Genomic DNA, 57055 nt, shown 5'->3' with positions numbered 1-57055 from the left:
TTTTTTGCAAGCCATGTTCGGAAAATTCAAACTTTTCCCTGGAGCCATTGAAACATTTCAGGTAAGGGTTACTGCGGAAACAGGACTTACCTTGGAAGAAACAAACCGTTACATCCAAGCGATCGAACACAGCTTGAAACAATTGCCAACGGAAGAATTGGAAAATTATATTTCTCGCGTAGGGATCATTCAAAAAGATCCGAACGATCCGTTCACCAAACGGGGAAAAAACTATGCTCAAGTGATGGTTTATCTGACTCCGGAAGAATCTAGAGAAATATCTACGGAAGAAATCATCGATCGGATACGGAATAGCACCAAATATCTATTAAATGACAAATCCCTATTGCTTCTGGAAGAAAAAATCGCTTTGGAGAAAAAGAATTCTTCAAAGAAGATGAGGGCGCTTACGGAAGAATCAATCCCTTCCCAGTTTTTACCGCTTCAGGGTAAATTGGTAAACTTGGAATTTGAAAAACTAGCCGGCGGTCCTCCTGTGGGAAAACCCGTAGCAATCGAAATCAAAGGGGATGATTTCAATACGCTGCTCAAAATCGGGCAAGAGTACAAGGATGTGCTCGCAAAGCTAAAAGGAGTAAACGATATCGGAGACGATTTCAACGAAGGTAAGGACGAAATCCGAGTATCCGTCGACGAATCCCTCGCCTCTTTTGCGGGAGTGAGCGTACAATCCGTATCACTTGCCATCAACACTGCATTGCAAGGAACAATTTCAACAAAGATCAAACGAGCCGACGAAGAAGTGGATGTGAGGGTTCGTTTTCCGGAAGAATACAGAAGTTCACTCACTCACCTGAACAAAGTTTACGTAAATAACCTGACAGGAAATTTGATTCCCGTATCCAGGCTCACCAATTACGATAGATCCCCTGGCAGGGCGTCCATCAATCATTTGGACGGGAAAAGACTACTCACAGTCACAGCGAACATAGACGAAACGGCAACATCCTCCAGACAAGTGAACGTGGATGCAAAAAATGCAGCAGGAAATTTAATTTCGAAATATCCCGGTTATACGGTAAAATTTTCGGGAGAAAACAAGGATACGGAGGAATCCATGGCCTCACTGGGAAGATCCTTTATCGTAGGATTGATTATCATTTTTATGATATTGGCATCCCTCTTCCGTTCCCTCTCTCAACCGCTCATCGTTATGAGTGCCATTCCGTTTGCAGTCATCGGAGTTATCTTCGCCTTTTTATTGCATGGAGAGTCTCTATCGTTTCTGGCATTTCTGGGAATCATCGGCCTTGCGGGAGTTGTTGTGAACGATTCGATCGTACTTGTGGACTGCGCCAATCAGTTGAAAAGCGAAAATCCGAACTTAGGCACTTACGATCTGTTGATTGAAACAGGTTCCATTCGGTTGAGAGCAGTCATACTAACCACGGTTACAACGGTGCTCGGGCTATTGCCGACTGCTTACGGTATCGGAGGTCGGGATCCGTTTTTAGTTCCTATGGCGCTTGCCTTTGGATGGGGATTGGCATTTGCAACGTTTATCACATTGATTATGGTGCCTGTGTTTTACAAGTCTCTCTATGATTTCTTTGATTGGTTTCATTCCAGGTTTCCGAGTAAAAAGAAACTGGTTAAAGTTTAACTGAAAACGGCCGGGATGGAACATATCTTATCCCGGCCCCCCGAAGTTAGTTGGTCATTCCAAGCGGCTTGGTTGGCAGCCTGTGCTTTTGCATTCTCTGATCCGTGCATTTAAAAAATCGGTGCGCGAGATCGTTTTATTTGCGGCACAACTCAGGTTTACGAAAAATCCTCTTTCGTCCTTCCAACTGCATTCCGAATTTCTGGATTGAATCCAGGAAAGCTGAAACTCTTTTAATTTTTTCTTTGCATCTACGGCCAAAGTGGAATTCAACTTTTTATAAGCATCGTTTAAATCTTTATCCGCTTGGATATAAACTTTATTCAGACAGTATAAACCGTCAAAATCATCTTTCGGTTTATCGCAATTGTCCGCATACAAAGAGGAACCTACAACTAACACGAAAATTCCTACTAAAATTGTTTTCATAAAATATCCCTATCTAAGGTGTTTAATCTTTCTTTTCGTTCAAAACTTCCGTCAGTGTAACGAATCTATATCCTTTTTTTTGCATCTTATCGATGAATTCGGGTAGAATATAAATCAATTTGTCAAATTTACGAGGGCCGCCTAAGTGCATTAAGATGATGGCTCCGTTCATTCCGTTCGGATCACCTGCTTCCCATAGGTCCAAATAATCCAAAGTTTCCCGGCTGGTTTTATAGTGAGGGTTTTTGACCACTTCCTTTTTCCCTTTCCCGTTCACCTTATACAAAAAAGGTCTATGGATATAATCGGGAAGATCAAGGGACCCTTTGCTATTTCTGGACCACATGATATGATCCGTATACCCTACTTTGGCATGAGCGTCCAAAATCAACTGGTTGATGGCTCCGTAAGGAAGGCGATAGTATTTTGTTAATTCTTGCTTTGTGAGAGAAGAATAAATATCTTCCACTCTTTTCAGTTCTTCCGCCATACGAGGCAGATCCAAAACCTGTTTGGATAGATATTCCAAAACAGTTCTTTTTCTTTTGGATGTCTCGGTCACGGATCTGAAATAATTAAAATGGCTCCAAGTATGATTTGCAAATTCAACCTTTCCGGTCTTGGACATTTTTTTGATGATGTCCAGGTTCTGTCTTATGAAAAAACTTCCGCTTACGTCGGACGGCCTTTCATTCGAAAGGAATACAGTTACCTTAATATCGTAATCTTTAATGTATTGAAGCAACGTGGAAAGTTCTTCGCCCGTCGCCAAATCGAAGGTCAATGCAATCTCGGGATAAGACTCATTTCCACGGAGTATATTTTTACCCTTACTTCCGAGAGTTGCTTCCTTCAGATAATCTATATTTTGCTGAACCTGTCTTTTTAATTCTTCGTCCGAATCGGCATTTGCAGAAAGACTTTGTTCTTCTCTCAACTGTTCCTGATACATAAGAGAAAAAAGATTTTGCTCTAACTCCTGCAAGTTGCGATCTTTCTCTTCCACAACCGACTCAAGTCTTGAGACTGAAAAATTCAAATAAAGTAAATAGCCGACGAGGACAATGATCCCGAAAACAAGGGAACCGGATAAAAAAAGAATTACAAATTTTTGGGCTTTTTTTACAAAATTACGATGTTTCTCGATATCCTGAGACAATTCATGGACGATGTCTTGAATTTCTTTTTCTTCTTTGGTTGGATCAACGGACATCTGGAAATAGGAAACCTTATGTAAATTATCGGTCTTTGTCCCCCCCGATCTTTCGGGAGGTTTAAGTAATTAATTTTAAAAATTTGCCTTTTTTCCCTTGGCGGATCAGGTATTCTTTTTCTTTCTCCAGAACCAAAACAGGGTCTGTCAATTTTTCTTCATTCAAATAGAGACCTCCCGACTGGATGAGTCTTCTTCCTTCCGAGGCGGAAGGGATAAATTTCAGTTGGGCCAAAACGGAAACAAGCATGGGAGATTTCTCTGCAAAAAATTCAGCCCCCAAGTTTGTCGTTTGTATCTCATCCGGCAAAGCACGGTTTTTAGGGTCATGGATCCTTTGCCATTCGGAAACAGCATTTCGATTTTCCTCACTTGGGTGAAGTTGATCCATGATGAGGAGTGCCAATTCGGTTTTTACTTCCTTAGGATGTGCCGTTTTATTTTTGATAGAGGATTTTCTTTCTTCAATGGTCGCTTTGGGAAGATCCGTCAGCAGATCGAAATAATTCCACATCAACTCATCCGAGATCGACATGATCTTTCCATACATATCCAAAGGACTTTCCGTAATTCCCACATAATTGCCCAAAGACTTGGACATTTTTTTAACGCCGTCCAGTCCCACAAGTAGAGGCATCGTGACAACCGATTGAGGAGCTTGACCGTATTCTCTCTGTAAGTCGCGGCCTACCAGGAGATTGAACTTCTGATCCGTTCCACCTAACTCTACATCTGCGTGGAGTGCCACAGAATCGTAACCTTGCACAAGAGGATATAAAAATTCAATCATGGAAATGGGATTGCCGGACTGGTGTCTTTTGGTAAAATCATCCCTCTCAAGCATCCTCGATACAGTATACTTTGATGTAAGAATCAGAACCTCTTCGAATTTCATCTCGCTACACCAGGAGGAGTTGTAGACGATGTTTGTTTTTTCTTTGTCCAGGATTTTAAATACTTGTTCCTGATAGGTTTGGGAATTGGCGAGAACGTCTTCTTTCGTAAGTCTTTTTCTGGTTTCCGACTTGCCGGTCGGGTCTCCTATCATTCCGGTAAAATCCCCGAGCAAAAATAAAATCTCATGACCCAGTTCCTGAAAATGTCTGAGCTTGCGGAGAAGAACAAAATGTCCCAGATGAAGATCGGGAGCTGTGGGATCAAAGCCCGCTTTGATTTTCAAATTACCTTTGGTTCTCAGTTTTTCCTTTAATTCCGGTTCGCTAATGATTTCAACAGTTCCTCGACGGATTTTTTCTAGTTCTGAATTGATCTCTGATTCGGTTTTCATAGTTACTTATAAAATTTTTAGATGGATGAAATGGTGACTTATGACAACACTTACCTAAGAATCTCTATAGGCAAGAAAAGCAAATTGTACAAATGGCAGTATCCAAAGAAAGATCAAAAACCCTACAAACCCTAGCAAACACTGATTACGACATTCTGATCCTCGGAGGAGGTGCTACGGGTGCCGGCACCGCCTTAGATGCAAGCCTTCGTGGCTACAAAGTTGCACTACTTGAAAAAAAAGACTTTGCGAGCGGCACATCTTCCCGTTCCACAAAACTCATTCACGGAGGGGTTCGTTACCTCGCACAGTTTCATTTCAAATTAATTCATGAAGCACTAACAGAAAGAAAACGACTGCTTCAAAATGCACCCCATCTTGTGAAACCCCTTCCCTTTGTTTTACCTACCTACTCTTGGTATGAAAAACCATATTTTTCCATCGGCCTTACCATGTATGATTTTTTGGCTGGTACCTCAACGGTTCCCGGACACAGACGAATTTCCAGAGAAGAAGCGCTTCGGGTTTTTCCAGCTCTCAAAAAACAGTCGTTAAAGGGAGGAATTTCCTATTATGACGCTCAATTCAATGATGCAAGGTTAAATGTCGCTACCATCCGGGGAGCAAAAGAAGCAGGTGCCGACATTGTTTCCAGAATGGAAGTAGAAGGATTTTTAAAGGAAGGCGGAAAGATCGTCGGAGTGAAAGCTGTGGATCTTTTGACAAAGAAAAAAGTTTCCATCCGGGCCAAGGTGGTGGCAAATACAACGGGAGTTTGGATTGACGCGATCAGAAAATTGGACGATCCGAATGCACGCTCCGTACTTTCTCCGAGTCAGGGAATCCATTTGGTATTTTCCAAAGAAAAAATTCCATGCACATCCGCAATGATCATCCCCAAAACCGCAGACGGAAGAGTCGTATTTGTAATTCCCTGGGAAGGCAAAGTGGTCCTGGGAACAACGGATACCTCGATCAAATCCATTGACGACGAACCGCTTCCTTTAAAAGACGAAGTGGAATTTCTATTACAAACGGGAAATGATTATCTCGACACCAAACTTTCCAAAGACGATATACTGTCCGTATTTTCAGGACTAAGACCCCTCATCTCACCGGACGGATCCCAAAATACAAAATCCATTTCCAGAGAAGAAGCGATCCTAGTTTCCGACTCAGGACTTGTTACTATGTCCGGTGGAAAATGGTCTACCTATCGCAAGATGGGAGAAGACCTGACAGATAGACTCATTACGGAAGGTGGACTCACACACAAAAAAGAATGTTCCACTATGGACTTTTCTTTCCCGGGCAAAGAAGGATACTCTCCCAATCTCTACAAATCTCTTCAAAACAAATACAACCTAACAAAAGGTGATGCGACAAGAATCGCCGATAGTTTAGGCGGAGAGGCCGAAAGTATTCTGGGAAAAAAACCGACAGAAATTCTGAAAGGAAGCGGTTATTTCGAAGAAGAGATTCAACATTTCATCGAAAAGGAATTTGCTCATTCCGTATCAGATATCATTGCAAGAAGATGGAGGGTTTTGTTTTTGGATCTGCAACTTGCAAAAAAATTGGCCGACCCAGTTTCCAAATCTCTTGCTAAAACCTTGAGTTGGACGGAAGTCCAAAGAAAGGATTCTCTTAAGGAATTAAAAGACCTGATCCTTTCTTTGGAAAAAACAATCGGATAGTTTTTTATTTCAAAGGAATTTCATAATTATAGAAAGAACGATTCGATTCCTTTTCTTTTAGAAAAAGCAGATAAAAAGATTTGGAGTCGAATACTTCGGAGAATTTGGTTCCCAGTTTGGTTTTGAAAGTTTCAAAATCTTCATCATCTGCAACAGCTCTTTTGAAAATCCATGTATCATTTCTTTCCACTCCGCTTGCGTCAAAATAGTTTAACGTCAGTTCTACGCCTTCACCTCCGGCAGAAAAAACAGAATACCTTCCTTGGATGGCAGGCTGGAATCCTCCCGCACTCGGGTCTCCTCCGAACATTTCGGAAAAACTGAACGTATTGTCCGATTTGAAATATACCGGCAGTACCAATTCCTGATCGTAAAAATTAATGGAACCGGCTTCGTTTGCAGTGATCAGTTTGCGGAATGCCCAAAAATGTTTGGAGCCTTCTTCGTAACCGTTAATCACTGCTTTTACCTTTTCTTCGTTAGTGATCGGAAAAGAATTGAATTTGGAATCTTTTAGCTCGCCTACTTTCAATTCGGAAATACAAACATCCTTGTATTTGCTGCCTTTATGAAAGTCCAAAAGTTCGATTCGAATCCAATTTCCTTTTAACTTTTGCCCAAGATCCACCGCCTCTGCGTTGGCAGTAGTGCCAGAAAAAGAAACAGGCTTCAATTCAACAGTAACAGACTCTTGGGAATGGATTTTTGTTTTTCCTTCCGGAAAACTGACTATGAGCGAGCTGACTTTTATTTTTTTCGCTTGGGCATTTTGGATCGCATCGTTTGCCGATTTGGCAAAACCGTTTACCACTTGGATGGCGGAAAATTCGGAAGGGTTTTCTAAAAATAAAGTGAATCCTGAATCAGGTAATTTCGGATCCGCGCAAAAACCGGTATTTGCCTTTCCATCCAAAACATATTCAGGGCTATAACGCCAAGGCTGCTCCGGATTTACCTGGCCGACAGACGCAGAACTTTGGTAGGTAAGTGCTTTTTCCGACTTAGGTCCGCAAGCAAAAAGAAGTGCAAGAATTAGAATGACTGGGCTCTTCTGGAATTTAAACATTCCTAACCACTAAACTATTTTTATTGTTTGGCAAGGAAAAAAAAGGCGCGGAGAGGGAGAGGAGAAAGAAGTCCCGAGGTGGAAAGTTTCCCTTCCACCTCACGTGGATTAATCGATATAGTCTTTGAGTTTTTTGGAACGACTCGGGTGGCGTAGACGACGGAGCGCTTTCGCTTCGATCTGACGAATCCTCTCCCTAGTCACTTTGAACTGATACCCGACCTCTTCCAATGTTTGAGCATATCCATCATCCAAACCGAATCGCATTCTAATGACTTTCTGCTCACGGGCAGGAAGGGTTTGCAGAACTTGTCTGATCTGTTCGGAAAGAATGGAAGTCGCAGCAGAATTGAGCGGAGAGATTACATCCTTGTCTTCAATAAAATCTCCTAGTTCCGAATCTTCTTCGGAACCCACCGGAATCTCGAGAGAGATAGGTTCGCGGGCTACGTTTTTCACAGCCTTTACTTTTTGTACAGGCCAGCCCAATCTTTCCGCAATTTCATCATTGGAAGGATCACGACCGAACTCTTGAACAAAGAGTCTGGTTTCGCGAATTACCTTATTCACTTGTTCTATCATATGAACAGGAACACGGATCGTACGAGCTTGGTCGGAAATAGCACGGGTGATTGCTTGTCGAATCCACCAAGTTGCATAAGTGGAAAACTTATAACCTTTTTTGTATTCGAATTTGTCTACTGCCCGGATGAGACCGATATTTCCTTCCTGGATCAGGTCGAAGAAATGCATCCCCCGGTTTGCATACCGTTTTGCAATGGAAACAACAAGTCTTAGGTTCGCACGAACTAATTCGCGTTTTGCTTGTGCAATTTCCCTTTCTCCCTTGATGATCTTTTCACCCCAGTCTTTGATTTCATTGACAGGTGAACCGGCTTCCTGTTCCATACGGCGGAGTTTACGCTCATTATTGCGAATGTCTTTGATGACTTCTCTGACTTCGTCAATATCGCAACTCATCATCTTTTCGATTTCATCCAGGTTTTCGTTCTTTTCGATGAAACGGTTTAAACCTTTGATTTCACGAACATCATGACCATATTTGGCTTTGATCTTTAAAAAATGTTTTTCGATCTCTTTGACTCGGAAAACCATAGATTTGATTTTCTGAGAAATCTTTTGGATCTCTTTCTGAGAGACTCCTATCTTACGAATGGCTTCGTCGATTTTGCCGTAAGAAGCATCTATCTTTTCTTTGAGTTCTTTGAACTTCTTCGAATTTTCGGAATACTTGCGGATACGGTTGACCGATTCATTCAAAACCTTTTCGTCTTGTTGGATCAGATCCATATTCTCAAAGAATACTTTTTCTAATTTGTCCGCCTGCTCTTGGTTCAGAGCGTACATTTTGTCAACTTTGACTAGATCGTAGACTTTGATCTTTTTGGATTTAATCTTAGGAATAAGTTTTGCAAAATTTTGACGAAGGATGGAAGAACCGAGTATGGTCTCTTCTATGATCTTTTCGCCTTTTTCAATTCGTTTTGCGAGAAAAACTTCCGTTTCTCCCGAGATAAGAGAAACCTTACCAATCTCTTTCAGATACAATCGAATCGGATCTTCCGAACTGGAAGAAACAGTGGACTCTCTTTTTTTACGCGCCGGTTTTACCGTCGGTTCTTTGGAAGTGTCTTCTTTCGTCGTTGTCAGACTACTGGATTCTTCCAAAGATTTTTTAGAGTATTCCTCCACAATTTCAATCCCCATCTCATGTAACAGAGTAAAGACGTCGTCGATTTTTTCAGAATTTAAAATTTTGTCCGGAAGGATTTCGTTAATTTCATCGTAAGATACTTCCCGATTCGCCTTTCCAATGGAGATAATCTTTTGTACTTCGGGAAGGCCTGCTAAATTTTCCATCTTCTATATGTCCTCTTATACTTCTTGGGGTTGGAGTTTTCGGAGATACTCCCAAATCTTGTCCCTTTCATTCTTTAGAAATGAAAGTTCTGTCAGAAGATCTCTCTTCTCTTCGAGTGAGAGAGAACTATCTCCCATTCGTTTCGTAATATCGTTCATCGCAAAATCGTACTGATGCGCTTTATGTTGCCAAAGTAGTTCTTTGAAAATGGAATCGCCATTGCCCGCGTTTGCTTCTTCCGAAGAAAACTGCTCTGCCACAAGTCCCAGATATTCTTTCGGAATATCTTCTTTGGAAAGAATCTCTGCCGGGCTGATCGGCTCATTCTGTAAAAATTTGGTATAAAGATAATCCCATAAAAACGAAGAAGCTTCGTCTAAAAATTCCAACTGCAATACATCATCTGCAAAGGAAAACAGCTCTTGGTTTTGAATCAGTTTGGCGATCATCTTTCTTTCGCAAAGTTGGGCGGAGTTTGCTTTTTTAGTAGCAATCGGTCCCTTACTCGCTCTCTTATTATCGGTTCCGGGAGGGGGTGAACTTTTCTGAACAGTGCCCTCAAAATCACGAAAAAGTGCAGAAAAAGAGAGTCCTAATTGTTTTGCGCCCTCTTGTAAATAGACCTGTTTGTCGGTCTCTTTTTCCATAGATTTTACAAAATCTAGCAACCGTTTGATACTGGCTTGTTTGGCTTCCGGTTGGGAAATGGAACTGGTTCCCGATAAAATCTGAGCGATCATAAATTGGGAAGCGGAACTGGAGTTTTCCAAAATGGAACGGATTTCCTGTTTGTTGTGATTTAATGAATAATCGTAGGGGTCTTTTCCCTCGGGAACGGAAGCAACCTTCACTTCGATCCCTTCTTTGCTGAGTAGGTTCACGGCACGGAAAGCACCTTTGACACCTGCAGAATCAGAGTCCATCATAAGGATCACCCGGTCCGACATGTTTTTCAGGATTCGGGCATGTCCTTCCGTAAATCCGGTTCCCAAAGGGGCCACTACGGATTCTATTCCTTTTCGGAAAAGCCCGATGGCGTCGAACACACCTTCGACTACAACAGCTTCCCTGTGTTTTCTAATGGAATCCTGAGCTAAATTTAAATTATAAAAAATACGACTTTTGTCATAGATCAAAGAATTGGGACTGTTGATGTATTTTGCTTCTTCCGACTGACCTACGATCCTTCCGGAAAAAGCGACAACCCTTCCTTTGGAATCGATTACTGGAAACATCACCCTACTTCTGAAAAAATCATAAGGATCTCTGTTTTTGTCCTGACGTTTCAAAAGACCGAGGGACTCGCCCAACTTGATTTCAGATTCCGTTCGAAATAAATCTTTTATGATATTGGCAAATCCGGGCAATGCGAATCCGATTCCAAAAACTTTGATATCTTCTTCATATAACCCTCGCTCCTGCAAATACTTAAGAGCCACTTCTCCGGCTGTGGTTGCAAAATTTTTCTGAAAGTATTCTTTGGCTCTTTGGGAAATTTGATACAACGCTTCTTTTTTGCGGTCCTCTTCCTCTTCGCTTTGGGTTTTTTCCTGAAGGGGAATGCCGGAGTAATCGGCGAGAATTTCCAAAGCTTTGATAAAATCCACCTTCTGGTAGTCCATGACAAAGCGGAAAATATCTCCGGAGGCTTTGCATCCGAAACAATGATAAAATCCCGACTCTGCGTTTACACTGAAGGAAGGAGTTTTTTCGTTATGGAATGGGCAAAGTCCTGTTAGGTTGCGGCCTGCGCGTCTTAAGGGCACAAAACGATTGATATAAGAGTCGATGGAGACTTCTCTGCGGACGCGTTCTTTGAAATTCTGATACGAATTCATGGCACCGCTTTTAGAGACTGGATAATGCTTGTTTTACGTAATGAGATACTTTTGAACCGTCGATGTTTTGACCTTTGAATTCTGCCATGACTTTTCCCATTACCTTGCCCATGTCCGATGGACCACTAGCACCTAACTCTTTTACGAGCTTAGAAACAGTGTTTTGTATTTCTTCATCCGAAATTTCAGCAGGTATATAACGCAAAATCACTTCAGCTTCAGATCGTTCCCTATCTGCTAAATCTTTTCGATTTACTTTATCATACTCTACAGCAGTATCTTTTCTCTTTTTATAGTTAGATTTCAGAATCTGCATAACTGCAGTATCGGAAAGTTCCGACGCTCCGGTTTTTGTAAGCTCATATTGAATGTCTGCTTTGAGTAGGCGCAACGTTCCAAGAGTAGGCTCTTCTTTCGACTTAAGAGCCTGCTTCAGATCAACATTTATTGTCTCTTGGAGGGTCATGAGAGATGGAATGAAAGAGAATTAGAGTTTGTCTTTCTTTGCGAACAATCTCTTCTTTTTATCTCTTTTGCGTCTTGCCGCTTCAACAGCTTTCTTTTTGACAACACTTGGTTTTTCAAAGTATTCTCTACGCTTAATCTCACTCATGATACCAGCATTGGCACAATCACGTTTGAATCTTCGAAGCGCTGCCTCGATAGATTCACCTTCTTTTAAATAAATCCCTACTTGTGGGGTCATAGACGAATCACTGTCCTCTCGAAATGGTTTAAATTTTACAGTAATTCGAAACGCATTCCCTTGTCAACGAGGGAGAATTCAAAACTTAGAAATTTTCCATAAATAATGAGCTAAATTGGTTCAAATCCTGGACTACTTCCAAACTTACGGGGAATAATTGCAATTTGTAGTCCAAAATCATGTGTTTGGAGGGAAAATACAGTCCTTCCAACCTTTTGTTCGCATGTTCCAATGTTTCTCCCGGGCAAAACAGATAAAAGGAACGTAAATTCATTTGAAAAAACAATTCTCCGTTTTTTGCCATAGCTTGGAGTGTGGAAGAAACTTCGCGGATGATTTCCTGGCTTTTGACAATTCCCAAAGGTTTAAAAAAAGGAGAGAGATCCTGGAGGTAAAATAATGCCAGGACACCGGTTTTACTCTCTTCGAGAGAGGATTCCATTTTGGTTCGAAATACTTCGGTAAAGCTGCGAAAACTTAAGAGTGTCTTTTCTTGTTTGGAAATTCCTACAGATAAATAGGTCAAAACGGAATTTGCCAATTGTTTCCATTTGTTTTCCGGGAAATCGGTTTCCCCTTTTTGAACTAGTACCGCAAACACAAACAACTCTTTATGAGGAAAACGAATCAGTGTTGCCTGGAGAGCGGCTCCTTCCTCTTCCCAATTTCCGATCTTGAGGGGGATCATTTCTTCGGATTCTCTTTCCAAAGTCTCAATATTGGTTAAAATTTGACGGAGAAGTTGGTTTTGTTTTTCAGCCCCACCCAAACGAAAAACAGGTTCGTTTTCCAAGAAAAGAAATCCGGAAACCGCATTCATAGTCCAAAATGCATAACTCAAACGACGCAAATGATATTCTGTGATCTTTAGATCCTCAGTGGCAGTGACAGGATAAGGGGATTGGAATTCCATATTCATTTAATTATCGGATTGCCTGTGCGCCTTGGCTCTAAAAATGAAGAGAAAAACCATCTCGGGGCAATTAGTGAACGCATCTCCAAAACAAAAACAACTCATCTCTCTATCTCAATTCATCATAGAAGAGCAACTCAAAATCCCGTACGCTTCGGGAGAATTTAGCGCTCTTTTAAACCATCTGGTTTATGCGGCAAAAATTGTAGGGAGAGAAGTGAGAAAAGCAGGTCTTTTGGATGGTATTTTAGGTTCTACCGAAGATACGAACGTCCAAGGCGAAACCCAAATGAAATTGGATCAATATGCAGACAATGCATTCAACAACTCCTTGAAAATCTGCGGACATTTGTGCGTACTCGCAAGTGAAGAACACGAAGAAGTGATTCAAATTCCGGAAGGATATGCCATCGGGAAATACACTATGGCGATCGATCCTCTGGACGGTTCCTCGAATATAGACACAAATGTTTCCATCGGAACCATTTTTTCCATCCACCAAAGGCTAGATCCCGGCTCAAAAGCACCCGGAGAACACAAAGACTTACTCCAAAAAGGCTCAAAGCAGATTTGTGCGGGTTATATCATCTACGGTTCTTCCACAATGCTTGTGCTTACGACTGGAAAAGGAGTCACAGGATTCACGCTTGATCCTAGTTTGGGTGAGTTTCTACTTTCCCACCCGAGCATGAAAACTCCCGAGAAAGGAGACATATATTCGGCGAACGAAGGAAATGCGGGGTATTGGAGTCCGGAAGTACAAAATTATATCTCCCATATCAAATCCATTGAAGGCGGAAAAAAGCCGAAAACAGGTCGTTATATAGGTTCTCTTGTAGCGGATGTTCATCGGAATTTATTGAAAGGTGGGATTTTTCTCTATCCGAACGATACGAAATCTTCCAAATACCCGAATGGTAAATTACGATTGTTATATGAGGCGGCACCAATGGCTCTTATCGCAGAACAAGCAGGAGGAATGGCGGTTACCGTAAAAGGAGAAAGAGTTCTCGATTTACAACCCACCGAACTTCACGAGAGAACTACCTTGATCATAGGAAGCAAAAACGAAGTGGAAGAGTTTTTGAAATTTATTCCAAAAAAATAACCGGGTCCGGTAAAAAATTTACAAATGTACTTTTCTGAGAAATGGAAGTTCTTTAAAATTGGCAAATCTGTTTAGATTAAGGAGTATTCTCTAAATGAACAAAAGAACATTGATTCTAGTACTTGGACTTGCTTTAGCAACCAGCCTTTCTTTCTGTAAAAAAGAAGAAGCAAAAGTGGAAGAAACACCTGCGGCAATCGAAGATGCAGCAAAAGCGGCAGTTTCCGAAGCAGAAGCGAAAGCAAAAGCAGCAGCAACAGAAGCTGTAAAAAAAGCAGAAACTGAAGTAAAAAAACAAGCAGCAGCCGGTGCGGATGCGGCGAAAGACGCACTTAACGCAAAAAAACCTAGTTTCTAAGAAACCATCTCATATGAGCCAGCCCGACCGGGTTGGCTCTTTCCCTTTCAATCCGAAATCCTCACCTTTTCATGCAGCTCCTCTTCCAAAGCACATTTCGGATAAGTTCCCACAGAAAGTACAGTTCCTATATATCCGAACGGATCCTGAGCAGTAATGATTTTCAAATCCCAGCCGTTCACAATCCAAGGACATTGGTAATTTCTATCCTTACATAAAATCTGAGCGGATTTCGGCTTAGGGTAAGCCCATGCTGACGGAGGAAATTTGCATTTGTTTTCCACAGAGGCGACCAATCGGATTTTTCTAATCGCAACGTCGAATTCTTTGAAACAATTGATCATCGGGTCGGCGATATCTTTTCGAAAAAGTCCCCTCTCCACACTATATGTAAACATCACCAAAAGTTTTTCGGAAACAGTATCTCTATCTGCAGTCACTTTTAAGTTTTCAATCACATAACGGGCAATCTTCAAGGACTCAAGCACTACCTCGGAGGCTTCCCCTGAAAATTCGGAATCCTCGTTATCATCATCACTTCCCGAATCCCCGTCGAGCGCGCTTCCTGCCAGTAAGTCTTGGTTGAGAGGATGGCTTCTAAGTTCTTCGGAATTCACCTCTATAATGACTGCGCCAGGAATTTCGAATTTAGCAATTGGGTGGCTTCCGATCGCAGACAAAATCTCCTCGGGAAGTCCTAGTTTCCTCGCGATCTCGACGGAAAGCGAAGATGTTCTTCCCAGACTTTGTCCACCTAATGACTGCTTGTAGATTCCGTCTTTAAAAGTACTGATATCGGCACATAAACCGGCAAGGAAGGAATATCTGTTGACCATTTTTAAATTGTATTGCTTTTGAATGACCGAACCCAAAGACAAAAGTCCCAAATCGGAGAGATGATTGAAAAACTCCTTGTGATTTAAAAGTATTTTGAAAAAAGCAAGTGCCAAAGGTTTGGAATAAAAGGAATTCTGGATGATTCCGATGAGACTTGTCATCTTTTCCGCATTCTGTTCATAAAGGTGATTGATAAATTCATTGCTCCTATCGTTGACACGTGTAAGCACAGCCTTTGTCAAAACCTGCTTAAGCATACGCATCAGATCGCGAGACATCCCAAGCTTGAAAGAAGGAATGTATTTGCCTTCCATCGCCTCCAGTTTTTTCAAAAGATTTTCTTTAATGGCTACTTTCTCTTTGATAAGAATATTTCCATTTTTATCAATGATCGGCTCACTTAAAGAAACGGAACCTAACAGATCGTAATCTGTAGCAAACCGTTTAAATTCATTGAAGTCGATAAATTCTATTCCAGTGCTTGTAATTTTCATGAAACCTTGCTTTAATAGTAGTATCAGAATACCAGATCAGATCGCAAGATTTTTGCTTTCCAATCTCGTCTAAATGGTGTAGTTTTTTATAGGTTTTTGGAGGCAAAAATTTGGTTTCTTCCGTCCCGAAAGACAAAACTTCGATTCAAGAATTAAATGAATTTTACAGACAAATGGTACTTATCCGCAAATTTGAAGAGGCTGCTGCAAAAGCGTACAGCATCGGAAAGATCGGAGGATTTTTACATTTATATATCGGCCAGGAGGCGGTGGGGGTCGGTTCCATTGCCGCACTCGAACCCAAAGATTATATCGTTTCGACCTACAGAGATCATGGGCATGCATTGGCACGGGGGCTAAAGCCCAAACCACTTATGGCGGAACTCTTCGGAAAGGCGACGGGAATCTCCAAAGGAAACGGAGGTTCCATGCACTTCTTTGATAAAAACGCCCATTTTATGGGAGGCCACGGAATCGTGGGAGGTCATATCTCTCTCGCTGCCGGGATTGCATTTTCTTCCAAATACAAAAAAGAAGATTCTGTCACCATTTGTTTTTTCGGAGAAGGAGCAGCTAACATCGGTTCTTTTCACGAAGGTCTGAACCTTGCCGCCATTTGGAAACTCCCGGTAGTATTTATCTGTGAAAACAACCATTACGCCATGGGTACTCCCGAATATCGTGCATTAGCCGTAAAAGACGTATCAGTTCGCGCTTATGCTTACGATATGGCGCGCGATCATATAGAAGGGGACGAGGTTCGCAAAGTGCACGACCATGTGAAAGTGGCAGTGGATCGCGCCCGAAGAGGAGAAGGCCCGACACTCATCGAAATTTCAACTTACCGTTTCCGAGGGCATTCCATGTCCGATCCGGCCAAGTACAGAACCAAAGAAGAATTGGAATCTTATAAAAAGAAAGATCCTCTCTTTCGCGCCCGGGCAGAACTCATCAGCGCGGGGATAGCAGAAAAGGATTTGGATGCATTGGATTTGTCCATACAGGAAGAAGTGGACGAAGCGTATCAATTTGCAGACGAATCCCCGGAACCCCCTCTTTCCCAACTCTACCAAAGCGTTTACGCAGAGGACAAATAGATGGCAATTCTTACTTATAGAGAAGCATTGAACCGTGCCATGATGGAAGAAATGGAAAAGGATCCTCTGATTTATCTGATGGGAGAGGAAGTAGGACATTACCAAGGTGCTTATAAAGTTTCCCAAGGAATGCTCGAAAAATTCGGAGAAGAAAGAGTGATAGATACCCCTATTTCCGAAAACGGATTTGCAGGCATCGGAGTCGGGTCGGCGATGACAGGCCTTCGCCCCATCATTGAATTTATGACTTGGAATTTTTCACTCGTAGCAATCGATCAGATCATCAACTCGGCAGCTAAGATCAATTATATGAGTGGAGGACAATTTCCCATGCCAATAGTATTTCGAGGCGCAGGTGGTGTGGGGGGGAGACTAGGAGCACAACATTCGCAGGCCTTCGAATCCTGGTATGCCCACTGCCCGGGGATGAAGGTGGTTTGCCCTGCAACTCCGAAGGATGCCTATGGTCTTCTCAAGTCTTCCATCCGTGACAACAATCCTACCATATTTATAGAATCGGAAGTATTGTACGGAACCAAAGGAGAAGTACCCGAACAGGAATATACAATTCCTTTGGGCCTAGCAGAAATCAAACGCAAAGGGACTGATCTCTCCATTATCACTTGGTCGAGGGCTCTCGGTTTTGCGGAAGAGGCGGCAAAAATTTTGGAAAAGGAAGGAATCTCGATCGAGATCGTGGATTTGAGAAGTTTACGTCCGTTAGATGAACAAGCCATTTACGAATCAGTCAAAAAAACAAACAGGGCGCTTGTTGTAGAAGAAGGTTGGCCCGTGGCAGGATTCGGTGCACAAGTGGCCTACCTGATTCAGAAAAACGCTTTCGATTATCTGGATCACCCCGTGGAAAGAGTGACTCAAAAAGATGTTCCTATGCCTTATGCGGCAAACTTAGAAAGGGAAAGTCTGCCCAATGCGGAAAGAGTCGCAGAAGCGGTAAGGGAGATCTTGAGGTAATATATGGCTAAAATACAGGAAATGACTCAACTTTCTCCCACGATGGAAGAAGGAACCATTGTTAAATGGATTAAAAAAGAAGGAGATTCCGTATCTCCCGGCGAAGTGTTGGCTGAGGTGGAAACAGACAAGGCTGTTATGGAAATGGAAGCATACGATTCCGGAGTTTTGTTAAAGATTCTGGAAACGGAAGGTGCAAAATTAAAAGTAGGACGTGCACTCGCCATTATCGGAAAGCCGGGAGAAGACATCAGTTCCCTCTTGGAAAAAGCAAAATCAGAAAGCTCTTCTTCCGCAGAGTCGTCCCTTGCTGCCGCAAAAGAAACCGTAGCCCCCAAGGAATCCAAACCGGAAGCGCCTTCGATTCCCCAAGCCAAAGAAGAAACGAAACCTACTCTCGAAATCAAAAGAGAAACTATTTCGGAAACAAAATCCGTTTCCCCGGAAATCAGAGGTCAGGCAAGAGTTCTTGCTTCCCCACTCGCAAAATCCATTGCGATTGAAAACGGAATCGACTTGCATTCTATTATAGGAACGGGACCGGAAGGAAGAATCACCAAAAAAGATGTATTGGACTCTCTAGGCAGCAAACAATCCTCAGGTGGTTTTGTCAATTCCGGTTTTGCCGTAACGAAAGATGAAACCATTCCGATAGGAGGAATGAGAAAAACGATCGCCAAACGATTGAAAGAATCCAAACAAAATCTCCCTCATTTTTATTTGAATGTGGATGTGAATGCGGGTGAGTTGGAAAAATTCAGAGCGGCATTGAATGATTTTAAAGACAAAAACTTAGGAGACTCTTATCCTAAAGTCAGCGTAAACGACATCATTATCAAAGCAGTGGCATTTACTTTGAAGCTTCACCCCAAAGTAAATGCCAGCTGGCAGGAAGATTCGATTTTGCAATACGGAAGGATTGATGTAGGGGTGGCTGTTTCTCTGGAAGGGGGACTTCTAACACCAGTCATCCGAAATACGGATTACAAATCCATCTTTGCCATTTCAGGGGAAGTCAAAGATCTTGCAAAAAAAGCAAGGGATCGAAAACTGAAACCCGAAGAATTTTCCAATGGAACGTTTACCATTTCCAATTTGGGAATGTACGGAATCAGTCGTTTCACAGCAATCATCAATGAACCGGAAAGCGCTATTTTGGCTGTCGGCGCAATCGAAGACAAACCGGTGATTCAAGAGGGACAGGTGATTGCAGGAAGGGTTTTATCTCTTATGATGTCTTGTGATCATAGAGTGATCGATGGGGCTGTGGGTGCTGAATTTTTAAGAACATTAAAATCGTTCTTGGAAAATCCTAGTTTACTCGGAGGGTTTTGAATTTCTTGGATTTTTAAACACAAACCTGGCGACTGGTGTCGCCAGTTGTGGTATAATCTTTGTAATTTTCGGGGGTTGGGTTTAAGCCGCGAAAAAATCGGCACTGCGAATATCAGTGATGGGAATACGAACTACGCCTTCGGCAAGATTTCCGATCACTGTATCATTTTCCATTTGGCGATTTTTGTCTAATTCTACAACTTTTCCGTCTTTGAGGTGCAAAACGATATCGATTCCTCTGTAGTGAATGTATCTTTCCAATGTGCTTTTGAATTTGTCTGCTTTATCCATCCGATGTTTTTCCTTTTTATGTCTTGTAACTTACGCAAGGTATCGTACGGTTTTAAGAATCCTTTAGAAATTTTTGTCCCGGTTTAGAAGTTTTTTTTGACATAAGCATTGAATTTGGAGAATTATGTCTCATGCAGAAGCCGAATGATTTATCCACTCCCACTGGCGTCCGAAAGGCCGCCCTCCTCCTACTTTCTTTGGGTGGAGACCAAGCTGCTGAAATCCTAAAACATCTAGATGATGCTATGCTCGAGTCTGTGATTCTAGAAATGTCCCGGATCCGGGCGATTTCCAAAGAAGAAAGGGAAAAAATTCTCACTGAATTTCATTCTACACTGACCGAACTCAAAGACGGAGCCAAAGGAGGACTTGCCACGGCAAAATCCCTTCTGGAAAAATCAGTCGGTTCGGAAAAAGCGAATGTAATCCTAAAAAAAATCAATAAAGAAGAAACCAAAAACGATTTTGAATTTTTGAACGGAGTAGAGCCGAGTGTTTTGCAATCCATGTTATCTTCCGAATCTCACCAGGTAACTGCCGTTACGCTCTCCAACCTGGATCCGAAAAATGCGGCAGATGTATTAAAACTTTTTCCCAAGGCGGATCAGACAAAGATCGCGATGAGACTCGCCACTACTTCCAAAACTCATCCGGATGTGATCCAAAATATTGCGAGAATCCTGAAAAAACGCTACGAAGAAAGAGACCAAAGGGAATATTCCGAGGCAGGCGGAGCACATGTACTCGCAAATATCCTCAATTATATGGAAAAAGGAATAGAAGATACCATCTTACAAGAATTAGATGAAAATTCACCGGAAGTGGCAAGTCAGGTTAGGGAACAATTATATACTTTCGAAGATATCCTCCAACTGGATGCAAAGGAAATGAGAATCCTAATTAACAAATTGGCGGATGACGAGGCGATTTCCCTTGCAATTCGCGGTGCAGGAGATGAGATCCGGTCCAAATTTCTAAAAAATATGTCTGCAAACAGAGCTTCCGATATACTTGATGCACTCGATTTAAAACCAAGAGTGACTCTCAGAGAAATCAACGAAGCAAGAAGTAAAATCGTACAAATTGCACGGGAACTGGAAGATGAAAATTTGATCTTATTTAAGAAGGAAAAAGAAGAATATGTGGAATGAACTTCCTTTCTCGATTTGCCATATAACAGGTCGGCAGCGAGCAGAAATGTGTAAAAAAAAATAGATCGTGGCGGAGTTGACGGGACTCGAACCCGCGACATCCTGCGTGACAGGCAGGCACTCTAACCAGCTGAGCTACAACTCCCCGATCCAGTAGCCATGGTATTTAAATTGGTCGTTGAGTCAAACTGAAATTGTATTGTTTTCTTGCTTATATACTGATTTTTTAAAACCTGGAATGTATAGAAATTATGCAGGTTGAAGGAAAAAAAGCTAAAGAATTATTAGAAGAAAGGGTCTTCACCTTATCCAATTTTTTATCCGTATCCCGGGTTTTGATGCTGCCTTTCTTTTTCTATACTACCTCAAAATACGCAAACGACCCGACCGATTTAGATTATTTATCCTATTCTATTACTCTCTGTTTGGCGGCGGTTCTTTCGGATTATCTGGATGGTCTTTTTGCGAGACTTCTTCAACAAGAAACCATCTTGGGAAGATATCTCGATCCGGTCTGCGACAAGTTTGTCACTTTAGGCGGCCTTGGAGTCGCCTCCTACTACTTTCGTTTTCCCGTATGGATTTTAATCATCTATGTGATCCGCGAAATACTCGGCGTCTGGTTGGGTGGATTCTTATACTTTAAACGCGGCTTACAAGGAAGGCCCAATTGGTGGGGGAAATTCGGAGTCGGAATTGTCGCCTTATCCGTATTATGGTATATGCTATTGCCGCATCTGGAAACTTTAGAGTCAGTACCTAGTTATTATCTGAAACCGGAATTGTCTGCGTATGTGCTCTTAGTCGTGTTGGTATGCGGGGTCGTTGCCTATATCACAAGATACTGGGAAGTCGTTTTTCATCCGGAAAAACTCGTTATCGATCCCGAAAACAAAAAACAAGCCAAGAAATACAGAAAGCTCTGAAACTGAGATGTTTCCCGTTCTTTTTCGCGGAACATCCTGTTCCGACGAAAAAACTTCGGCCATCCCTGGCCTACGTCACCGCGAGAAACATCTCACTTGGTTTTAATTTTGCGCACGGGCGCCTCGGATTTTACGGATTACATTTGTATCACTGAAAAGCAACGTGGTGGAGTTTTTAGAATACTATCCCCGCCCAATCGAACAAAACCTATTTTACGATCTTAACAAGAAAGAGAGATTGATTCGTGCCTACATTGGTCTCTCCGTTTAGATTGCCATCCGTATAACCGGCGATATAGATCGCTCCGTCGGAATCAAGTACAACGCCACTTCCGAAAGAGGTTTTCGTTCCAACACCAAGCAGTTTCGTCCATAGAACATTTCCCAAAGAATCCAATTTCATAACAAACGCGTCTTGGATACCCGATTTGGTCTGCCCATTCAAATTTCCTGTCGTGCTACCGGTCATATATATGTTTCCGGAACTATCAACGGCGACAGAATAGGAAATAGTAGTGCCGGCTGCCACTCCGTACAATCGGGTAAATTGTTTGACCATAGAAGAGTTGTATTTGATTAGAACCGCATCCTGAGTTCCGGTCTTAGCGATCGCGTCCAGGTTGCCAAGAGTATCACCTGAGAGGTAAATATTATCAGAAGAATCAATCGCAATTCCGTATCCGTTGGAATCGGAACCGGAGACACCAGAGCCCTGGCACCCCGCATAAGCCATGTTATTGATATATTTAAACAAAAGTATGGAGGTTTGCGCGCTTACCGCTGCACAAAGAGAAGCAGCTCTGGAATATCCAACCAAATACGCATTTCCCAAACTATCCATTCCCACGGCCATTGCCTCCACATGTTGGCTGGAACTACTAACAGAGCTCGCAATCACCGCAGTGTTTCCGGAAGTCCAATTGCCAGAGGAGTCATGTTTCATCAATACAAGACCGCTATCCGTCCAGCCGGTATTTGTCTGACCGTCCATAGCAGGGGCATACAAACCGCCTGCTGCAAAAACATTACCGCTGCCATCCGTTCCGATTCCTACGAGTACTCCGTTAACGGAAGAACTCCGGGAACGGGTCCAGATTCGATTTCCATCCTTATCGTATTTCGTCACCAAAGGAATTCTTGATGCAGCATTCACTAAATTTCCATCCACTGTGATAGAAAGTCCGCTGGATTGAGTATTTGCAAAAGTTGCCCAAAGCACATTTCCCGAGTTATCAACCGTTATCTGTCCTGCGAAAATATTGATCGTGGCTGTTCCGAATCCCGTCAGCCGAGTCCATGCACGCACACCATCTGCCGAATAACGGGAAACAAACGCTGAAGACCAGCCAGATAGTGCGGAATTAACCTCCCCGTCCAGATTCCCTCCTCCTGTGCTCATGCCTGAGAGATATACGCTCTTGGTGGCGGAATCATATGCAATTCCGTTATTCGTAGAGGAAGTATTCGATCCGCTTACACCGATTAACTTGGTCCATACGATATCTCCCGAGGCAAGTATTTGCAAAGGAAAAATATAGGAAGAACTTCCGTAGGAATTTGAGGCAGTGATTGTATAATTCACAGAAGGCATTCCTCCGGAAATGGAAGGAACAGTTCCGGAAATATCACCTGTGATCTGGTTGAATGTCAATCCTGTAGGCAAAGATGCGGAAAGTGTCCAGGAAGATACTTCACCCGTATATACGGGAAGAAGTCGAACCGTTGCCAAAGGAATCAACCTCAATTGGGCGGTAGAAGTACCAAAGCCTGTTATGTTAGGAGGAACCGCAGAACCTTGTGAAAAAAAAACGGAAAAGCAAGGGCCTGCAGTTAGTCCGAACAAAGTACGGAAAACGGATAGCTCCTGATAGGCTTCTGCATTAAAATCGCAGGCGTTGTTCATAGCCGGAGATTTGCAAAATAAAATGCTACTAAGGATAACAAATAATAAATGAAATTTCTTGATCATTTCTATTGGAACCCCAAACACCGGGTACTCTTAGGGGATAATTACTAAAGGTTTATAGAAAAAAGGAAACCAGAAAAAATTTATTTACAGTTCGAAATATACTTATACCCAGAAAACTCGGAAATTTCGGAGACAAAAATCATTTCCTATCGGAGAAAATTATCTTCCCGCGAGATGGATACGTAGGGCTTGGTCGCAAAACCCTTTTGCGACCGGAGCGTAAGCGGAGCCCGGAGTAGCCAGGTCCCCGTTACGAAAAAGGATATACCGCCAAACAGAAAACTAATGAAGAATTTTGGGAGAAGGTCCGGGGACTCGCCCGAAAAAACAGAAAGTAGCGGAGGTTTCTTTGCAAAGAACGGGGGACTCGCCCTCTCCTCTGCCGCAAATCATTTGCGGCAACGATCCGAGGCACGGTTTTGCTTTTTCGAGGACATCCCTGTCCTCGAAACCTACGAATCGTTCCCTACGGGTCACGATTCTTGGATCGCAAAACTGTTTGAGCCCCAAGTTTCCTTAAGTTAACAAAAATTAGATTGTGATACGGGGATTTCTTTGCTCGAAGGGGGACTCGAACCCCCACACCTTGCGGCACTACCACCTCAAAGTAGCGTGTCTACCAATTCCACCATCCGAGCGAGATGATTTGTTTATCTGCCAGGGTAAGAAAAACCTCTCTTTCGTCAAGGAGATCAATTTTATCTTGTCACACCCCTTACCTCACCGTGTAAGGTTGAGAAGAGTCCCATGCAAGTATCAGATCTTACATTCCGATTGAAATTGTTCGCCTTCGGATTTTTATCTCCTATTTTTATTTTACTCGGATTGTTTATTTCTGCGCCCTACTGGTTGAAAACTTCGGAGCCGTATCATAAATCCGATATTGCTGTTTTGGAAACCTCTCCCATTCCTTCTAAAAAATTTTTAAAACAGATCGCGTCTTTGTATCAAAAACAGACTTTCACCAAACTGATATTAGTTGTTCGTGATGATGGGGATTCATCCCTTCTAGGTTCCAAAGAACGAGAGGATCGGATTTTGCTTCAACTGGTTTCTTTCCAAGTTCCTCCGAACTCCGTTCAGATTGTTAAAATCTCTTCGAACAAATTGGGAGATACGGATGAAGCGGCAAAAAATATTTTGAAATTGGTTGTTTCGGACAATCTGAAATCGGTTTTGATTTTGGCACGCGAATTTGAAACCAAACGCATTCTGAAAACATACCAAAAAAACTTAGCTTCTCTTCCTTTGCAGATTTCGGCTTATCCTTTCCCTTCCGAGCTTAGCGTAACAAATTGGTTTTTATCAGAGCCGGGCTTTAGGGAAGTATCACTTGAATTTTTACGATATATCTATTCTATTTTTCGAGGGGTCATCTAAATGGATGATATAAAAGACACAAACGAGCTCGTTGGGCAACGCATTCAAAAAATCAAAGATTGGAAAGCTAAGGGAATCAATCCCTATCCGTTGCGCTTTTTTCCCAATTCTCATTCAAGCTCACTAGTTCATTCTTTTCAACCGGAGCCTGAAGGTTCCGAGAAAAAAAGTTTCAAATTAGGCGGAAGACTCCACGCGAAACGTGTTATGGGGAAAGCCTCATTCGCACATCTTAAAGACAAGGAAGGAACCATTCAACTCTATGCAACCAGAGATGATTTGGGCGAAGAAAATTATTCCCTCTTCAAATCATTGGATCTGGGAGACTGGATCGGAGTGGAAGGTTGGCTCTTTCAAACCCAGAAAGGAGAAACGACTCTCCATTTAACATCCGTTCAATTGCTTGCAAAATGTATCCGCCCTCTTCCCGTTGTAAAGGAAAAGGACGGGGTGATCTATGATGCGTTCTCGGATGTAGAACAACGTTATAGAATGCGTTATGTGGACCTGGTAGTAAATGATTCCGTGAGAGAAACTTTCAAGATGCGTTCCAGAATCGTATCTGAGATTAGAAAGTTTTTAACCAATGAAGGATTTCTGGAAGTTGAAACTCCCATGATGCAGTCCATCGCAGGCGGAGCTGCTGCAAGGCCTTTCATCACACATCATAATACTTTAGATATGGATTTATTTCTCAGAATTGCACCTGAGCTGTATCTCAAACGATTGATTGTGGGTGGACTTGACCGAGTATTCGAACTCAACCGAAACTTCAGAAATGAAGGCACCTCAACAAAACACAATCCTGAATTCACAATGATGGAAGCCTATATGGCATTCGGTGATATGGAAGCGATGCTAAAGCTTACCGAAAATATGATCGTATCCGTTGCAGAATCCATCGGCAAAGGTTTGAAATTCGCTTACGACAAAGAGATGATCGACATCACTCCCCCTTGGAAACGCGTGCGTTATGTGGATATCATCAACGAATATTCCGGAATCGATTTCAGTAAGGTAACTAGTCTCGCAGAAGCGAAAGAAAAAGCGAAAGCAGTGAAAGTGGACGCGGATGACTCCGTATCCATCTGGAAAGTATGTGACGAAGTTTTCAGCGCCCTCGTGGAACCGAATCTGATACAACCGATCTTTATCACTGATTTTCCCAAAGAACTTTCTCCTCTCGCCAAATCGAGGGAAGATGATCCACGTTATGTGGAACGATTCGAGCCTTATGTTGCAGGCAGGGAAATCGGAAACGCATTTACCGAGTTAAATGATCCTTTCGATCAAAGAGAGAGATTTGAAGAGCAGGTAAAACAAAGAGAAGCCGGAGACGATGAAGCATTTATGATGGACGAAGATTATATACGCGCTTTGGAATTCGGTCTACCACCTACAGGCGGTTTGGGAATCGGGATCGATCGTTTGGTGATGTTACTTACCGACTCTCATTCCATCAGAGATACGATTTTGTTTCCTTTGATGAGACCCGAATAAAAGTCGGTCCGCTCCTTCCTGTTTCTTATCTTTTTATGAGAAGAGTTTCTCTCGCTGAGATATGACTTGGCAAAAAGGCGAACTTTTTGAAATAAAATTTACAGAAATAACAGCTTCGCTTTACAATGTAAAGGTGATGTGGTAAAAGGAACACATTGGGTGGCGTGTAGTTCCCAGCCCCTTCTTCGCGCGCCAATAGAAGCGAAGAAGTATTCGAAGAATCATCAGCAAAGCTGATCTCCGGGCGGGGAAAATAGAATTGCAAAAATCAGTCTCCACTCTTCTCACGCGCTCCTAAACTCAGTGAGTGCCGATCTCACCTCTTATCTTTTTAAAAGAAGAATCTAAAACTATTTTTTCTGAATTACCATCTTTTGTTCGGATTCCAAAAGTCTTTGCAGTCGAATGAGCCCTTCTTTCAAATGAGTTCCTTGTGAACCAGTCAAAGTATAATTTTCCGTTTTTGCACGGTTCGTATAACTGACAACAAACGATCTTCCGTTCGCAATTGCATTCAAAACTTCGGATTCCAAAAGGGAACTCACAACGATCGTATTGGAATAATCCGTTGAGGATTTTTTCAAATTGAACCAAGTATCACCGATTTTTAAGGAAGTTCCCAAAGCCAGATCTACGTCAAAGCTACCTATTTCATAACGAAGGAAATACTGGGTAACACCCGAATTATTGTCCTTTTCTCCTTTCAACTTAATGCAAGGTCTGCCTGAAAAAAAATAAAGTCTGCTGCCGATGCAGGTTTCTTCGGATTCCGCAGTGATCTGCTCCAAACTGGGTTCGTGTTGGATTACAAAGGATTTGGAGCTGGAACAGCCGATGAAACTGAATACGAGCAAACCAATGATTAAAGCTAGGAACCGGTCTTTCTTGTCATTTCTTTCCATATCATTTTCAGGTTTTTCGAGATGCAAGGTTTCGCAAAGAAAAAAATCCTGTTCTTATATGATATCTTATCCCAAGGGAAAAATAAAAGTCCTTTTACTCGAAAATATTCATAAAGATGCCTACGAACTCTTTAAAAAAGACGGGTTCGATGTTACATTGGAAAAAGACGCTCTGGACGAAGCCGATTTGGCGAAACGTATCGGCGAGATCCATATTCTGGGAATTCGCAGCAAAACAAATGTTACGCCAAAGGTTTTGGCTAATGCCCGCCGTCTTCTCACCATAGGTTGTTTCTGCATCGGAACAAACCAGGTGGATTTGGAAGGGGCGGAAAAAATAGCCGTTCCGGTATTCAATGCTCCTTATAGCAATACAAGGTCTGTCGCAGAACTAGTAATAGCTGAAATTATCATGCTTGCCCGTAAGGCTACTGACCAGTCTAGAGATGTCCATTTGGGAAAATGGAATAAAATCGCCAAAGGATGTTTTGAAGTCAGAGGCAAAACCCTAGGCATCGTAGGTTACGGTCATATCGGTTCTCAAGTTTCCGTATTGGCCGAATCCATGGGAATGAAAGTGATTTTCTTCGATGTAATCGCCAAACTTCCCTTAGGAAACGCAAGTCCCGTAGATACATACGAAGACTTATTACAACAAGCTGACTTTATTACCTTTCATGTACCGGAAACGGAAGAAACCGAAAATCTTTTCGATAAAAAACATTTGGAACATATCAAGCCACACTCCTACCTACTCAACCTTTCGCGCGGAAAAGTAGTCAATATCGAAGCATTGGCGGAAGGTTTGAAGTCAGGACGGATTGCCGGCGCGGGGATCGATGTATATCCGGAAGAACCGAAATCAAATGATGATCCGTTCAAAAGTCCCTTACAAGGTTTGAATAATGTGATTTTAACTCCTCATGTAGGCGGATCTACGGAAGAGGCACAAAAAAATATTGGAACCGAAGTGGCTCAAAAGCTTCTCAAATTTATCAATAACGGCTCAACAACCTTCTCTGTAAATTTCCCAAATATCGAACTTGGAAATTTGAAACCCGGATTTCACAGAATCCTGAATATTCATAAAAACCAACCTGGCTTCCTACGGGACATCAACTCCATCATTTCTGAAATGGGGGGAAATATACTGAGTCAACATCTCAGCACTTCCACTAACATTGGTTACTTATCAATGGAAATAGATAGAAATTTGGGAGATGAATTGAAAAACAAAATCAAAGCACACCAACATTCCATCCGAACAAGGATTCTCTATTTGGATTAGATATGCTGTCCGTATTGCAGCTATACTCCTCTTCTCCTTTACGGAATTTTTCGTATTTGATCTATTCGGATCGTAACGGAGAAGCAGTTTGTGTCGACCCCTACGATGCAAAACAAATCGTCACTGCTTTGAAAAAACTCGGGTTGAAGCTCAAATCCATTTTGAATACACATGAACATCCTGATCATGTGCATGGAAATCTGGAACTGAAAGAGGAGACAAAAGCGACTGTCTTCGGCCATCCTGATGCGCGAGGCAAAATTCCGGGAATGGACGAGATCCTCAAAGAATCAGGAGTCTATTTTGAAAATGAAGGAGACTCACTCGTAGCCTGGGAAACACCGGGACATACGGATTGCCATTTTTGTTTCGCTTTACAATCCCGAACAGGCACTCATTCCGTATTTAGCGGAGATATGATTTTCAATGCCGGAGTGGGAAATTGCACTCGAGGCGGAAATCCTTCCCGAATGTATCATACTATCAAAAATAGATTTTATTCCATCCCCGATGAAGTATTGCTTTATCCGGGGCATGACTATTGGGAAAACAATTTAGGTTTTTCCGAATCCATAGAACCCGGGAACCATAGTGTAACAGAAGTTCGTTCATTAATGGAAAGAAAGACCAAGGATGTTGATTTTTTAATATCCGATTTCGGAATGGAAAGAAAAATCAATCCGTTCTTCCGTCTGAATGAGGACTCAGTTCGTAATTCCAAAAGACTGGAAAGCAAGGAATCTCTTTCCGAAGAAGAACTTTTTATCAGACTGCGTAAACTCAGAGACTCTTGGTAGACGGCGGTTCGGCCCGCTCAAGGAACCAGGCTAGGCAAAAAGGCGAACTTTTTGGAATAAAATTTAAGAAAAAACAAAGTTCGTTTTACAACGAACAGGCGATATGATAAAGAGAATGCATTGGGTGGCGGGTGTAGTTCCCCTCCCAAATCGGGCGGGGAAAAATAGATCAAATCCTACCCCTCGCCCACCAATCTTTCTTTACTTGACTTTCGCTTTTCCATTTTAAAGATTTATAATGAAATCCAAGGGGTATCATGACCATTCCTTACGTATGTATTTTATTCTCTCTTCTTTTGATCTATATTAATAAAATTCCAGTCAGCTTGGCCATGGCAAAAGAAGAAGGAGGCTCTGACAATCATTACCCCAGGGATCAGCAAGCCCGCCTAACAGGAATCGGCAAACGTGCTTTAGGTGCTCATCAGAATTCCATAGAAGCATTCCCCGTATTTTATCTCACGGACCTGACCCGATTCAGATCCGTCGTCTGGACGATCGGGCTCGTTTTGTCCGTATCTCTTTACCTTCTTCCCTTTTATTCTTAGAGGACAAAATCATTAAATCTTCATCCATTTGTTTATTCCTTTTTTCCTTTACCTTTTCTTTTTCCTGCTTTTTAAATGCGGAAGATAAAAAAGAACCCGTGTTTCACGACAAAAAAGATAAAAACTATCAAAAAATGAAAACGGAAATCACCGACTACCCGACTGCAAAAAAAGTTTTGAAACGAATCTATAGAAAAGTCGGAGTCGATTTTTATTGCGGATGCAGATTCGACGATGATGAAGAATTGGCCGGTCGATTCAGAATTGATACTTCTTGCGGACTGAGTGCAAGAACGGCAAGTCCGCGAGCATTTCTCATCGAATGGGAACATATTGTTCCGGCTTATTCCTTTGGGAAGGATAGAGAATGTTGGACCAGAAAAGATTGCGAATTTGCCGGTAAAAAAATCAGGGGCCGCAAATGTTGCGAAAGAACGGACTCCGACTTCAAACTGATCGAAGCAGATCTTCATAATCTTGTCCCGGTTCCGGGAGAAATTAACAATGATCGTGCTCATTATTTTTTTGGAGAAATAGAAGGTGAAAAAAGAGATTATGGCACCTGCGATTTCGAAGTGGATTTTAAAAATCAAATAGCGGAACCCAGAGAGGAAATCCGAGGGGATATAGCACGAATCTTTTTTTATATGGAAAAACAATGGAATATCGCCATTCCATTCGACAAACGAACGTTATATGAAAAATGGAATAAGCTGGACCCACCGAGTACTTTTGAAATCAGAAAAAATGACTTGATCGAAAAGTCGCAAGGCAGAAGAAATCCGTTTATAGATTGAAAATTTTATTCGTCTCTTCTTCAAAAAATTGGAGCAGTCCTTTTACCCTACGGGAGGGTACCCGACTGATTGGTGTTAACATCCAAATATCTCCGAAATTTTCCAAAAGATCATTCGGCAAAATCTGAATCAGTTCACCCCTATGGATGTATTCTTGAAAGTCCCAAATAGAGCGGATCAATATGGCTTTTCCCGAAAGCCCTTGTTTAATAAGACTTGCCGCATCATTGGAAACAAATCTACGATTGTCCTTTAAATCCTTTAATGAAAGTTTGGTGTTTATAAAAGAAACTTCTTCGTGCATATCCAAAAACAGAAGATTGTGCTGAAATAAATCTTCAGGCTTTTCCGGTTTCGGGTGAGTTTGCAAATAGAATGGAGTTGCCGCGACCCTGATCTGATTTGCAAATAATCTTTTGGCAGTCAAAGATGCAGCAGGAGTTTTTCCAATCCGAATCGCAATGTCTATATTTTCTTCCACCAAATCCAGAAGACTATCCGTCACAATCAATTGGATTCTAATTTTCGGATAAAGTTCCTGGAAGCGTCCCAAGGTTTCCGCCACAAACCGATTTGCGAGAGCCGCAGCACAAGTAATCCGAAGATTCCCCTCCATCTCCTCTGATCCGGCAAAACTTGCTTCCAAGTCTTTTACCGAATCCAAAACGGTTTGCACATTTCTATAAATCGAATTCCCTTCATCAGTAGGCATCACAATACGGGTGCTTCTTCGGAAAAGCTGTGTATTCCATTCCAATTCCAAAGAAGCGATTCGTTTGGCAACAGCCGCCTTAGTAACTCCCAACTTTTTCGCCGCCTTGGTAAAGCTTCTCTCTTCAAAAACATAGGAAAAGGCAAACAGATCTTCTATATCTCGGATTTTCATAAGAATTCAATGACATATTGTATACTATTAATATACAATATGTCAACTTTGGAAATAATAGTATATTTAAATTTTACAAAAACGAATCCATTTCTAATAGAGTAAAATATGAACATACAAGATATCAACGGATTACAAATCGCCAGTTTGGTAATGCGACTTGCACTAGGTGCCAATCTTCTAGCACACGGACTGGTTCGGGTGGGAAACAAATGAATTCCATTGCAGCTATTTTTGATCCCGCTCAAAACAAAACGATATTTCAAAAAAGAGATACGAAAGAAGAAGTTCCAGGCGAACATGATGTGCGGGTCGAGGTCAAAGCGATTTCAGTCAATCCGGTGGATTATAAAGTAAAATCTTCCCTATCTGCAACCAATCCGGGACCTAGAATCCTGGGTTGGGACGTAAGTGGAACGGTTGTTGAATTAGGTTCGGAAGTAAAAACATTACACAAAGGGATGGATGTGTATTATGCGGGAGCGATTCAGCGCCCTGGCGGAAACTCGAAGTTTCATATCGTGGATGAATTTTTGGTTTCAGAAAAACCGAAAACACTTTCCTACAAGGAAGCAGCCGCACTTCCGCTAACAACGATTACCGCTTTTGAAGCGATTTTTCACAAACTGAAATTGGACAGGGCGTCGGAAAAAAACATTCTGATCGTAGGCGGCGCAGGAGGAGTAGGATCCATCGCCATTCAGATTTTAAAGCAGATGACCAAGTCCAAAGTGATTGTGACAGCTGGCAGAAAGGAATCCGGAGATTGGGTTAAATCCCTCGGAGCGGATACGATCATTGATTATAGAATTGATTTTTCAGAGCAGTTAAAAGAGAAAGGCATCGAAGGCGCGGACGAGATTTTGTGTTTCAATGATACGGATATGCATTATTCCAATATGGCAAAGGCGATACTTCCTTTTGGGAATATTTGTTCCATCGTAGAGACAAAATATCCTTTGGATTTGAATTCTCTTAAACAAAAAAGTGCGGGCTTTCTCAATGAGTTTATGTTTACCAGATCCCTATTCCAAACGGCAGACAGAATCGAACAACAGAAGTTACTAACCGAAGTCGGATCTCTCGTCGACAAGGGCAAAATCAAATCCACCCAAACCATTGATTTAGGTGACATGACCGAGGAAAATCTGGAATCGGCACACAAACTATTGTTAGAAGGGAATGTGATAGGAAAAATAGTTTTAGGCGGACTGAAATAAATAAGGAGTTAGAAAATGGACTTAGGATTAAAAGACAAAAAAGTTCTGATTACCGGTTCGAGCAAAGGAATCGGTTTTAAAATCGCAGAAGGATTCGGAAGAGAAGGAAGTGTTGTCTATGTGAACGGCAGGACCGAAGAAGCGGTGGACCAAGCTATCAAAGGGCTGAAACAATCGGTTCCGAAAGGAACTTTTTTAGAAGCAGTGGGAAACGTATCAACAGAAGAAGGGATATCCCATTTACAGGCAAAGATCGGGGAAGTAGATGTATTGATTAATAACGCAGGTTTCTTCGAGCCGAAATCTTTCTTTGAAATCACTAGAGAAGATTGGACACAAATCTATGAAACGAATGTGCTCAGCGGAGCGAGGCTTACACAAATCTATCTGAAAGGAATGATAAAAAGAAATTGGGGAAGAGTGATTTTTATCTCAAGCGAATCCGCAATCAATATCCCGGTTGAAATGGTGCACTACGGAATGAGTAAAACTGCACAACTTTCCATTGCAAGGGGAAGTGCCGAACTCTGCAAAGGAACCAATGTCACGGTAAATTCGATCCTTCCCGGCCCTACACTTTCCGAAGGAGTAGAACAGTTTATTCATAGTTTGGCGGTGAATTCCGGCAAATCCGACAAAGACATGGCGAATGACTTTATCAGGGAAAACCGCCCCTCTTCCATCAACCAAAGATTTGCAAAACCGGAAGAGATTGCGGATGTTGTGGTTTTTCTCGCAAGTGAAAAAGCATCCATGATCAACGGATCAGCCGTTCGTGTGGATGGAGGGGTCATCAAGTCGATTTGATAACAAATCACAAATTCTAAAAGCTTACATACAATAAACGAAGAAACGGAATTCTCTTTGTTTATTGTAAGACTGCGTGAATCGCCAAACCTAGATAATTTCCCACTCCATAACCGATAAGGCCCGTAATGATTCCGGAAAGTAATATCCCTTCTTTTCCTTCAATCGCTTGAGTCACCGAAGGCACAAATGCAGGGCCGTAAATACTGGAAACAGAAGTGATGATCCAAGTATCCGCGGGAATTTTAAATAAAATTCCCAAAAGCAAATGAATCAGAATGGCACCGAACATCGTACTTGCGACAAATAGGATCACTCCCGGAGCGTCGGTCACCAAACTTCTGAAATCGGCAAGTGCTCCCACCGCAACGGAAAAAATCAGGATCAGATAACTACCGAAGGGAAATGTTCGAAGTACCCGAATTTTTTTCACAAAAGAAATTCCTATCCCCCAACTTGTAATTCCGAACAAAATGATAGGGGCATGCAATTTACCTGCAAGTAGAATGGAAATCCCCACTGAAATCCCGAATCCGATCGCAGATAAGGCAAATCCAATTAAAAATCTTTCCACAGATCCTTTGAAACTATTCTCTTCTTGGGAAAGTTCGGGGACAAGCGAATGTGAATTTTCTATCTCCGGCTCCGGTTTCAAAAATTGAGAAAAAAATCTTTTGGAAAAACTTAGCAAAAAAACAAGATAGGTTCCACCGACTAACACATCAACAGTGTTTACGAGCACGATTGTGGACCTGTTCGTATCAAGTGCGTGTCCCAGAGCATTTAGATTCGGAGTGCCTCCGGTATACAATCCTGCCAACATCCCTGCGATTTTATCGGACTCAGGGTGAAGATAACCCAGAAAACGGGCAACGAGTAAGGTAGAAATAACAACAGCGAGCGAAGAAAGTGTAAAAGAAATGAGCGCCGTTTTTGCATTTTTGATTCCGTACAAAAAATCGGTAGAAGCAAGTAATAAAGGAATAGCAAGCGGAATGGAAAGATCGGCAACGAGTTCGGGAATCTTGCCGGGCCAGAAACCGGATGGAAAGATATTTCCTATTAAAATTCCTGCCGCGTAACAAAGAATCACCGGCCCTAGTATTTTGAAAAAACGGTGACGGTTTGCAAGCAAATAGGCAATTTTCGGAAATCCGACTAAGACAAGTAAGATGATTAAAATTTTAATAGTGCTGAAAATGACTTCCATGTTTTGCCTCGGGAGAAAAAGGAATCTGTAAGGAAAATTTCCCGAAATACCAAAAATAGTTCTAACCGAAAAGATTCTAATTATGCAATTTTTGAAATATAATAGAAATTTACTAGAAATATTCTGTTTTAATGAATATTTTTTCACTAAAGTGACTATATTTACCCCAAAATAGAGCAAAAAGCAAAATTTCGGTCCCCACAGAGAAAACCGAATCTCTCTTCCCTTTGATTTTTCACCAGATCAGTTTTAGCTTCATTTACAGAAAACATCCATATTCGAATCCTGGAACAAAGGCATGAAAGAATACGACATCATTGTCATTGGAACAGGTGGTGGGACAAAATTGGTCACTCCTCCTTCCAAACTGGGGTTAAAAGTTGCCGCGTTCGAAAAAGAATCTCCCGGCGGAACTTGCCTAAACCGAGGTTGCATCCCCTCTAAAATGCTGATTTATCCGACAGAGATCATCCGTTTCTCGGAAGATAGTTCCAAATTTCCTCTTTATTTTGACTCTAAGCCCAAGGCAGATTTTTCTGCCATCGTCAAACGAGTGTCAGAGACTGTGGACGCGGATTCCCATTCCATTCCTGTTGCTTATAAAAAAAATCCCTATATAGATTATTACCCTTATTACGCCCGGTTTGTTTCGGATAAAGTCATAGAGGCAAACGGAGAAACTTTCACTGCAAAACATATCTTTGTTACCGTAGGAACAAGACCGAATATTCCCGATATACAAGGATTAGATGGTGCTCCTTATTGGACATCCAGAGAAGCGCTTCGCCCGGAATCTTTACCTAAGTCGCTTGCGGTCATCGGCGCGGGCTATATTGCATTGGAACTCGGATCGGCATACAAAGCCTATGGAGCATCGGTCGAAGGTTTTACCAGAGGTAAAATTTTAAGCTCTGTCGATTCCGAAATCAGAGAAGAGTTCGAAAAACATCCCCCTTATCCGATTAACGATCATTTTCAAATTCAAAAAATCAGTTTTGAAAACAATATCTTTACACTTACCGGCAAAGATAAAAACGGAAACTCCTATTCAAAATCTTTTGAAAAACTTTTGATCGCAACCGGGGTTCGTCCCAATACGGATGATTTGGGAATAGAACGTACCGGTATAGAATTGGACCCCAGAGGATTTATCAAAGTAGACGAATATCTGGAAACCCATTCTCCCGAAGTATACGCGTTTGGTGATGTGATCGGCAGATATTTTTTCCGTCATACTGCCAATTTCGAAGGAGAACATCTCTTCCAAACCCTGATCGTTGATAGGAAAAAAACAAAAATAGATTATCCTCCCGTTCCGGGGGCGGTATTCACTCATCCTCAGATTGCAACTGTAGGACTTACGGAAGAAGAGCTCATCGAAAAAAAGATTCCTTTTTGGAAAGGAGTGAACCGTTATTCTTCCTCCGCCATGGGAATGGCTAGAATGTCGGAAGTAGGATTTGTAAAAGTATTAATTGATAAAGAAACGGAAACCATTCTCGGTGCACATATCATCGGTGACGAAGCGAGCGACATGATCCACCAATTGATTTTGGCGATGAGTCTAAAAGCTAACTTGGATCAGATGTTAAGAATGATCTATATACATCCGGCACTGCCTGAAATCGTAAGAAATGCATTTCGTAAAGCAAAAGAAGAACGTATCAAAGAGAAGGGATACTAATGTCTAAAAAACAACTCTGCAACCGTTACGACAAAGAAACATTATTAAAACAGGTGCTTTCCGACCCTAGAGAAAGAAGAGTTCTTTCTTTTTACAGATACGTTCTAATTGGGAACCCTAAAGAATTCAGAGATTCTCTGTATGAATCTTTGTTTGAACTCGGAACATTGGGAAGAATCTATCTCGCTCATGAAGGTATCAATGCACAAGTCTCCGTTCCAGTAGATGAATATGGACGTTTAAGAACACTCATTGATTCCATTCCCGAACTATCAGGAATTTATTTTAATGATGCTGTGGAAGATAAAAAAGAATCTTTTTTGAAGCTTGCCATCAAAGTTAAAAACAAGGTAGTTGCTGACGGACTGGACGATTCTACATTCAACGCATCCGATGTGGGAACCCACTTATCTCCTTTGGAATTTCACAAAACACTTGATGAACCTGGTGTCATCATTGTAGATATGCGAAACAATTACGAATCGGAGGTCGGTCATTTCGAAAATGCAATTCTCCCCGACGCAGGAACCTTTCGGGAAGAACTACCGATGGTAGAAGATATTTTAAAAGAAGAAAAAGACAAAAAAATCCTACTCTATTGCACCGGAGGAATCCGTTGTGAAAAAGCAAGTGCCTATTTGAAACACAAAGGATTTGAAAAAGTCCATCAACTCAGAGGCGGAATTATTTCGTATGCAAAAGAGATCGAAGAACGAGGGTTACAGTCCAAGTTCAAAGGAAAAAACTTCGTATTTGATGATCGATTGGGAGAAAAAATCACTTCGGATATTCTTACCGTTTGCTATCAATGCGGAAATCCTTCCGATAGACATGCCAACTGCGCCAATTTAGGATGCCATGTATTATTCGTTCAATGCCCTTCTTGTCAGGAAAAAATGGAAAACTGTTGCTCCGAAGAATGTAAATCCATCGCAAAGCTTCCTACCGAAGAACAAAAATTACTTCGCAAATCCGGCAGAAGGCATCTTTATCCGACGCACCACCTAACACGAAAACTAGTAGGCAAATAACAAACATGAAATCAAACGAAACGTATGCAATCGACATCCAAGGTTTGGAAAAAACCTACAAGACAGGTGTGAAAGCATTGAACTCAGTAGATTTAAAAGTAGAGAAAGGGGATTTTTTCGCACTCCTAGGTCCCAATGGTGCAGGAAAATCCACGGTCATAGGAATCTTAAGTTCTCTCATTACAAAATCGAAAGGAAAGGTGAAAATCTTCGGACTCGACATAGATGAAGAACAGGAAAAAGCAAAAACCTATCTTGGAATCGTTCCTCAGGAATTCAATTTCGGAATCTTCGAAACGATAAGCCAGATCATAATCAATCAAGCAGGTTATTACGGAATTCCATTGAAGATTGCAAAGGAAAGATCGGAATATTACCTGGAAAAACTTTCGTTATACGAAAAAAGAAAATCCCCGGCCGGCCAACTTTCCGGGGGAATGAAACGTAGACTCATGATCGCGCGAGCATTGGTTCACGAACCGGATTTACTGATTTTGGATGAACCGACCGCAGGAGTGGATATTGAAGTCCGACGTTCCATGTGGGAATTCCTGACTGAACTCAACTCCAAAGGAAAAACAATCATACTCACTACGCATTACTTGGAAGAGGCGGAATCTCTTTGCAGAAACATAGCAATCATTGATCAGGGAAAAATCGTAGAAAACACTTCCATGAAAAAACTATTACAGAGATTGGATTCGGAAACATTCCTAATTGATTTGAAATCTGTTCCCAAAACCAAACCTGTTTCCCGAAAATTTCAATTTGGCTGGCCGGATGAAAAGACAATGGAAGTTCAAATCAGTAAAAAACAATCCATCAACGATCTGTTTTCGGAATTAACCAAACAAAAACTGCAAGTCGTAAGTCTCCGCAATAAGGCAAATCGTCTGGAAGAATTATTTATCAATCTAGTAGGAAGGAAAATTTCCTAATGTTAAAACAAAACCTGATCGCCTTACAAACAATAGTTCGTAAGGAATGGATTCGAATCACCAGGATTTGGCTTCAAACCCTGATCCCTCCCGTGATCACGATGGCACTTTATTTTCTTATCTTTGGAGAACTGGTGGGAAAACAAATCGGTAATATCGGAGAATTCACTTATATCGAATTTATAGTTCCCGGCCTCATTATGATGAGCGTGATTACCAGTTCTTACAATAACGTAGTATCCTCCTTTTATTCCAGCAAGTTCATGAAATACATAGAAGAACTTTTGGTCTCTCCCACATCTCCCTATACAATCGTATTGGGTTATACTTTAGGAGGTGTGGTAAGAGGTTTGTTCGTGGGGTTTTTAGTAACACTTACATCTATGTTTTTTACTAATTTGCGAATTTACAATCCATTCGTAATCATCGTTACCATCATACTTACATCGATTTTATTTTCTTTGGGCGGATTTTTAAATTCGCTTTTTGCGAAAAGTTTCGATGATGTCACCATCATTCCCACGTTTGTATTGACCCCTCTTACCTATCTCGGGGGGATTTTTTATTCCGTAAAAAGACTTCCCGAATTCTGGCAAATCGTATCTTATGCAAACCCGATTCTTTATATGGTAAACAGTTTTCGTTACGGATTTCTGGGCATAAGTGATGTTAGTATTATTTTTTCGTTGAGCCTTCTTTTTATCATCTCGGCTTTTCTATTTATCTTTAACGTAAAACTTATGGAAAGAGGCTATGGAATCCGCAGCTAGAAAAGACAGAATCCAACTTATCCTGCAAGAAGCATTTTTACCTGCTGCACTTGAGGTAATCGACAATTCCCTCCTTCATGCAGGCCATGCAGGATGGGGTCCCAGCGGAGAAACTCATTACAAAATCTACATTCGTTCGGATCTGTTCAAAAATAAAACTTTGCTGGAGCAGCACCGTTTGATCTACGAAGCCCTTGGAAAAGAATGGAAAACCGGACTGCATGCTTTGGAAATTGACTCTAGTTACGCAGGCTAGAAACCGTCTAATGGATATATATGGAAAAACCTACACTTATCAGTTTTAAACTTTGCCCTTTTGTCCAAAGGTCAGTTATCACTCTCTTGGAAAAAAAAGCGGATTATGAAATCAAATACATTGACCTTGCAAATAAACCGGATTGGTTTTTAAAGATTTCTCCTTTAGGAAGAGTTCCCGTTTTACAACTTGGAGAACATGTTCTCTTCGAATCTGCGGTGATCAACGAATATCTGGATGAAGTGAATCCTCCTTCATTGCACCCAAGGGTCCCTATTGAAAAAGCAAAACAACGTGCCTGGATCGAATTTGCAAGTTCCGTTAATGTGGATCAGTATATGCTAACATTGACTAAAGATAAGGTGGAGTTTGATAAAAAACTTTCCGACCTGAACTCAAAGTTCAGCCAGTTGGAAGCAATTTTACCGAACGGATTTTCCGATTCTCTTTATTTCGGCGGCAAAACATTTCAATTGGTCGATACTTCTTTTGCACCCGCATTTATGCGTTTTGATTTTTTGGAAAAATCCAAAGCCAATTTGAGATTTTTTGAAAGTTTCCCGAAGGTTTCTCTTTGGTCAAAAACCTTGCTTTCCAAAGATTCGGTAAAGAATTCTGTTTTACCTGAAGTCCCGGAAGATTACATTCGCTATATCAAGGACCATAATTCTTATTTAGGAAGTTTAATTTAATCATGACACTGGAAGAAATCCAATCAAGAATCCAAACAAGCCTACCCGGATCAAAGGTAGAAATTTTGGATCCATACAGAGACGGAGTGCATATCAAAGCGCTAGTCACCTATTCCGGATTCAATGGCAAGTCCATGGTCGAACAACATAGAATGGTATACGCAACATTAAAAGATGAATTAAAAGAGGAGATCCATGCCCTCGGCTTGGAAACTAGGAGTGAATAATATGGACGGCGAATTAAAAACCAAAATCGAAGACCTGATCAAATCAAAAAAGGTTTTTTTGTTTATGAAAGGAACCCCTGATGCGCCACAATGCGGTTTTTCAGCAGGGATCGTAACCGTGCTCAAACAACTGCAAGTTGATTTTGGATCGTTTAACGTACTCTCGGATATGAAAGTAAGAGAAGGGATCAAAGAATTTACAAACTGGCCTACCATTCCTCAACTTTATATCAATGGGGAATTTATCGGCGGCCACGACATCACTGTGCAAATGGCGCAGTCCGGTGAACTTAGCAAAAAAATCGGCTAATTATGCTTCGGCTCTATCAGTATGCAACTTGTCCTTATTGCCAAATGGTAATAAGGACAATGAAAAATCTAGGGCTAGCTGAAAATAAAGACTTCGTTCTGGTGGAAGCATCCCGAGGCACCAAAGGACGTGAAGAAGTAGTCAGTCTCGGAGGCATGTCTCAAGTTCCCTTCCTAGTAGACGGAGATACCAAGATGTACGAGTCGGATGATATCATCACCTACTTGCAAAAGAAATATTCCTAATCAAACCCGAGTAAATCAAGGATCTTCGATCCTACAGTTCGTGGTGTTCCCATATAGGGAAATTCATGAATGTAAAGAACAGGATTAAAATTGATCTCAAGAACCGCAAAAGTATCGAGATCCGGTTTCTTTTCAATCTGACTCGATATAATATCCACTCCACAAATCGTCGCACCGGCCGCACGGGCAGAATCCAAAGCAATCTTCTTAAAATCAGGATGCACCATATCGGTAAAATCCACGGAGTCTCCACCGGTCGATATATTGGAATTTTTTCGTAAGTAAGCAGTAACGCCTAAAGGAAGCACGGAACTAAAATCCAAACCTTGGCTCTGGAGTATTTCCTTTTCAATTTCAGTCATTTGGATTTTTTCCAATGCAGTTTTGTGACCTTCCCCTCTTCTCGGATCATCATTTTTCTTTGCAACCAAATCCGAAATAGAGGATTTTCCATCCCCCCTAACATTCGCAGGAACTCTGTTACAAACCGCAACCACTTCATCACCTAATACTAAAAAACGATACTCCGGCCCTTCGATGAATTCTTCTATGATGACGGAAGAAGAGTAAGAAAGGGCTCTTTCTACAAAGATTTTAAAACTTTCAAAACTGTCTCCGACTGGAGAAATCCCTATCCCGATTCCGAAATTGGTAGTCGCCGGTTTGATTACTTTTTTTCTATCTTGAAAGGTATTAAAATCAGCGAGAGCGGATTCCAAATTTGAATAATTTCTTCCGATGGGGACTCTGATGTTTTTTTCCGATAGAACCAGTTTGGAGGCGATTTTATTCTCCATCACCAGATAACTCATTAGACTATCGAGCCTGGTTTTACTTGCTTCTTTTATAAATTCAGTATGATTTCCCTGTTTTAATCTTAGAAAATTTTCACCCCTGTCAATGATCTCCACTTCTATCTTTCTAGAAATTGCATCCCTAATGATGATTTGGGTGGATATTTCGAGATCTTCATAACCTTTGGGTAATGCGAAAGAATCCACTAAACACTCACAGAACAAATATTTAGCGGTTTTAATTGGATGGGTTTTTGGTTTTTCTTCAAATGAGAACCTTCCAGATTTTCCATATGTTTCTGTTCTTCCAAGGATTCTTTTGCCAATGCTTCAAAGTATTCCATTTTCTCACTTCTCAAAGGATACTCTCTTAGAAATTGGCTATGACTTGCAGAAAGTTTCAATCCGAATTCATGAAAGCTCATCTTATTGATTTTTAAATCCAACTCTGAAACGGAAGAGGAAAGTAAAGAAGAATCATTCCATTTTTCCCATTGAACTTCCCAAGCTTTGGAGTAGGGTCCGTTCTCAGTATCGTTTTTATCCAACAAATCAGCTAATGGTTGTAACTCGGCTAACAATTGATAAATAAACTCGTGTAAATTCCAAGTCTCTCCTAGGAATTGAATGGAAGTATTCGGCTTTCTACCCTGCCAGGTTGTTTTTTCTTGATTGGATCTCCAAATCCTGATCTCTTTTTTATCCGCTGCAGGAGAATCGGAAAGCAGACAATACAGGAGTAGCATGTGAATGAAATAGAGCCCGTTCTCTTCCACACCGATCGGAGAAAAAGGATCCAGGTCTAAAAGCCGAATCTCCAAATACTCGACTCCCCGTTCCATAAGAGCGTCCAAAACCCTTTCTTCCCCGTGAGGAACCTGCTTCGGACGAACCAAAGAATAGAATTCGTTTTCTATTTGCAGATAATGGTCGTTCAATTGGTTTTCCGGTTTTACGGAATATTTTTTATAACCCAGATAAGGTTTGGATACCGCTTTGCACATATCGATTATATAATCATTCAATGAGTTGACGGAAATGGGAAATTTTGCCTGCACTTCACTCGTATAACCGATATTAGATAGACGAAGAGTCGTAGCAAAGGGAGCGTTATAGGTTTTTTTATCCAGTTTTTTAAATTCTTTTCCAGGTTTTATAAAAGATTCATCAATCAGACTGGAAGCTCCAAAAAGATAAAGTAACGCGGGAGAGAGTCGGTTAAAATTCCGAATCGTATCAAAGTAGATCTGGCTTTGAGTTTCTTTTCCCAAAGGTTTTTTATAACGGATTTCGGAAAGTTTTCCGAGCAAACACTTGTCAAAGGAGAGATTGTAATGCACTCCGGAAATGGTTTGCATCTTTCTTCCATAACGAAATCCAAGTCCCCTTCTATAGATGTTTTTTTTTCTGCCTTCTTTGCTTGTTCCGTACATTCCAAGAGGAATTTCACTATCTTTAGGTAGAGGACTAGGCATACTGAAAGGCCAAAGAGTTTCTTTTTCCAATTTGCGCAGTGTAAATGCGTGTAATTCGGTTAACTCACGCAAGGTGTCAGGAATACTTTTACGTGCTTCCGTAGCGTATTCTATCTGCGGTTCTGCAAAATCGGTTTTGATCAGAGGATGAACCAGAGCCGATCCCAAAGCCTCAGGATGATTTTTTTTAGAAATATTTCCCTTGGAGTCAACCCGAAGAGACTCTCTCTCTAACCCATGTTTTGCGGAAAGCAAACAGTCAATATGATCCGTAGTCAGCAAAGTTTTTGCAGTTTTTTTATGAAATCGTGAAAGTAATTTTGGTTTGGTCATTTTTAAAAACCAAGAGGTATTCCTTCTCCTCGCGGATCGGATACTCCTATTAGTTTGTCTCCTTCTCTGGCAACGGCAAAAACTTTTGCTCTATGTCTAATATATTGGACTTTGTAAAAAGGTAAATTCGCTTCCGGAAATACGGATTTTAATTCAGGTTCTACAAATAAAACATCAGGTTGAAACTGGTGATGAAGCCTCGGATAGGATGCACTTTCATACAAACTGTATCCATCTTTTTTGTAACGTATCAAAGTATTGATGATTGTGGTTGGAATTTGAGAGCCGCCGGGAGCGCCGATTACGATTTCACTTTTTCCTTTTTCATCAAGTAAGATGGAAGGAGACATACTGGAAAGAGGCGTTTTTCCGGGCGCTATCTTATTTGCTTCCGAACCGATGAGTTTGTAAAGATTGGGAACTCCCGGAGCCACGGAAAAATCATCCATAGTGTTGTTGAGAATGAGTCCTGTACCGGGAACCACTACCTTTGCACCCAAGATCCCGTTGACGGACTGAGTGGAAGAAACGGCATTTCCTTCCTTATCCAAAATGGATATATGGGTGGTATTATAAGATTCAGATTTTAAGTTTCCGGATACATTCGACCAAGCACCTGAAACGATTTTTCTTTCAATTTCATTTGCTTCCGATTTTGCGTATTCATCGGATATGAATTTGGAAACATCCACATTCGTAAAACGAGGATCGCCTCCGAAATCCGACCTATCTTTGTAGCCTACCCGCATTGCTTCTGTTAGGTTGATCGTCTTTCCTATTTCCCCGGTGGGCAGGGATTTTTTCTGATTCAATTCGTTCCAAGTTTGCAGAATGGTGATCAGGTGCACCCCGGAGGATGGAGGAGGCATGGTCAAAAGAGTTTTACCGAAGGCTGTGCCAGAAATAGGTTCCGATTCGTACACCTGATAGGTTTCCAAATCATTCGCATCCATATAATTTTCAAATTGAGAGTAATAAGCGGCCATTTTTTCCGCAGTGATACCTTTGCGGATCTCCGAATCCCCGTTTGTTTGAATTCGTTCCAATACTTTTGCCAGGTCTTCCTGAACAAGGGTTTCTCCTTCCCTAAGAGGTCTGTTTTCCTTTCCAAAAATAAACTGCATCTCCGGATTCATATGTTTCCAGTTGGATTCAATACTTCGGGCCAAATCCGAATAAATAGGAAACCCTTGTCTCGCATAACCAATAGCAGACTCAATTACTTTTTCCAAAGGGAGTTTTCCGTATTTTTTTTGGATGAGTACAAGTCCTTGGATCATTCCTGGTACCCCAGCCGCATAAGGCCCGTTTAATGTTTTTCCGGGAATCGGCTTGCCGTCTTTATCCACATAAAGTTCCGCCTTACCGTTCTTTGGTGATCTTTCCCTGAAATCAAATGCCTTTCTTATTTTTTTTCCCGGAAAATGGACAATCGCAAATCCTCCTCCGAGGAGTCCTGTTGATTGTGGACGAACAATGGAGACTGCAAAACTCGCGGAAACAAATGCATCCACTACGTTCCCGCCTGCCTTCCAAGCCTCTATCCCCGCTCTGGAAGCAAGAGGATGATCCGTCGAAATCACAAATTCATTTCCGGAAATCTCATAACGGTTTTTCTTATCTGCGGCTCCGTCAATCTGAGGAATAAAAACCGGCTCTAAGTTTCGTTTGGAAATATCGAATTTTGTTCCGGGAATACAGGAAAAAAATTCAACGGAAAGGAGTAGCAAAAAAATCGAAAATATTTTACTCGGTATCTGCATAATAATAACTAATCGTAAATTCCCATTTGCATTTTTGCTTCTTCGCTCGCCATTTCTCTCGGATCCCATTTGGGATTCCAGACTACTTCCACAATGGCCTCATCAATCCCATCGACACGCAATGCCTGGTCTTCTATCTCCTGTTTCATTTGAGGGCCTGCGGGGCATGCCATGGAAGTATAAGTCATCACGATAATTGCTTTTTTCTCTTCTACAGTGATTTGATAAATAAGTCCAAGCTCTACTAAAGTGATTCCGATTTCAGGATCTTCCACTTCACGTATATTATTATAAACTTCCCATTCTAAAGAAGTGTTTGGCATTGTAATCATTTTGGCCTCCTAAAAACCTTTACCAAGGGCAACCCAGGGCAAAAGCGCACAACGATGTCTATTCGGATAAGTTAATATTAGCTCCCAGAACCTACGTTCGTCAACAGGAATCCTTTTGGAGAGTGTTTCGTCCTCAAGGGCATTTTTTCTAATCTCCAGTTGATTCAGAAAGAAATCCTTCGACCAGAGAGTTTGATTGGAAAATAAAATTCCCATGGATGCTTGGCAAATGGAGCAAGATTCTCCACCCAAGGATAAAATTCGAATTTGATTTTCTTTTCTTTCGATATAGAGATTACATTCGTCTCCGCACATGGAGTTTTTTGCATTTAAGATAGAATCGTAGGTTGCAGGTAAAGTCCAATTGCCGGAAGTTTTCCAGCCAAGGAAAAGATCAATATGGCTATCTTTTGGCAACACGGGAAAATATGGACTTCACTTTCTCCAAACTTGCAACCAAAGAATCCACATCTTCTTTTGTCGTATAAGCATAAAAGGAAGCTCTACAAGTTCCTGGAATTTTCCATAGTTTCATAAGCGGTTGGCAGCAATGATGTCCCACCCGGATGGCAATTCCTTCTTCATCCAAAATCGAACCTACGTCATGAGGATGAACTCCTTCCAAAGTAAAGGAAATCACCCCTCCTCTTTTATCCAAATCATCCGTTCCGTAAATGGTAATACCACCTAACCGATTTAATTTGGTAAGTGCGTATTCGGTAATTTCCATTTCATGTTCATGGATATTTTCCATTCCCAATTTGGTGAGATAATCCAATGCATAAGCAAAGCCGACCACACCTGCGATATTGGGAGTTCCTGCTTCCAGTTTGGCGGGAAGATTCGCATAAGTGGAAATTTCCAAATCCACGTTTTCAATCATATCGCCTCCGCCAAGCCAGGGAGGCATAGCTTCCAGGATTTCTTCTCTTCCGTAAAGCATTCCCACTCCTGTGGGCCCCATCATCTTATGAGCTGAGAAAGCATAAAAATCAACATCCAGAGAAGTTAAGTTCACTTTCAAATGGGATGCAGCCTGCGCTCCGTCCAAGAGTACTTTAGCGCCCATTTGGTGAGCCCTTGTGATGATCGGTTTTACATCATGTATGGTTCCGGTCACATTCGACATATGAGATACTGCAACGATCTTCGTTTTGCGATTTATAATGGAATCCAAACCGGAAAGATCATAAGTGGTATCTTCTTTGATAGGAATAAAGCGTAAGATCGCACCTTTCTCTTGCGCCAACATCTGCCAAGGAACCAGGTTGGAATGATGTTCCTGTACGCTGAGCACGATCTCATCTCCTTCACTTACATTGGCTCTTCCCCAAGCTTGTGCAACCAGATTGATAGACTCGGTCGCACCACGGGTGAAAATCATGGATTTGGCACAGGGGGATCTGAAAAAATGAGATGCTTTGATTCTGGATTTTTCAAATAACTCGGTGGCATGCTGGGAAAGATGATAAATTCCCCTATGAATGTTCGCATTCTCTTCTTCATAGTATTTGGAAGTGCCTTCAATGACAGATTTGGGTTTTTGAGAAGAAGCACCGTTGTCCAGATACACGAGCGGCTTCCCGTTGGGAGTCAATGTAGACAGAATGGGAAAATCTTCTTTGATTCGATAAGGATCTAATTTCATACTATTTTCCTAATCCTCCAAATCCACTTCCAAATCATCACCGTTCAATTTGGTTTTGAATACGGGAAGGTTTTCCGTGGCTGGTAATGAAACCACTTCTCCCGTTCTGATATTGAATTTTGCAAAATGGCGGGGGCAGGTAATCACATCACCCTCCAATTTTCCGCAAGAGATCTCTTCTCCGTCATGAGTACAAAGATCTTCAAAAGCAAGATAGGTTTCTCCTATCTTGGTAAGTGCGACTCTCGTATAACGGGTATTTACTACTGTCATTTCGCCCTCTTTGATATCCCGGAATTTTGCCAGCTTTTGAAATGCCATTTAGTCCCCTCCCGCCAAAATTTTTTCTTGGACAAGAACGGAAAGAGCTGCCGCGTCCTCCTCGGAGAATGCGATCTTAGAAATCATTTCATTATAAAAGGCGGATACTAGCAAATGTTTTGCCTCATTCGGATTCAATCCGCGGGAAAGAAGATAGAACAATTGTTCTTCATCAATATCCCCTACGGTAGCACCGTGAGTACAGGAAACGTCTTCGGCAAAAACTTCCAGTTTGGGAATCGCTTCCGCTCTCGCTTTCTTGTTCATGGATAGATTATGCGATTCCTGATGAGCGGTCACTTTTTTTAAGTTCGCAGGGATATGCAGATTGCCGGTAAAGATATGATGGGATTTGTCCGCTACTATGGTTTTATAAACCAATTTGCTATTTGTATGGTCGGCAAGATGAGTTACAAGTATCTCAACATCGTTAAACTCCCGTTTGCTGAGTGCAGTGAGCCCGGAAATATTTGCCTCGGAACCAGTTCCTGCGAGCCTCGGAAAATAGAATGTTTTTCCCCGAAACCCGCCGAGTGGCAAAGTAGATAACTCCAATTTGGAATCTCTTTCCTGATGGGAAAAAACAGAACGAAAATGATAAAGATCCGAATCGTAGTCTTCTCTGGTTTGTAATTTCAAATAGGAAGATTTCTCCAGCCAGTAAAAACTAACAGAAGCTAACAAATGCAAATTTCCCGTTTTGGAAACAGTCTTGTAACCTTCTTTGATTTTAGATGAGGTATTTTTTCCCACCCTAACTAAAAACACGGAAGAAGCGGAAAGGCTTTCTTCCGATTGAAACTGCCAATCCAAAATATCCGCCCGGTTTTCATCTATTTCAAAATAATAATATTCTTTTGCATGAAAAAGACTAAGGAGTGCAAAATAATTTCCAGCCGATTGTTTCAATAACTCTTCGAGTAATACTGAAACCTTGGATGCGTTTTCTTCCGTCCAGTCGGTACTGTTTAGACTGGAATGAATGTTAATGGATTCACCAACGGCAAAAGAGGAATTGAATTCGGAAAGATTGAACCCACCCAAAGGAAATTTGCGCCAAGATTCACCGTGAGTCTCCGGAGGTATGGTAGTCTCCAGCGACTTTCCCACTTTAGATTTGAACTCGGCGAGTAAATTTGCAGAGATCAAACTATTTCCAGGGTCCTTTGCCAAAGAAATTGCCAATTACTTTACTCCTTCTCTTTCCAAAATCCAATCATAACCTTTTTCTTCCAATTTCAAAGAAAGTTCTTTGCCTCCGGTTTCCAAAATACGTCCGTCCGCAAAAACATGTACAAAATCGGGGATCACATAATTTAACATTCTTTGGTAATGGGTGATGAGAAGCACTGAACGTTCGCTGGAACGGTTTGCCATAATCCCTTCGGAAACAATCCTTAAAGCATCAATGTCCAAACCGGAATCGGTTTCGTCCAGGATCGCCAAGGTGGGTTTGAGAAGACTCATTTGTAAAATTTCGGCCCGTTTTTTCTCTCCACCCGAAAATCCGTCGTTCACATAACGAGCAATAAACGAATCAGGCACTTCCAAAAGGGACATCGCACTCTTCAGTTCGGACTTAAACTCTCGCACGGGAATTTCTTTCCCTCTATGGGCCTTCAAAATGGATTTCAGAAAATTGCCAATACTAACGCCAGGTAATGCGGTCGGATATTGAAAGGATAAAAAGATACCAAGTCTTGCCCTTTCGTCGGTGGGCATGGATAGTATAGACTGACCTTTAAATAAAATGTCTCCGGAAAGAATCCTATATTTCGGATGACCGAGTATGATATTTGATAATGTGCTTTTGCCGGAACCATTCGGCCCCATGATGGCATGCACTTGTCCCGGACCAATGTTTAGATTGACCCCTTTCAGTATCTCTTTATCTCCGACAGCGGCACGTAGGTCGCGGATTTCTAGAATGAAGGACAAGGTGGGTATCCCTGGTAGTTTATTTAGAACGATTCTATTTTTAGACGAATCCCTACTACCAGGAAATCAATACAGTCGAAAAAAACAAACCATTCCTATTCCATCCAATCCACTTGTGCGATTAGAATCCGGTTTTCGGAAAGGGAAAATGTAAAGATCACATACTGATTCTGATTCCTAATGTCATATAGTGGGTATGTCACCCCCCATTTTTTACGGAAACGATCCGCTTCCGCCTTATGTTTTAGAAAATAGGGCTTCCATGCGTAATTGTTTCCAATCTGGTTCATCTTTTCCTGGTATACGCCCGCTTCTTTTACCAAATCGTAAGTTGGCGTGATTTGGTATCCGTCCTTATCGCAGACAAAAATCTTTAGTATGTTAGACGGAAGGGAATCCACAATCTTTTTGAAGTTAAACGCAAAATCTTCGTTGCTTGTTTCTTCAAAACCGTTAAAAACTTCATTCAATTTATCGATGATGTTTTGTTCCCGGATTCCTTTTTCAATCAGCTCTTTGGATCTATGATTGGAAAAATTTTCGAGTACAGTGGTCATCTTTTCGGAAAACGTACTTCTATTTAAAAAATGAGGATTGGGAACTGAAAAATAATATCCCTGCAAGAGATTGGCGCCCATGGAAAGTGCTAGATTCACCTCTTCCTCGGTTTCAATTCCTTCAAACAGCAGCTGAGAGCCCAATTTTTGGGACATTTCGGAGATAGCACCTAACACTTGCTTGAAAGAGTTCTTGTTCAAACTTTCTCTCATAATTTGAATGTCCACTTTCATAATGTCAGGGTGAAGGTAACCGATCCTTTCCAAATTGGAAAAACCCGAACCCAAATCATCAATGGCAATCTTCAAACCATAGTCTCTGAAGATCTGAACAATCTGAATCAATCTTTCTATCGAACCGTCAAACTCGTCTTCCGTAATCTCGATCACAACCTGATTGCGATTGATTCCGTATTTTTCAATGAGTTGGATGATATGAAAATTTTCTGCGAATAAATCCGTATGATGCACTCTGGAAAGAAAGTTCGGCATCATATTAAAAAACAATTTAGTGCGTAGTCCTGAATCTTTCAGGTGTTTTACAGCTTTTTCCCGAAGGATCCGGTCAATATTATAAACAGGAACCATATCCTGTTCACGGTTATGAAAAAGCCCGCCTAGAGATTGATAGGTATTTTCGTCCGGATCAAACTGTCGCCCAAGTACCTCGTAAGCTGAAATGGAGCGATTGATTGCATTCACGATTGGCTGGAAGTGGGGAACAAAATGAGACTCGTTCCAAAACTGGCCACCCTTATGTGTTTCTGTAATAAACATGGTTCGGTGATATCCCTAGGCTTCCATGCTCATTTGTGTCCGAAGTACGACAAGAATTTTTCGCTATTTTTGTCTCATTTTAGACATAATTTGACCTATTTGTGGCAAAATTGTGCAATGCTAAATAGAATATCCATCCGGAATAGTGGTATGGCGGGGAACGACGATGATCCCGTCCCTGATTTTTACAAATTCATCTTCATATTCCGTATAAGAATGCAGGTTCAATAACTTAACGCCTGTTCCGATGGCACAGTCTTTGTCCACGATCGCGTTTCTAATTTCACAGTCCGGTCCGATTCCATTGGGAATTTTTCCATGTACTCGGTCAAAAGATCCGTAATTGTCGAGCCCCATAATCACCGAATCGTAGATTTTGGTCCCCTGATCGATGTACTGGCGGACCCCAATGACGGATCGATGCACTTCACATCGGTTCAAAATCGTTCCTTCCGAAATCAATGCCTTATTTACCACGGCTTGGTTGATTTTGGTGGGAGGAAGAGATCTGGGCCGGGTATAGAAAGGAGTTTTTTCCAGATACAAATTGAATTTCGGGACATCATCAGTGAGCATAAGATTCGCCTCGTAAAATGCCCGAATGGTCCCTATGTCTTCCCAGTATCCTTCATACACATAGGATTTTACTTTTTTTTCCCGAATCGCCTTGGGTAAAATTTCTTTTCCGAAATCCGTCATTCCCGGATCTTCCAAAACTTCAATCAGAGTTTTCGTATTAAAAATATAAATCCCCATATTTGCCAAATAGCTTCCATTAGGTTGCTTGCAGGATTCCACTTGGTGAATGTCTTGGGGTTTTTCTATAAATTCCTGAATGAATCCGTCTTCCGTAGTTTTTACAATCCCGAGTCCGTAAATCTGTTCTTCGGAAACACCGTTGGAAGCAACGCTGATCTCCGTATCGGGATCGGAGAGATGGGTTTGCATAAAATTGGCAAGATCCATATTGTAAAGCTGATCGCCTGATAAAATGAGTACGTATTTTGGTTTTCGTTCCCGGATATAGGGAAGCACCTTTCTTACCGCATCTGCCGTTCCTTCAAACCAGTTGACGCTGGAGACTGTTTGTTCTGCGGCAATGATCTCTACAAAACTCTTTTGGTTGATGGAGTTGGAGGAATAAGTTCTGTGAATATGTCGGTTCAATGAATAGGAATTGAACTGGGTGAGTACAAATATCTTTTCAAAGCCGCTATTTAAGGAATTGGAAATAGGGATATCAATGAGTCTGTATTTTCCCCCGAAACTAACAGCCGGTTTGGAACGTTTTTCCGTCAAAGGAAGAAGCCTCGTTCCTTTCCCCCCACCTAGAATCACGGTTAGAACTTCATCTTTTCTCAAGATAAAATCTATGGAATCAATGGAGTCTTCCTTAAAACGCATAAAAAGTTTATAAAAGAGAATCCTGAAAAAGCAAGAATTGTCTAAAAAAATTTATGATAATTTTTCCAGAATCGCATCCAATACCAATTTGCCGTCTTCGTTTCCAATGTACGGATTGATCGCTCTCTCTGGATGAGGCATCATTCCTATGATTTTTGCGGCTTTGTCGGAAATACCTGCTATATCATGAAGAGATCCGTTCGGATTTTCCTCATAACGAAATACTATGTTCCCTTCTTCTTCCAAAGTTTGAAGAGTTTCTTTGTCCGCATAATAAGCGCCTTCCCCGTGGGCGATAGGAATCTTCAAAGAAGGCTGTTTGATTGTTTTTGCAATTTTGTTGTTTGCAACGGGAAGAAGGTTTACGTCTTTACAAACATATTTAAGAGAACGGTTGTGAAGGAGTGCTCCCGGCAAAAGTCCGGCCTCGGTTAAAATCTGAAATCCATTGCAAATCCCAAGAACCCGACCACCTTTTTTGGCATAGGCGAATACGGATTCCATTGCAGGACTGAACTTTGCCATAGCACCCGTTCGAAGGTAATCTCCAAAGGAAAATCCTCCCGGCAAAACTACCAGATCCGGAAGATCGTCAAACTGTTCTCTGTGCCAGACATAGTTCACTTCCGCCTGATAAACATTGGAAAGAATGGTTCCAACATCGTGATCGCAATTGGAACCGGGAAATGTCACAACATTCACTTTCATAGTTTTTCAGTCACAAATCGATAAGTTTCGATCACTTGGTTCACTAGTGTTGATTCGCAAAGTTCTTTCGCAAGTGCGTCTGCTTGCGATTTGTCATCTGTATTGATTTTCACTTCCAGATATTTTCCCACGCGGAGGTCACTTACAATGGATTTACCTTGGTCATGAAGGGCACGAAGCACTGTTTGTCCTTGCGGGTCAAGTACGGAGTCTTTTAAAGTTATATTGATTTTTGCGATAAACATAAATTGATCTTCTTTTCTAATAATAAATATTTCTCTTTTAATTCTTCAATCAAAGAATCCGGAAGACTAGGAGGAGGAGGATTTTTATCCCAACCTGTTCCTTCCAGCCAATTCCGTAAAATCTGTTTGTCAAAACTGGCAGGGGTAGTTCCCAAAACATAGGAATCCGCATCCCAGTACCGGGAAGAATCCGGTGTGAGCAGTTCATCAATCAAGATGGGCTCACCATCCAAAATCCCGAACTCAAACTTTGTATCGCAGAGAATGATGTTTTGCGTCTTCATTTTGTTATGTGCTTCAGTAAACAAAGAGAGGGAAGTGTTTTTCAATTGGTAAAAAAGTTCCGCTCCAACTTCATTTTTCATCGTCTCTTCACTGATGTTTTCATCGTGACCCTCATCGTTTTTGCGGGCAGGTGTGAAGATGGGTTCGGGAAATTTTTCAGACTCCGACATTCCCTTGGGATAAGGAAGAAAGGCCACTGTGCCCGAAGATTTGTATTCCTTATAAGCGGAACCGGAAATATAACCGCGAACCACGCATTCGTAATCAATTCGCTTCGTTTTTTTTACCAAAACGGATCTACCATCGAACTCCGGTTTGCTGGCAAAGGGTTCCGGGAAATTTTTTAAATCGGTTTCCAGGAGATGATTTTTAAAATGAGAAAAATAATGAAACCAAGAGGTTGAGATTCGGTTTAAAATTTTACCTTTATCCGAAACCGGTTCTTTAAAAACAACGTCGAATGCGGAAATTCTATCGGAAGCGCAAAGGATGAGTTTGTCTCCCAGATCGTAAACATCTCTGACTTTCCCACGGTAACTGGGTTCGGTATTCAAATTTGAATGCATACCATTGCCATATCGTCGCCGGGAGTATGGTTTCCGCAAAATTTCAAAATTTTCTCCTGCACGATTCCCAAAATATCTCCCCCCTCTTCGACCGCTTCATTAAAAATATTTTTCATCCCTTCTTCCGTGATAAAAAGGGAATTTTCATTCATGGCTTCGCTCGCACCGTCAGTGTACATGAAAATTTTGGAACCCGGGTTCAAACGAACGGTTTGAACTTCATCTTTAGCATTCAAATTGATTCCCATAATCATGGGACTCATTCCCGTAAGTGCGATTGTTTTCCCTTCGGAATAAAGCAAAGGAGCAGGATGACCCCCATTGATATAAGTCAGAACCAAGTCCTGATCGAGAAACGCATAACAAAAAGTAATCGAATAATCTTCAGGTAAAACGATTTCCATATTTTGACGAAGGTGGTCCACTCTTTCTTTCAGGCTCATCATGGGAGAAAGATTGAATAATTGCATCTTAAACATGGCACCGATGAGGGCCGCACTCGGACCGTGACCGGAACAATCTGCAATGACAATATGAAGTTTTTTTGAATCCGCCCAACAATCCACAAAGTCCCCACCGATCTGAAAGAAAGGATGAAAAAGAGTTTGGGCCTTGACTCCGTTCCAGATGAATTGTTTTTCAGGAATCAGTTGTTCCTGTACTTTGCGTGCGGTTAAAAGCTCCCTTTCGTATTTGGCTTTTTCCCGTAAAAGTTCGTCTTGCAAATCTTTGATCCGTACGACGGAATGAATTTTGGCAACTAACTCTCTTTTGTTGAAAGGCTTGTTGATAAAATCATCCCCACCGTTTTTCATCGCTTCCTCGAACCCGATATCCCGGTCGAGGGATGTAATAAACAGAATGGGAAGTAATTTGTATTTTTCTATTGTACGGAGTTCTCTACAGAAGGAAAATCCGTCCTGCACCGGCATATTCACATCCAAAAGAAGAGCGTCTACAGGTGTATTAACAAGAATCAGGCGAGCTTCTTCCGCTGAGTAGGCGCAGAGTGCCTTAAAGCCTTCGCTGGTAAGTAGATATTTTAGCAACTCTACGTTTTCAGGCACATCATCCACGATCAGGATGGTATGGTTTGCGCTTATATTTTCTCTTAACCTTGTCACAAATTCCTAAGACTGTTTTGCGCGGAGTTCGTCTCTAAACTTTAAAATCTTTTGGTTGCGGTATGCTACCAAAAATAAAATCAAAAACAGGAAATGATAGGAAAGTATGGACAGCCAAAAAGTCAGTTTCATATCCGAATCCATTCCCCCCTTTCCCAGCACACTTCCAGGATGGTTGCCCGGGTTTTCAATCCAACGAATGGCGCCCCAAGTCAATACTGCACTCATCGCACATAGAAGTGATAAATAAGAAGATACTAATGCTTTTCTTTTTCCATCCAAAATTAAAAAACGGAGCACAAAATACGAAACCAAAGAAAGACAAAGTATAAAAAAGGATTGGAGGCGGGCATCCGTTCGATCCCAAGGAACCCCCCAGGCACTGTAAGCCCAAATGGGGCCCGAAAAAAGGACACCCAAAGCAAATAAAAAGGATATTTGGGTGGAAGTGTAAGCTAAATTATCCCATTTTGTTTGTTTTGTAATAAGATATATGATAGAAAATAAACTGGCAAGGATCGGGCCATATAACGCCACCCATGCGACAGGAACATGAAAGTAGAATATTTTGTGGCTCATACCTTGTTCCAAAATGACGTTGGGATAGGTCAGAGAGAATACTACGATAAAAGGTATGGATACGACAACCAGAAGGAGCAGGAAAAGATCGCCGGGAAAAGGAAAAATACGAATTTGATTTCTCACCCTATCCAGACTCTAGGCAGTTATTAATAATTCTAGGAAAAAAGTTGCGGGCTTCAGGATTCTTTTTTGGTGATCTCAATGAAAAGCCCTCCCATGGTTCCGTAAAAAAGGCTGAAAAACAGAAGTAGAAGTACGCTCTTCCAGTAAAAGCCCGGCTCCAACCAAAATCTTTCCTCAGCCTCCAAACCAAATAAAAACAAAGGAATCGAAAAAGGAACCTGCAATAATGGCAGAACGATTTCCTTCAAACGGCTTTCTTCCGCGATGAGTCCCAAAGAAACTCCCAGAAATACAAGGGAAAGACTTCCCAAACAGGCAAACAACCACTCCCCTCCGAATCGGGAAACTTCAGAGGATTGAAAAAAAACGCTGAAGCTAAGGATCAATGCTGCATTTACTATGTTTGTGCAAACCCAAATCACGGCGCATTTTGCCAGATACAAATAAGCAGCAGATGTATGTGCAAGTGATGCAGTCCATCCGCCCGATTCCCTTTCTTCCCAAAGGGACTGCCCTACCAGAATAAAATTCAGTAAGAAGATAATCGCCCATTTCAATCCGCGAACGCTTCTCGCAGATAAAGATTCGTTAACTTCGATCGCCGAATAGAATATAAACAGAACGCAAAGACTAAGCGATAATAGGGAAACAAGACCACCTAATGAACGTCCAATGAGTAAAAATTCCTTTTTTAAAATTTTAAGAAACATGACGGGAGCCGTTGCCATAATCGGAAAGGTTTATGATTTCAGTACAATTCAAACCTTTGGGAATTTCATGTAAGACAATCAGAATCATTCTCTTTTCCATTTCTTCATTGAGAATCTTTGTAAATAGTTCCGTAGATTTGAGATCAAGACCGGTATAAGGTTCGTCTAAGAGGACGATGTCAGGTGAGGATAAGAAGGTTCGAATGAGAGCGGCCTTTTGTTTCATTCCGCGGGAAAACATATACACTGGTTCTCTCGTTCTTTTTTCCAATTTGAAACGACCTATCCAAGCACTAACCTCTTCTTCATTTAAACTCATTTCACTTAAAGAGGAATAATAACTGATATTTTCGGAAAGACTGAGAGAAGTGTACAATCCCAATTCATGACCTAGGTAACTGATTGTTTTTTCCCCTTCGGGAAAATGCCAGTTTTCGCTGATTTTAGCATAATGATAGATCTCTTTCAGAAAACTGGATTTGCCAGCTCCATTTTCCCCTTGAATGATGTACAACCCGGGTCCTGAAAAAGAAAGAGATAGGTTACGAAAAAGAGTTTTGTAGCCGACAGTTAAGTTGAGAGACTTACATTCAAGAATCGTTTTCGGCATCAGGCACCATGTTTCGATATCTCTTTCTATTCGCACTTCTGTTTTTTGGGTCTCTGCCCTTACTTGCGCAAAAAC

The 57055-nt window shown here is 41.5% G+C and carries 60 protein-coding genes and 2 tRNA genes (2 of these 62 only partly in view); 27 read left to right on the top strand and 35 right to left on the bottom strand.

The genetic code is table 11. The features are described from left to right. On the top strand, window positions 1-1624 hold the final stretch of the coding sequence (locus EHS11_RS14670) for an efflux RND transporter permease subunit (RefSeq protein ID WP_135765133.1). The gene continues 1637 nt to the left of window position 1, outside the view; only the last 1624 of its 3261 coding nucleotides appear in the window; its start codon lies off the left edge, out of view; the stop codon is at window positions 1622-1624. A gap of 54 nt (window positions 1625-1678) precedes the next feature. Here the strand turns inward: EHS11_RS14670 and EHS11_RS14665 are convergent, their stop codons facing one another. The 3 genes from EHS11_RS14665 to tyrS form a co-directional block, all read right to left on the bottom strand. After that, on the bottom strand, window positions 1679-2053 hold the full coding sequence (locus EHS11_RS14665; RefSeq protein WP_135765132.1) for a lysozyme inhibitor LprI family protein: 375 nt from the start codon (window positions 2051-2053) through the stop codon (window positions 1679-1681). Between the two features lie 22 nt (window positions 2054-2075). Further along, the gene (locus tag EHS11_RS14660) at window positions 2076-3266 is read right to left on the bottom strand and encodes a polysaccharide deacetylase family protein (RefSeq protein WP_135765131.1); all 1191 of its coding nucleotides are present in this window, start codon (window positions 3264-3266) and stop codon (window positions 2076-2078) included. Between the two features lie 61 nt (window positions 3267-3327). After that, the gene (gene tyrS / locus EHS11_RS14655) at window positions 3328-4554 is read right to left on the bottom strand and encodes a tyrosine--tRNA ligase (protein WP_135765130.1); all 1227 of its coding nucleotides are present in this window, start codon (window positions 4552-4554) and stop codon (window positions 3328-3330) included. 92 nt (window positions 4555-4646) lie between these two features. On the opposite strand from tyrS, the gene EHS11_RS14650 reads away from it, so the two are divergent. Further along, the gene (locus EHS11_RS14650) at window positions 4647-6251 is read left to right on the top strand and encodes a glycerol-3-phosphate dehydrogenase/oxidase (RefSeq protein ID WP_135765129.1); all 1605 of its coding nucleotides are present in this window, start codon (window positions 4647-4649) and stop codon (window positions 6249-6251) included. Between the two features lie 4 nt (window positions 6252-6255). Here the strand turns inward: EHS11_RS14650 and EHS11_RS14645 are convergent, their stop codons facing one another. The 6 genes from EHS11_RS14645 to EHS11_RS14620 form a co-directional block, all read right to left on the bottom strand. Then, window positions 6256-7317, bottom strand: a complete 1062-nt coding sequence (locus EHS11_RS14645) for an NADase-type glycan-binding domain-containing protein (RefSeq protein WP_135765128.1) — start codon at window positions 7315-7317, stop codon at window positions 6256-6258. A 108-nt stretch (window positions 7318-7425) separates the two neighbouring features. Further along, entirely contained in the window at window positions 7426-9198 is a 1773-nt protein-coding gene (rpoD, locus tag EHS11_RS14640; RefSeq protein ID WP_135765127.1) for an RNA polymerase sigma factor RpoD, read from the bottom strand. A 15-nt stretch (window positions 9199-9213) separates the two neighbouring features. Further along, window positions 9214-11037: a DNA primase gene (gene dnaG, locus EHS11_RS14635; protein ID WP_135765126.1), complete on the bottom strand. Its 1824-nt coding sequence runs from the start codon at window positions 11035-11037 to the stop codon at window positions 9214-9216. A 10-nt stretch (window positions 11038-11047) separates the two neighbouring features. Further along, entirely contained in the window at window positions 11048-11503 is a 456-nt protein-coding gene (locus EHS11_RS14630) for a GatB/YqeY domain-containing protein (protein ID WP_135765125.1), read from the bottom strand. A 21-nt stretch (window positions 11504-11524) separates the two neighbouring features. After that, window positions 11525-11743 (bottom strand): 30S ribosomal protein S21, encoded by a 219-nt coding sequence (gene rpsU / locus EHS11_RS14625; RefSeq protein WP_109019595.1) that lies wholly within the window; start codon window positions 11741-11743, stop codon window positions 11525-11527. Window positions 11744-11828: 85 nt separating this feature from the next. Then, window positions 11829-12656, bottom strand: coding sequence for a hypothetical protein (locus tag EHS11_RS14620; RefSeq protein ID WP_167884458.1), 828 nt, complete (start codon window positions 12654-12656; stop codon window positions 11829-11831). Window positions 12657-12729: 73 nt separating this feature from the next. Here EHS11_RS14620 and fbp point away from each other — a divergent pair, with 73 nt between their 5' ends. Both fbp and EHS11_RS14610 read left to right on the top strand, forming a co-directional pair. After that, window positions 12730-13764, top strand: a complete 1035-nt coding sequence (gene fbp / locus EHS11_RS14615; RefSeq protein WP_246047915.1) for a class 1 fructose-bisphosphatase — start codon at window positions 12730-12732, stop codon at window positions 13762-13764. A gap of 94 nt (window positions 13765-13858) precedes the next feature. Beyond that, on the top strand, window positions 13859-14122 hold the full coding sequence (locus EHS11_RS14610) for a hypothetical protein (protein WP_135765122.1): 264 nt from the start codon (window positions 13859-13861) through the stop codon (window positions 14120-14122). 47 nt (window positions 14123-14169) lie between these two features. On the opposite strand, the gene EHS11_RS14605 is transcribed toward EHS11_RS14610, so the two are convergent. Beyond that, the gene (locus EHS11_RS14605; RefSeq protein WP_135765121.1) at window positions 14170-15453 is read right to left on the bottom strand and encodes a hypothetical protein; all 1284 of its coding nucleotides are present in this window, start codon (window positions 15451-15453) and stop codon (window positions 14170-14172) included. Window positions 15454-15563: 110 nt separating this feature from the next. Here EHS11_RS14605 and pdhA point away from each other — a divergent pair, with 110 nt between their 5' ends. From pdhA to EHS11_RS14590, 3 genes are read left to right on the top strand one after another with little or no spacing between them, the layout of a single operon-like run. Further along, entirely contained in the window at window positions 15564-16550 is a 987-nt protein-coding gene (gene pdhA, locus EHS11_RS14600; protein ID WP_135765120.1) for a pyruvate dehydrogenase (acetyl-transferring) E1 component subunit alpha, read from the top strand. Then, on the top strand, window positions 16551-17525 hold the full coding sequence (locus tag EHS11_RS14595) for a pyruvate dehydrogenase complex E1 component subunit beta (RefSeq protein WP_135765119.1): 975 nt from the start codon (window positions 16551-16553) through the stop codon (window positions 17523-17525). Between the two features lie 3 nt (window positions 17526-17528). Beyond that, window positions 17529-18860 carry a pyruvate dehydrogenase complex dihydrolipoamide acetyltransferase gene (locus EHS11_RS14590; RefSeq protein WP_135765118.1) on the top strand — a complete coding sequence of 444 codons (1332 nt, stop codon included), beginning with the start codon at window positions 17529-17531 and terminating at the stop codon, window positions 18858-18860. A gap of 81 nt (window positions 18861-18941) precedes the next feature. On the opposite strand, the gene EHS11_RS14585 is transcribed toward EHS11_RS14590, so the two are convergent. Continuing rightward, window positions 18942-19151 carry a hypothetical protein gene (locus EHS11_RS14585; RefSeq protein WP_135765117.1) on the bottom strand — a complete coding sequence of 70 codons (210 nt, stop codon included), beginning with the start codon at window positions 19149-19151 and terminating at the stop codon, window positions 18942-18944. 131 nt (window positions 19152-19282) lie between these two features. Between EHS11_RS14585 and fliG the strand changes: the two genes are divergently transcribed. Then, window positions 19283-20302 (top strand): flagellar motor switch protein FliG, encoded by a 1020-nt coding sequence (gene fliG / locus EHS11_RS14580; protein ID WP_135765116.1) that lies wholly within the window; start codon window positions 19283-19285, stop codon window positions 20300-20302. Between the two features lie 68 nt (window positions 20303-20370). Here the strand turns inward: fliG and EHS11_RS14575 are convergent. Further along, a tRNA-Asp gene (locus tag EHS11_RS14575) sits at window positions 20371-20447 on the bottom strand. A 106-nt stretch (window positions 20448-20553) separates the two neighbouring features. Here EHS11_RS14575 and EHS11_RS14570 point away from each other — a divergent pair. After that, window positions 20554-21228 (top strand): CDP-alcohol phosphatidyltransferase family protein, encoded by a 675-nt coding sequence (locus EHS11_RS14570; RefSeq protein WP_135765115.1) that lies wholly within the window; start codon window positions 20554-20556, stop codon window positions 21226-21228. Window positions 21229-21436: 208 nt separating this feature from the next. Here EHS11_RS14570 and EHS11_RS14565 read toward each other — a convergent pair whose 3' ends face one another. Together EHS11_RS14565 and EHS11_RS14560 are read right to left on the bottom strand one after the other, a co-directional pair. Beyond that, on the bottom strand, window positions 21437-23197 hold the full coding sequence (locus tag EHS11_RS14565) for an SBBP repeat-containing protein (RefSeq protein ID WP_135765114.1): 1761 nt from the start codon (window positions 23195-23197) through the stop codon (window positions 21437-21439). A gap of 556 nt (window positions 23198-23753) precedes the next feature. Then, a tRNA-Leu gene (locus EHS11_RS14560) sits at window positions 23754-23835 on the bottom strand. Window positions 23836-23944: 109 nt separating this feature from the next. Here EHS11_RS14560 and EHS11_RS14555 point away from each other — a divergent pair. After that, a complete protein-coding gene (locus tag EHS11_RS14555) occupies window positions 23945-24577 on the top strand; it encodes a hypothetical protein (RefSeq protein ID WP_135765113.1) in 633 nt (210 codons plus the stop codon). 9 nt (window positions 24578-24586) lie between these two features. Beyond that, window positions 24587-26077 (top strand): lysine--tRNA ligase, encoded by a 1491-nt coding sequence (gene lysS / locus EHS11_RS14550; RefSeq protein WP_210413707.1) that lies wholly within the window; start codon window positions 24587-24589, stop codon window positions 26075-26077. 350 nt (window positions 26078-26427) lie between these two features. Here the strand turns inward: lysS and EHS11_RS14545 are convergent, their stop codons facing one another. Next, window positions 26428-26979, bottom strand: a complete 552-nt coding sequence (locus EHS11_RS14545) for a hypothetical protein (RefSeq protein ID WP_246047912.1) — start codon at window positions 26977-26979, stop codon at window positions 26428-26430. Window positions 26980-27037: 58 nt separating this feature from the next. Here EHS11_RS14545 and serA point away from each other — a divergent pair, with 58 nt between their 5' ends. The 4 genes from serA to EHS11_RS14525 all read left to right on the top strand — a co-directional run bounded on the left by serA (window position 27038) and on the right by EHS11_RS14525 (window position 30409). Further along, window positions 27038-28267: a phosphoglycerate dehydrogenase gene (gene serA / locus EHS11_RS14540; RefSeq protein ID WP_135765111.1), complete on the top strand. Its 1230-nt coding sequence runs from the start codon at window positions 27038-27040 to the stop codon at window positions 28265-28267. 2 nt (window positions 28268-28269) lie between these two features. Next, window positions 28270-29064, top strand: a complete 795-nt coding sequence (locus EHS11_RS14535) for a hydroxyacylglutathione hydrolase family protein (RefSeq protein ID WP_135765110.1) — start codon at window positions 28270-28272, stop codon at window positions 29062-29064. Between the two features lie 257 nt (window positions 29065-29321). Further along, on the top strand, window positions 29322-29612 hold the full coding sequence (locus EHS11_RS14530; protein ID WP_135765109.1) for an MAPEG family protein: 291 nt from the start codon (window positions 29322-29324) through the stop codon (window positions 29610-29612). Window positions 29613-29710: 98 nt separating this feature from the next. After that, window positions 29711-30409: an endonuclease gene (locus EHS11_RS14525; RefSeq protein ID WP_246047910.1), complete on the top strand. Its 699-nt coding sequence runs from the start codon at window positions 29711-29713 to the stop codon at window positions 30407-30409. On the opposite strand, the gene EHS11_RS14520 is transcribed toward EHS11_RS14525, so the two are convergent. Then, window positions 30399-31295 carry a LysR family transcriptional regulator gene (locus EHS11_RS14520; protein ID WP_246047902.1) on the bottom strand — a complete coding sequence of 299 codons (897 nt, stop codon included), beginning with the start codon at window positions 31293-31295 and terminating at the stop codon, window positions 30399-30401. The genes EHS11_RS14525 and EHS11_RS14520 overlap by 11 nt on opposite strands. 212 nt (window positions 31296-31507) lie before the next feature. On the opposite strand from EHS11_RS14520, the gene EHS11_RS14515 reads away from it, so the two are divergent. Further along, entirely contained in the window at window positions 31508-32515 is a 1008-nt protein-coding gene (locus tag EHS11_RS14515) for a zinc-binding alcohol dehydrogenase family protein (protein ID WP_135765107.1), read from the top strand. A gap of 15 nt (window positions 32516-32530) precedes the next feature. Further along, a complete protein-coding gene (locus tag EHS11_RS14510; protein WP_135765106.1) occupies window positions 32531-33322 on the top strand; it encodes an SDR family NAD(P)-dependent oxidoreductase in 792 nt (263 codons plus the stop codon). A 61-nt stretch (window positions 33323-33383) separates the two neighbouring features. Here the strand turns inward: EHS11_RS14510 and EHS11_RS14505 are convergent, their stop codons facing one another. Then, window positions 33384-34532: a DUF819 family protein gene (locus EHS11_RS14505; RefSeq protein ID WP_135765105.1), complete on the bottom strand. Its 1149-nt coding sequence runs from the start codon at window positions 34530-34532 to the stop codon at window positions 33384-33386. Between the two features lie 298 nt (window positions 34533-34830). Here EHS11_RS14505 and EHS11_RS14500 point away from each other — a divergent pair, with 298 nt between their 5' ends. The 9 genes from EHS11_RS14500 to EHS11_RS14460 are packed head-to-tail and all read left to right on the top strand — an operon-like array spanning window position 34831 to window position 40685. Beyond that, window positions 34831-36216 (top strand): dihydrolipoyl dehydrogenase, encoded by a 1386-nt coding sequence (locus EHS11_RS14500; RefSeq protein WP_135765104.1) that lies wholly within the window; start codon window positions 34831-34833, stop codon window positions 36214-36216. Then, complete coding sequence (gene trhO / locus EHS11_RS14495; RefSeq protein WP_135765103.1) at window positions 36216-37247, top strand: oxygen-dependent tRNA uridine(34) hydroxylase TrhO; 1032 nt, start codon at window positions 36216-36218, stop codon at window positions 37245-37247. The genes EHS11_RS14500 and trhO overlap by 1 nt, the downstream gene beginning before the upstream one ends. A gap of 5 nt (window positions 37248-37252) precedes the next feature. Then, a complete protein-coding gene (locus EHS11_RS14490; protein WP_135765102.1) occupies window positions 37253-38185 on the top strand; it encodes an ABC transporter ATP-binding protein in 933 nt (310 codons plus the stop codon). After that, a complete protein-coding gene (locus tag EHS11_RS14485; protein ID WP_135765101.1) occupies window positions 38185-38955 on the top strand; it encodes an ABC transporter permease in 771 nt (256 codons plus the stop codon). The genes EHS11_RS14490 and EHS11_RS14485 overlap by 1 nt, the downstream gene beginning before the upstream one ends. Further along, entirely contained in the window at window positions 38939-39211 is a 273-nt protein-coding gene (locus EHS11_RS14480; protein ID WP_246047896.1) for a BolA family protein, read from the top strand. The genes EHS11_RS14485 and EHS11_RS14480 overlap by 17 nt, the downstream gene beginning before the upstream one ends. Window positions 39212-39231: 20 nt before the next feature. After that, on the top strand, window positions 39232-39903 hold the full coding sequence (locus EHS11_RS14475) for a glutathione S-transferase family protein (protein WP_135765100.1): 672 nt from the start codon (window positions 39232-39234) through the stop codon (window positions 39901-39903). 2 nt (window positions 39904-39905) lie between these two features. Beyond that, on the top strand, window positions 39906-40130 hold the full coding sequence (locus tag EHS11_RS14470; RefSeq protein WP_135765099.1) for a BolA/IbaG family iron-sulfur metabolism protein: 225 nt from the start codon (window positions 39906-39908) through the stop codon (window positions 40128-40130). A 1-nt stretch (window position 40131) separates the two neighbouring features. Continuing rightward, window positions 40132-40440, top strand: a complete 309-nt coding sequence (grxD, locus tag EHS11_RS14465) for a Grx4 family monothiol glutaredoxin (RefSeq protein WP_135765098.1) — start codon at window positions 40132-40134, stop codon at window positions 40438-40440. Between the two features lie 2 nt (window positions 40441-40442). Next, window positions 40443-40685 carry a glutathione S-transferase N-terminal domain-containing protein gene (locus EHS11_RS14460; RefSeq protein ID WP_135765097.1) on the top strand — a complete coding sequence of 81 codons (243 nt, stop codon included), beginning with the start codon at window positions 40443-40445 and terminating at the stop codon, window positions 40683-40685. On the opposite strand, the gene EHS11_RS14455 is transcribed toward EHS11_RS14460, so the two are convergent. The 18 genes from EHS11_RS14455 to EHS11_RS14370 all read right to left on the bottom strand — a co-directional run bounded on the left by EHS11_RS14455 (window position 40682) and on the right by EHS11_RS14370 (window position 56980). Then, complete coding sequence (locus EHS11_RS14455) at window positions 40682-41686, bottom strand: carboxylate--amine ligase (RefSeq protein WP_425460590.1); 1005 nt, start codon at window positions 41684-41686, stop codon at window positions 40682-40684. The two genes, EHS11_RS14460 and EHS11_RS14455, sit on opposite strands and share 4 nt — an antisense overlap. Further along, a complete protein-coding gene (gene gshA, locus EHS11_RS14450; RefSeq protein ID WP_135765095.1) occupies window positions 41686-43287 on the bottom strand; it encodes a glutamate--cysteine ligase in 1602 nt (533 codons plus the stop codon). Before gshA ends, EHS11_RS14455 begins: the two co-directional genes overlap by 1 nt. Window positions 43288-43289: 2 nt before the next feature. Further along, window positions 43290-45050, bottom strand: a complete 1761-nt coding sequence (gene ggt, locus EHS11_RS14445; RefSeq protein ID WP_135765094.1) for a gamma-glutamyltransferase — start codon at window positions 45048-45050, stop codon at window positions 43290-43292. Window positions 45051-45058: 8 nt separating this feature from the next. Beyond that, window positions 45059-45382 (bottom strand): metal-sulfur cluster assembly factor, encoded by a 324-nt coding sequence (locus tag EHS11_RS14440; RefSeq protein ID WP_135765093.1) that lies wholly within the window; start codon window positions 45380-45382, stop codon window positions 45059-45061. A 9-nt stretch (window positions 45383-45391) separates the two neighbouring features. Next, window positions 45392-45799: an iron-sulfur cluster assembly scaffold protein gene (locus EHS11_RS14435; RefSeq protein WP_210413696.1), complete on the bottom strand. Its 408-nt coding sequence runs from the start codon at window positions 45797-45799 to the stop codon at window positions 45392-45394. Further along, entirely contained in the window at window positions 45786-47030 is a 1245-nt protein-coding gene (locus EHS11_RS14430; RefSeq protein ID WP_135765091.1) for a cysteine desulfurase, read from the bottom strand. Before EHS11_RS14430 ends, EHS11_RS14435 begins: the two co-directional genes overlap by 14 nt. A gap of 9 nt (window positions 47031-47039) precedes the next feature. After that, the gene (locus EHS11_RS14425) at window positions 47040-47351 is read right to left on the bottom strand and encodes a Rieske (2Fe-2S) protein (RefSeq protein WP_135765090.1); all 312 of its coding nucleotides are present in this window, start codon (window positions 47349-47351) and stop codon (window positions 47040-47042) included. Next, on the bottom strand, window positions 47352-48536 hold the full coding sequence (locus EHS11_RS14420; protein ID WP_246047894.1) for a SufD family Fe-S cluster assembly protein: 1185 nt from the start codon (window positions 48534-48536) through the stop codon (window positions 47352-47354). It abuts the gene before it with no gap. Further along, complete coding sequence (gene sufC, locus EHS11_RS14415; RefSeq protein ID WP_135765089.1) at window positions 48537-49289, bottom strand: Fe-S cluster assembly ATPase SufC; 753 nt, start codon at window positions 49287-49289, stop codon at window positions 48537-48539. Between the two features lie 95 nt (window positions 49290-49384). After that, window positions 49385-50623, bottom strand: coding sequence for an EAL domain-containing protein (locus tag EHS11_RS14410; RefSeq protein WP_135765088.1), 1239 nt, complete (start codon window positions 50621-50623; stop codon window positions 49385-49387). Between the two features lie 120 nt (window positions 50624-50743). Continuing rightward, window positions 50744-52027, bottom strand: a complete 1284-nt coding sequence (locus EHS11_RS14405; RefSeq protein ID WP_135765087.1) for a sugar phosphate nucleotidyltransferase — start codon at window positions 52025-52027, stop codon at window positions 50744-50746. Window positions 52028-52078: 51 nt separating this feature from the next. Beyond that, complete coding sequence (gene purQ / locus EHS11_RS14400; protein ID WP_135765086.1) at window positions 52079-52735, bottom strand: phosphoribosylformylglycinamidine synthase subunit PurQ; 657 nt, start codon at window positions 52733-52735, stop codon at window positions 52079-52081. Next, window positions 52732-52980, bottom strand: a complete 249-nt coding sequence (gene purS / locus EHS11_RS14395) for a phosphoribosylformylglycinamidine synthase subunit PurS (RefSeq protein WP_135765085.1) — start codon at window positions 52978-52980, stop codon at window positions 52732-52734. Before purS ends, purQ begins: the two co-directional genes overlap by 4 nt. After that, window positions 52956-53831 (bottom strand): phosphoribosylaminoimidazolesuccinocarboxamide synthase, encoded by an 876-nt coding sequence (locus tag EHS11_RS14390; RefSeq protein ID WP_210413695.1) that lies wholly within the window; start codon window positions 53829-53831, stop codon window positions 52956-52958. Before EHS11_RS14390 ends, purS begins: the two co-directional genes overlap by 25 nt. Continuing rightward, window positions 53816-54955: a PP2C family protein-serine/threonine phosphatase gene (locus tag EHS11_RS14385; protein ID WP_210413694.1), complete on the bottom strand. Its 1140-nt coding sequence runs from the start codon at window positions 54953-54955 to the stop codon at window positions 53816-53818. Before EHS11_RS14385 ends, EHS11_RS14390 begins: the two co-directional genes overlap by 16 nt. A gap of 6 nt (window positions 54956-54961) precedes the next feature. Then, window positions 54962-55660: a cytochrome c biogenesis protein gene (ccsA, locus tag EHS11_RS14380; protein ID WP_135765084.1), complete on the bottom strand. Its 699-nt coding sequence runs from the start codon at window positions 55658-55660 to the stop codon at window positions 54962-54964. A 53-nt stretch (window positions 55661-55713) separates the two neighbouring features. Next, window positions 55714-56370, bottom strand: a complete 657-nt coding sequence (locus EHS11_RS14375; RefSeq protein ID WP_135765083.1) for a heme exporter protein CcmB — start codon at window positions 56368-56370, stop codon at window positions 55714-55716. Then, complete coding sequence (locus EHS11_RS14370) at window positions 56360-56980, bottom strand: ABC transporter ATP-binding protein (protein ID WP_135765082.1); 621 nt, start codon at window positions 56978-56980, stop codon at window positions 56360-56362. Before EHS11_RS14370 ends, EHS11_RS14375 begins: the two co-directional genes overlap by 11 nt. A gap of 8 nt (window positions 56981-56988) precedes the next feature. On the opposite strand from EHS11_RS14370, the gene EHS11_RS14365 reads away from it, so the two are divergent. Beyond that, window positions 56989-57055, top strand: the 5' end (the start) of a protein-coding gene (locus EHS11_RS14365) for a tetratricopeptide repeat protein (RefSeq protein ID WP_135765081.1). The gene runs 950 nt beyond the window's last position; 67 of the gene's 1017 nt are visible here — the first part of the coding sequence; the start codon lies at window positions 56989-56991; its stop codon lies beyond the right edge, outside the window.

The sequence above is a fragment of the Leptospira ilyithenensis genome (assembly GCF_004771005.1).
Taxonomy (GTDB): domain Bacteria; phylum Spirochaetota; class Leptospiria; order Leptospirales; family Leptospiraceae; genus Leptospira_A; species Leptospira_A ilyithenensis.
Note: the sequence above shows the minus strand (reverse complement) of the source record. Positions and strands in the feature narration are given on the sequence as shown.

Bases quoted from the DNA above. Each gene is read 5' to 3' on its own strand.
- trhO (WP_135765103.1), top strand. From the start codon at position 36,216: ATGTCTAAAAAACAACTCTGCAACCGTTACGACAAAGAAACATTATTA.
- purS (WP_135765085.1), bottom strand. From the start codon at position 52,980: ATGTTTATCGCAAAAATCAATATAACTTTAAAAGACTCCGTACTTGAC.
- grxD (WP_135765098.1), top strand. From the start codon at position 40,132: ATGGACGGCGAATTAAAAACCAAAATCGAAGACCTGATCAAATCAAAA.
- EHS11_RS14585 (WP_135765117.1), bottom strand. From the start codon at position 19,151: ATGGATAAAGCAGACAAATTCAAAAGCACATTGGAAAGATACATTCAC.
- ggt (WP_135765094.1), bottom strand. From the start codon at position 45,050: ATGCAGATACCGAGTAAAATATTTTCGATTTTTTTGCTACTCCTTTCC.
- gshA (WP_135765095.1), bottom strand. From the start codon at position 43,287: ATGACCAAACCAAAATTACTTTCACGATTTCATAAAAAAACTGCAAAA.
- EHS11_RS14620 (WP_167884458.1), bottom strand. From the start codon at position 12,656: ATGGAATTCCAATCCCCTTATCCTGTCACTGCCACTGAGGATCTAAAG.
- EHS11_RS14605 (WP_135765121.1), bottom strand. From the start codon at position 15,453: ATGAAAATTACAAGCACTGGAATAGAATTTATCGACTTCAATGAATTT.
- rpoD (WP_135765127.1), bottom strand. From the start codon at position 9,198: ATGGAAAATTTAGCAGGCCTTCCCGAAGTACAAAAGATTATCTCCATT.
- purQ (WP_135765086.1), bottom strand. From the start codon at position 52,735: ATGAAAGTGAATGTTGTGACATTTCCCGGTTCCAATTGCGATCACGAT.
- fliG (WP_135765116.1), top strand. From the start codon at position 19,283: ATGCAGAAGCCGAATGATTTATCCACTCCCACTGGCGTCCGAAAGGCC.
- EHS11_RS14475 (WP_135765100.1), top strand. From the start codon at position 39,232: ATGGAAAAACCTACACTTATCAGTTTTAAACTTTGCCCTTTTGTCCAA.
- EHS11_RS14390 (WP_210413695.1), bottom strand. From the start codon at position 53,831: ATGCATTCAAATTTGAATACCGAACCCAGTTACCGTGGGAAAGTCAGA.
- EHS11_RS14595 (WP_135765119.1), top strand. From the start codon at position 16,551: ATGGCAATTCTTACTTATAGAGAAGCATTGAACCGTGCCATGATGGAA.
- EHS11_RS14660 (WP_135765131.1), bottom strand. From the start codon at position 3,266: ATGTCCGTTGATCCAACCAAAGAAGAAAAAGAAATTCAAGACATCGTC.
- EHS11_RS14405 (WP_135765087.1), bottom strand. From the start codon at position 52,027: ATGCGTTTTAAGGAAGACTCCATTGATTCCATAGATTTTATCTTGAGA.
- EHS11_RS14535 (WP_135765110.1), top strand. From the start codon at position 28,270: ATGCTGTCCGTATTGCAGCTATACTCCTCTTCTCCTTTACGGAATTTT.
- EHS11_RS14645 (WP_135765128.1), bottom strand. From the start codon at position 7,317: ATGTTTAAATTCCAGAAGAGCCCAGTCATTCTAATTCTTGCACTTCTT.
- dnaG (WP_135765126.1), bottom strand. From the start codon at position 11,037: ATGAATTCGTATCAGAATTTCAAAGAACGCGTCCGCAGAGAAGTCTCC.
- EHS11_RS14630 (WP_135765125.1), bottom strand. From the start codon at position 11,503: ATGACCCTCCAAGAGACAATAAATGTTGATCTGAAGCAGGCTCTTAAG.
- EHS11_RS14485 (WP_135765101.1), top strand. From the start codon at position 38,185: ATGTTAAAACAAAACCTGATCGCCTTACAAACAATAGTTCGTAAGGAA.
- EHS11_RS14650 (WP_135765129.1), top strand. From the start codon at position 4,647: ATGGCAGTATCCAAAGAAAGATCAAAAACCCTACAAACCCTAGCAAAC.
- EHS11_RS14510 (WP_135765106.1), top strand. From the start codon at position 32,531: ATGGACTTAGGATTAAAAGACAAAAAAGTTCTGATTACCGGTTCGAGC.
- EHS11_RS14410 (WP_135765088.1), bottom strand. From the start codon at position 50,623: ATGTTTATTACAGAAACACATAAGGGTGGCCAGTTTTGGAACGAGTCT.
- EHS11_RS14530 (WP_135765109.1), top strand. From the start codon at position 29,322: ATGACCATTCCTTACGTATGTATTTTATTCTCTCTTCTTTTGATCTAT.
- EHS11_RS14375 (WP_135765083.1), bottom strand. From the start codon at position 56,370: ATGTTTCTTAAAATTTTAAAAAAGGAATTTTTACTCATTGGACGTTCA.
- EHS11_RS14570 (WP_135765115.1), top strand. From the start codon at position 20,554: ATGCAGGTTGAAGGAAAAAAAGCTAAAGAATTATTAGAAGAAAGGGTC.
- EHS11_RS14480 (WP_246047896.1), top strand. From the start codon at position 38,939: ATGGAATCCGCAGCTAGAAAAGACAGAATCCAACTTATCCTGCAAGAA.
- EHS11_RS14370 (WP_135765082.1), bottom strand. From the start codon at position 56,980: ATGCCGAAAACGATTCTTGAATGTAAGTCTCTCAACTTAACTGTCGGC.
- rpsU (WP_109019595.1), bottom strand. From the start codon at position 11,743: ATGACCCCACAAGTAGGGATTTATTTAAAAGAAGGTGAATCTATCGAG.
- EHS11_RS14565 (WP_135765114.1), bottom strand. From the start codon at position 23,197: ATGATCAAGAAATTTCATTTATTATTTGTTATCCTTAGTAGCATTTTA.
- EHS11_RS14610 (WP_135765122.1), top strand. From the start codon at position 13,859: ATGAACAAAAGAACATTGATTCTAGTACTTGGACTTGCTTTAGCAACC.
- EHS11_RS14515 (WP_135765107.1), top strand. From the start codon at position 31,508: ATGAATTCCATTGCAGCTATTTTTGATCCCGCTCAAAACAAAACGATA.
- EHS11_RS14425 (WP_135765090.1), bottom strand. From the start codon at position 47,351: ATGGCATTTCAAAAGCTGGCAAAATTCCGGGATATCAAAGAGGGCGAA.
- EHS11_RS14440 (WP_135765093.1), bottom strand. From the start codon at position 45,382: ATGATTACAATGCCAAACACTTCTTTAGAATGGGAAGTTTATAATAAT.
- EHS11_RS14460 (WP_135765097.1), top strand. From the start codon at position 40,443: ATGCTTCGGCTCTATCAGTATGCAACTTGTCCTTATTGCCAAATGGTA.
- EHS11_RS14430 (WP_135765091.1), bottom strand. From the start codon at position 47,030: ATGAAATTAGATCCTTATCGAATCAAAGAAGATTTTCCCATTCTGTCT.
- EHS11_RS14555 (WP_135765113.1), top strand. From the start codon at position 23,945: ATGCAAGTATCAGATCTTACATTCCGATTGAAATTGTTCGCCTTCGGA.
- EHS11_RS14545 (WP_246047912.1), bottom strand. From the start codon at position 26,979: ATGGAAAGAAATGACAAGAAAGACCGGTTCCTAGCTTTAATCATTGGT.
- EHS11_RS14520 (WP_246047902.1), bottom strand. From the start codon at position 31,295: ATGAAAATCCGAGATATAGAAGATCTGTTTGCCTTTTCCTATGTTTTT.
- tyrS (WP_135765130.1), bottom strand. From the start codon at position 4,554: ATGAAAACCGAATCAGAGATCAATTCAGAACTAGAAAAAATCCGTCGA.
- EHS11_RS14590 (WP_135765118.1), top strand. From the start codon at position 17,529: ATGGCTAAAATACAGGAAATGACTCAACTTTCTCCCACGATGGAAGAA.
- EHS11_RS14490 (WP_135765102.1), top strand. From the start codon at position 37,253: ATGAAATCAAACGAAACGTATGCAATCGACATCCAAGGTTTGGAAAAA.
- EHS11_RS14500 (WP_135765104.1), top strand. From the start codon at position 34,831: ATGAAAGAATACGACATCATTGTCATTGGAACAGGTGGTGGGACAAAA.
- EHS11_RS14470 (WP_135765099.1), top strand. From the start codon at position 39,906: ATGACACTGGAAGAAATCCAATCAAGAATCCAAACAAGCCTACCCGGA.
- serA (WP_135765111.1), top strand. From the start codon at position 27,038: ATGATATCTTATCCCAAGGGAAAAATAAAAGTCCTTTTACTCGAAAAT.
- EHS11_RS14665 (WP_135765132.1), bottom strand. From the start codon at position 2,053: ATGAAAACAATTTTAGTAGGAATTTTCGTGTTAGTTGTAGGTTCCTCT.
- EHS11_RS14505 (WP_135765105.1), bottom strand. From the start codon at position 34,532: ATGGAAGTCATTTTCAGCACTATTAAAATTTTAATCATCTTACTTGTC.